Origin of the sequence: Paenibacillus thermotolerans (assembly GCF_028745515.1) — a bacterium.
Taxonomy (GTDB): Bacteria; Bacillota; Bacilli; order Paenibacillales; family YIM-B00363; genus Paenibacillus_AE; species Paenibacillus_AE thermotolerans.
Genome location: NZ_JAQZSG010000018.1, coordinates 1 through 57671 on the forward strand (window position 1 = coordinate 1; position 57671 = coordinate 57671).

Consider the following 57671-nt stretch of genomic DNA (forward strand, 5'->3'; position numbering starts at 1 on the left):
GGGACTTTCACCCTAGAGATGACGCCCATGCTGGGCGTACATAACGCATAAAACGCCAGCCTTTCGGCTGGCGTTTTCTCGTGGTTACGGATTTAGCAACACTACAAGTTGTTATTCGGCGTTTTTTGAGCCTACTTCGGAAAATAGCAACACTCGGTGTTACTATCCGGTCGGAATCGCCTGTTTGAAGATCGTTTTTCAACGAATAGCGACTCACAGTGTTGCTAATTTTCGTGCAAGCCCACATCGAAGCTCAATAGCAACTCGTAGTTTCGCTAAAATACCGCACCCTCCGTGCCCCGCCCTACAAGCACATGGTCAGAATGTTATTGACATCCTCTTTCTCCAGCTTCTTGAATGAGCCGATCGGACCGAAGCGAACCGCTTCATCGGCCATGCGGTCGATATTGTCCTTGCCGATGCCGTAGAAGCTCAGCGAGCTCGGCGCCCCGATCCGCGCGAAGTAGCCTCGCGTCGCCTCGATTCCGGCCAAGGCAACCTCTTCATCGGTCTTCCCTGCGGGATCGATGCCCCACACGCGCACGGCGTATTGGACGAATCGGTCGACCCGCTCCTTGTATACGTACTTCATCCAGTTCGGGAAGACGATCGACAACCCGGCGCCGTGCGGAATATCGTAAATGGCGCTGATTTCATGCTCGATGGCGTGCGTCGCCCAGTCGTTCTGCATGCCGACGGAAATCATCCCGCCGTTCAGCGCCATCGTGCCGCACCACATCAAATTGGCGCGCGCATCGTAATGGTCGGGGTGCTCGAGCGCCTGCTCGCCGTTCTCGATGACCGTCTGCAATATCGATTCGCAAAACCTTTCCTGCAGCGGCGTGTCCGGCGTTTGGCTGAAGTATTGCTCGAACACGTGCGACATCATGTCGACGATGCCGTTTACCGTTTGGTCGCGCGGCACCGTGAACGTGTTCACCGGATCGAGAATGGAAAACTGCGGGTAAACGTAGATGCTGCCGAACGATTTCTTCAGGTTGCGCTCCCAGTCGGTAATGACCGCGCTGCCGTTCATTTCCGAGCCCGTAGCGGCAATCGTCAGCACCGTGCCGAGCGGCAGCGCCTGCCGGATTTGCGCCTGCCGGTCCAGGAAGTCCCACACGTCTCCTTCATACGGCACGCCGGCGGCAATCGCCTTGGAGGCGTCGATGACGCTCCCTCCTCCGACCGCAAGAATAAAGTCGACGCCGTTGTCGCGGCAAAGCTGAATGCCGCGCCGCACCGAGCTGACCCGCGGATTCGGTTCGATGCCCGGCAGCTCGACGACGTTCGCGCCGATCGACGACAGCTGGTTCATTACGGCATCGTAAAGCCCGGTCCGCTTAATGCTTCCGCCGCCGTATACAAGCAGCACGGTGCGGCCGTACGCTTTGACGTGCTCGCCGAGCTGCTCCACCGTTCCTTTGCCGAACAATATTTTTGTAGGGTTTCGAAATACGAAATTTTTCATCTGACACCCTCCGTCCTTTCGATCGATAACTTCCAATCTCTATTATACGTCAAAACGGAAGGTCGTCCCAAACGACCGGAGTCGGGGCAATGGCCCTGTCCCTTGTCAACGGGCCCGGAACCGCTCCAGCAGCGCGTCCAGCGTAAGGTTGTCCGTGCCGTCTACCCGCCAATCGGCCTTATGCATCGCCTCCGGCGACCCTACGCCGACCGCGAACATGCCGGCCGCCTTAATCGCCTCTATGCCGGCCTCCGCATCCTCCACGCCGGCGCAATTGCGCAGCGGCACCTTCAACTGCTCCGCCGCCGTCATGAAAATTTCCGGGTCGGGCTTGCCTTTGGCGATTTTCGCCACGTCGACGACGACGTCCAAATACGGCTCGATGCCCAGCCGCTCGATGACGGGCTTCGCATTTTTGCTCGCAGACGCAAGAGCCGTCTTGATGCCGCGCAACTTCAGCTCTCTTAGGAACGCTTCAATGCCCGGGAGGATGTCGGACGGCGAAATCGCCCCGATCGATTCCACGTAGTAGCGGTTCTTTTTGTCCGCCATAGTCCGCTTCTCGTCTTCCGTGTACGTCCGCTCGCTTTTTTCCAGCACGATGTTCAGCGACTTCATTCGGTCGACGCCTTTCAGCCGCTCGTTAATCCGCTTGTCGAACGGAACGCCGAGCTCGTCCGCGAGCTTTTTCCAGCCCAAATAATGATATTCCGCGGTATCCACGATAACGCCGTCCAAATCGAAAATGACCGCCTCCAGCTTCGGCTCGAGCGATACGCGCACCGCCGAGCCGGACGACAGACTCAGCTCCTCGTGCTCGTGAACGATCGTAATGCCGCTGCCCTCCTCCAGCATATATACCGCTTCCCGCTTCGTCACATCCACGGCAATCAGGCAGCCGCCGAACGTTACCTTGAAGCGGTACTTCTCCCACTGCTCCGGGATCGTCGGGCGGAAGTGCAGCGTCCCGTCCAGCTCCCGCATGCCGCCGAAGCCGCAGACGATCGACAGCCACGCTCCCGCCATAGCCGCCGTATGCACGCCGTCCTTCACGTTGCCGTTGATGTCGTCGAGGTCCATCCGGGCCGTCTGCATAAAGTAGTTGTAAGCTCGATCCTTATAGCCGATTTCCGCCGCTATAATGCTGTAAATGCAAGGAGAAAGCGAGGAATCGTGCGTCGTCAGCGGCTCGTAAAAATCGTAGTTACGCTTCTTCTCCGCCAGCGTGAAGCGGTGCGACTGCAAGAACGTCGCCAGCACGACGTCCGCCTGCTTCAACACCTGATGCCGGTAAATGACGAGCGGGTGATAGTGAAGCAGCAGCGGATATTTGTCCTTCGGCGTGTTCGCGAAGTCCCACACCGCCTTCTCCAGGAACGAATCGTCCTGCGGAACGATGCCGAGCTCAGGCGACTCGGGAACGTACATCAAGTCGGCCGCGCGCTGCCATTCGTCGATTTCCGCATCGTCCAAGCCGATCTTCGACGCAAGCTTCGCATAGGCGTCCCGGTGCTCCGCCTGCATCCTCCTCGCCATCTTCGCCGCAAACTCCAGATGATCCTTCGCCATCAAGTTTGTAAAGGCGTTATTATTAACGATCGCCGTGTACTCGTCCGGGCCGGTGACGTCGTTAATGCAAAACCGTCCGCCCTTCGCCGGGATGTTATCCCCGAGGTCGGCCCATAAGCGCGCCGTTTCGAACAGCATCTCCGCGCCTTTGCTCAAGAAAAACTCCATATCGTTTGTCGCGGCCATATATTTTTTCAAAGCATAAATGACGTCCGCGTTAATATGGTACTGCGCCGTGCCCGCCGGGTAATAGGCGGACGTTTCCTCGCCGTTGATCGTCCGCCAAGCGTACAAGGCACCCTTCTGCGACATGATCCGGGCCCGCTCTCTCGCTTTGTCCAAAATACTGTAGCGGTACTCGAGGAGCGGCTTCCCGATTTCCGGATGCGTGTACAGAAAGAACGGGAAAATATACGTTTCCGTATCCCAGAAATAGTGCCCCTCGTACCCTTCGCCGGTCAGCCCCTTCGCCGCAATGTTGCTCCGTCCGTCGCGGCCGACCGATTGCAGCAGCTGGAACGCGTTGTAGCGGATGCTTTGCTGCAGCGCAATGTCGCCGTGAATCTCGACGTCGCTATGCCGCCAGTACTGCTCAAGAAACTTGGCCTGCTCGTTCAGCAGCGTTTCGAAGCCGTCCTCCTTCGCTTTGACTACGCTGTCCTCCGCCTCCTGCAGCAGCTTCGCCGTATCGGCCGTTTCCGGACTTTCCTTCGACGTATGATAAGCGATATATTTGTAAACGGTAACGCTCTGCCCTTCCGCCGCCGTCACCGACACGCGGACGGAAATGCCTTCGGATGACCGCTCATTGGCAATCGTCAGCTCGGCATCCGGGCCGTGCGCGATTTCATGGTCCATGGCGCACACAATCGTAAATCCCGAATTTTTCGTCTGCTGCCGAATCGCGCCGTACGTCCCGCCGCTTTGCAGCTCCTTCGTCTGCAGCACTTGCCCCGCGAAACCCGCGCCGACGCGCGGATCCCCCTCCGACACCTGGTTGCGCACCGCCCCGTCGATCGACGATTCGATGTCGAGCGAACCGCTGAAGTTGACCGGCGTCACCTCATAACGAATCGCCGCTACATGCTTCCGCTCGAGGCTTACGAGCCGCTCGATCGTAAACTTCAGCACTTTGCCCTTCTTCGTCTCCAGCTGCATTTCCCGTTTGAGCACGCCATTCCGAAGATCGAGCGTCCTTTTGTACCCTAAAATATTGCAGTTGGACAAATGGACCGGCTCGCCGTCCACCGTACAAACCATCGGCTTCGCGTCGGTCACGTTGATCATCGTCTGGCCGGTGCGGGCGTACCCGTAAGCGTCCTCCGGATATCGAATCGGCTCCGTTTCATAGAACGCATTAATATAAGTGCCTTTCACCGAGCGGCCCTTTGCGCCGTGAAAGCCCTCCTCATAGTTGCCGCGCATCCCGATATAGCCGTTGCCCAGGGCGAAAATCGTTTCGTCCTCCACATTCGTTTCCTCGTCAAAACGCTCCTCCACCACAGCCCATTCGTCATAAGCGTACAGCGGTTCGATATGTTCCCTTTTTGATCCCATAACCATTCCCCTTTTCATCAAAAATGCCGCTTTGATTAGAATGGTTAACTTTTCAAAGATCATGCGCGGGAACAGAGAACAAAGAAAGAGCCCCGAATTTCGGAGCTCTTTCTTCCTCACTGTCTATATGGCTGAAGCTTTTCGTTGAGACCTTTGGTTTGAGAGTATACCTCTTTGTATATTTCGTATACTTCTCGGTACGTTTGAACGTTGGCCGGATTCGGCGCGTAGGTTGAGCCGTACGAGAGGAACGCGTCCGCGCACTCCTGCAGCGACGCAAACCAGCCGCAGCCGGCGGCGGCGAGCATTGCGGCGCCCATCCCCGGCCCTTGCTCGTTGTTCATCGAAACGACTTCGGCCCCGAAGATGTCGGCTTGCATTTGCAGCCAATCCGGATTTTTTGCGCCGCCGCCGATCGATACGATCCGGTCGATCTGCTTGCCCGCCGCGCGGAACAGCTCGATCGATTCGTTCAGGGAGAACGTGATGCCTTCCATCACCGCCCGGGCAAAATGGCTCACGGTATGCGAAGCGTCCATCCCGATAAAGCTGCCGCGGATAATCGAGTCCGCGTGCGGCGTCCGCTCCCCTACGATGTAGGGGGTGTACAGCAGCCCGCCCGAGCCGGCAGGTATCGCAGAGATGCCTTCGAGCAGCTCGCCGAACGACTTGCCCGGTGCGAACGTTTCGCGGAACCAGCTCAAGCTGTGGCCCGCGGATAACGTTACGCCCATCGCATAGAACGCGTCCTGCTTCGCATGGTTGAAGAAGTGCACCTTGCCCGCGAAGTCGCGGTTTTTATCGTCTTCATACGCCAGGATGACGCCGGAGGTGCCGATCGAGCACATGGCCGCTCCGGAGGACAGGATGCCGGCGCCTACCGCGCCGCACGCGTTGTCCGCTCCGCCGGCGAACACCTTCGTCTCGGGGCTGAGCCCGATTTCGGCGGCAACGTCCGGAAGCAGCGTTCCGACAAGCTGCTGCGCCTCGGCGATCGGCGGACAAAGCCCGATGTCGACGCCGAGCTTGCCGCACACCGTCTCGCTCCACCGCTTCTCCCGAACGTCGAGCAGCAGCGTTCCTGCAGCGTCGGACACATCCATGAAGACGGTGCCGGTGAGCCGGAAGCGAACGTAATCCTTCGGAAGCAGGAACACCTTCGCTTGAGCGTAAAGCTCCGGCTCATACTGCTTCACCCATAGCAGCTTCGGCAGCGTGAAGCCCTCCAGCGCCACGTTGCGGGTGATATCGAGCAGCTCGTCGCCCAGCGCCGCTTCAATGAATCGGCACTGCTCCGTCGTCCGCGTATCGTTCCAAAGTATGGCTCTGCGGATCGGGCGATGCGCTTCGTCCAGCAGCACCAAGCCGTGCATTTGGCCGGAGAAACTGATGCCTTCGATTTGCTCCGGCGCCGCTCCGGCCGTTTTGACGGCTTCCGCCAAAGCGGCCTTCGTTTCGCGAACCCAATCGTCGGGGTCCTGCTCGCTGTACCCTGACCGCTCATGATAGAGCGGATAGGATCGGGACGCCTCGCCGCGAATGCGGCCCTCCGCATCTACCAGAAGCACCTTTACGGCGCTCGTTCCAAGGTCGATTCCTGCAACGTATTTCACCTTATCCCTCCCAAGGATACCGGTTTCTCCAGAGCTTTATTAGAACAAATACTCGTTCAATTTCGCCTTGATCAGCTCAAGACGGCCGGAACGGTTCGTAATTTCGCCTTTGTCCAGAATATAAGCTTCGAGCGAACGGAAATCCGCTTTTCCGCTGACGATGTCCGCACCGATGCCGGAATTGAAGCTGGCATAGCGCTCGTCGATGATTTTATCGAAGAAGCCGTCTTCTTTCAGCTTGGCGACTGTCTTAAGGCCGCGAGCGAACGTATCCATTCCTGCGATATGAGCATAGAACAAGTCTTCGGCTTCGAACGACGTTCTTCTCACCTTCGCGTCGAAGTTGACGCCGCCGGAGCCCAAGCCGCCGTTCTCGACGATTTCATACATCGCGAGCGTAACCGCGTACAAATCGGTCGGGAATTCATCGGTATCCCAGCCGAGCAGCAGGTCGCCTTGGTTCGCGTCGATCGAGCCGAGCATGCCTTGAATGCGCGCTACGCGAAGCTCGTGCTCGAACGTATGGCCGGCGAGCGTTGCGTGGTTCGCTTCAAGATTGAGCTTGAAGTGGTCCTGCAAGCCATAGGTCCGCAAGAACGAAATCGTTGTCGCCGCGTCGAAGTCGTATTGATGCTTCGTCGGCTCCTTCGGCTTCGGCTCGATCAAGAACTGGCCGGTATAGCCGATTTCCTTAGCATAATCGACCGCCATGTTGAAGAAACGGGCCAAGTTGTCGAGCTCAAGCTTCATATCCGTGTTCAGCAGCGTCTCGTAGCCTTCGCGGCCGCCCCAGAACACGTAGTTTTCCGAGCCGAGCTCCTTGCCCACTTCAAGGCCCTTCTTTACTTGTGCCGCCGCGTATGCGAATACGTCGGCGTTGTTCGTCGTAGCCGCACCGTGCACAAAGCGCGGGTTCGTAAACATATTGGCCGTATTCCAAAGCAATTTTACTTTGCTTGTTTTCATATAATCCTTCATCAAGGACACGATTTCGTCCAGGATGCGGTTCGTTTCGCGCAGCGTCGCGCCCTCAGGAGCAATATCGCGGTCATGGAAGCAGAAGTACGGAACGCCGAGCTTCTCGTAAAATTCGAAGGAAGCTTCGACTCTCTTTTTCGCCAGGTCAACGCCTGAAGCGCCGCCCCACGGACGAATCGCCGTACCGACGCCGAACGGGTCGGAGCCTTCGCCTGTGAACGTATGCCAGTAAGCGACGGCGAAGCGCAAATAATCCTCCATCCGCTTTCCAAGCACTACTTCATCCGGGTTGTAGTGTTTAAACGCGAGCGGATTGTCCGATTCCTTGCCTTCATAGCGAATGTTCTCAATTCCTGCAAAATAACTCATTTCGCTGCCTCCTCCCTTATAAAAGAAAGATAATAGTTTGGATCTGCCTGTAGTGTATCAAAAGCGAACTTAGTTTGTCTATAAAACAAACTAAGTTTCATTTTCTTTCACACCTATGATATGATACGTATCATCTTCTTTATCTATACGAATTACGAGGGAACCTATGAAGATTACCGGAGACCAATCATTAATCAAAAAAATGAATAAAGGTCACGTGCTGGACTGCATCGTATCCGGCGCCCCGCTCTCCAGAGCGGACATTTCCGCCAAAATCGGATTAAATAAAGCGTCCGTTTCCACGCTCGTCAACGAATGGATCGAGGAGCAGCTCGTAATCGAGACCGGACTCGGACAATCGAGCGGCGGGCGAAAGCCCGTCATGCTGCTATTTAACAATAAAGGCGGATATTCCGTCGGAGTGGACTTAGGCGTCAATTATGTCGCGGCCGTATTGACCGACCTGACGGGAAACGTCATAAAGAGGGTAAGGCTCGCGCTCGAAGCACGCGACGCGGATTCCGTATACGAAAGCTTGAGGCAAGCGATCCGTTCGGTTTCTGCCGCGGCTCCGCCGAGCCCGTACGGAATCGTCGGCATCGGCGTCGGCGTGCCGGGTATCGTGGATGAATCGGGAACGATCCTTTCCGCCCCGAACCTCGGATGGAGAGATGTTTCCTTAAAGGAAAAGCTTCAGTCCGATTTTCAAACGGAGGTGTCCGTCGAGAACGAAGCGAACGCCGGTGCCGTAGGCGAGCAAAAATACGGAATCGGCACCGACGTTCCCAATCTGGTTTATATCAGTGCGGGAATCGGGATCGGCTCGGGCATCATTATGCACGGCGGCATTTACCGCGGCGCTTTCGGATATTCCGGCGAGCTGGGCCACATGACGATTCAAGCCGACAACGGCCTCCTCTGCAGCTGCGGAAATACGGGCTGCTGGGAAATGTACGCGTCGGAAAATGCGCTGCTGCGGGAGGCGAAAGATGCCATAGGGCATGCTGCCACCTTGGAATCGCTGATGGAAGCCGCCGAGTGCGGCAACGAAATCGCCATCCGCCGGTTCGAAACAGTCGGTTATTATTTAGGCACCGGCATCGCTAACGTCATGAACGGCTTCAATCCGGAAATGGTGGTCGTCGGAAACCGGCTCTCGCTGGCCGGAAAGTGGATCAAGCCCGCCCTGCTGCAAGCCGTACAGCGACGCAGCCTCCGCTTTCATAGCAAGGAGGTCCGCATCGAATTTGCGGCGCTCGGGACCGACTCCACCGCGCTCGGCTCCGCGTCTTTAGCCGTTTCCGGCTTTCTGCAGCGCATCAAAGGCTAAAAAAAGCATGCCGCCCCCGTTCACAAACGGAAGCGGCATGCATTTACATTTATTCCGCCTTTAAATAAAATACGGCGCTAAAATAATCTCCCCAAGCTCCCGGCTTCTTTAAGCCGACATTCATCAGAAAACCGCCGCTTACTGACGTGTCCGTTCCTTCGATCCGATATTTCTTATCGGGATCGAGCCCCTTCAGCTTCAGCCGCTCCAGCGGCGCGTTCGCTTCGTTCCTCGTTTGGAAGTACGCGGCGAACGCTTCGTTCTTATCCTTCGAAACGACCGCCCACGCCGTCTCGTCGCCTTCGAACGGACTCAATATCCGATAAAAATCGCCGAACTGTACGAGCTTGCGGATCGTTTTGTAAAATGCGATATGCTCTTTCGTTGCCGCCTTGTCCTCCTCGGACATCTTCGACAAATCGAGCTCGTATCCGAATGCGCCCGTATATGCGACATGCGCGCGCATGCTTAACGGCTCGCTGCGCCCGACCTGATGATTCGGAACGGCCGATACGTGTGCGCCCATCGTGCTTGTCGGGTACACGATGCTCGTGCCGAATTGGATCTTCAGCCGGCTGACGGCATCGGAGTTGTCCGACGTCCAAGTCTGCGGCATATAGTAGAGCATGCCCGGATCGAATCGGCCGCCGCCGCCCGAGCAGCTTTCAAACAAAATATTCGGAAAACGCGACGTAATCCCTTCCAGCACCTCATACAACCCCAGCATATAACGATGCGCCGTTTCCCGCTGGCGCTCCGGGGGGAGCTGAGCCGAACCGATCTCCGACATATTGCGGTTCATATCCCATTTCACATAAGAGATCGGCGCATTGCCGAGAACGTCGGATATGACGTTCACTATATACTCCCTTACATCCTCGCGCGAATAATCAAGAATGAGCTGGTTCCGCGCTTCGCTTCTTCGGCGTCCGGGAACGTGCAGACACCAATCCGGGTGTTTCCGGTACAGCTCGCTGTCCGGCGATACCATCTCCGGTTCAAACCATAGCCCGAACTTCATATCCATGCCCTCGATCGACTCCGCAAGCGACTTTAGTCCGTTCGGCAGCTTATTACGGTCGACAAACCAGTCGCCGAGCGAGCAGTTATCGCTGTCGCGTTTGCCGAACCAGCCGTCGTCCAGCACGAACAGCTCGATGCCGAGCTGTTTCCCGGCTTCCGCAATCGCCGTAATTTTATCCGCGTTAAAATTAAAATAAGTCGCTTCCCAGTTGTTCGCGAGAATCGGACGCTCGCGGTCGCGGAATACGCCTCTGCACAATCTCGAGCGGTACAGATCATGGTACGTTCTTGACATTTGGCCCAGGCCCGACGAGGAATAGACAAGCACCGCTTCCGGCGTCTGGAATGACTCCCCGGGCTCCAGCAGCCAGCTGAAATCAAACGGATTAATGCCCAGCGCCACACGGGTCGTATGGAATTGATCGACCTCGACCGACGCCAGGAAGCTGCCGCTGTAAACAAGACTAAAGCCGTAAACGTCGCCGTAATCCTCGGAGGCGTCCTTGCCGAGCAACGCGATGAACGGATTGTGCTGGTGGGAGGACGAGCCTCGCCGGCTTTCGATCGACTGCGTTCCGGGCGCCAGCTCGCGGACGGCGATATGCCGCTCTCTTGCCCAAGCCCCGTGCAAATGCAGCATCCGGAAGGACGACCGGTCGAAATCGACGCTCATGCTTAACGCCCGATTCAGCCGCAAAGACGCCCCGCTCCGATTTTCAAATCGGACCGACCGCGCAATCGCGTTCAACTCGTGAAACACGGTGTAGCTTAGCCGGACCTGCAATCCGCTTACCGCATCTTCAAGCACCACTTCCAGCGTGTCCGCCTCTTCGTCGCTTTCCGTATATGTAGCGGGCAGGCCTTTAAGCTTCGGCTTCCCTTTAGCGATCGTATGCTCTACATACTTCAACTCGGAGGCAGAGGAGCCGTTCTCCATCATCATCTCGTAAGCGGGTCCTCTCAGATCCGAAGTTCCGTAGCCGGGATATTCTTGAGGGAGCGTGTCCAGCGATAGCGCGAGGTCGTTCGGATCCGGATTCGGGCTGAAGGAAGCGCGCTGCACAAGCCAGCTCATATGTAAAGCATCTTCATCGGGAATCGACCGGCCCCAATAAAGATGCTGGATATAACCTTTGGGATGAATTCGGAAAAGATAGCTTGTATCTGAGGTTTGCAGATGAAATATTCGATCGTTCGAAACATATCGGATGCTCAAAATGATTCCCTCTTTCCCATGAATGGTGACCTTTCGTTTCACCTTAGTATACGACTTTTAGGCACCGAAGAAAACGATTCCAGTTGCCGCGGAAAGCAAGATTACTACTAGAGGATGCAGTTGGTAGCGAATCAAACCGTATAGCGAAATTCCGAAGATCAGAAGCATCAGCAGCGTTTCAACCGTTACCCCGGAGAAGCCGGCGGGAACGATTCGATTCACCTCTGCAAACGAGAACGCCGCATAAATAATGAGCCCTGCAATAACCGGACGCAAGCCGTAAAAAGCGCGCTGCATCATTCCGCTCTTTTGAAACTTGTAAAACAATGCGGCTGCGGCAATAATCAACAAGAAGGAAGGCAAAATCGTCCCAAGGGCTGACACGATCGCCCCAGGCACCCCCGCTGTTTTATATCCGATAAAGATCGCCGTATTCGTGGCAACCGGTCCGGGAGACATGCCGGCCACGGCGACGCTGTCGGCAAACGCGTCATGAGTCATCCAAGCGTGGTTGTACACCACTTCCTGTTCGATGACCGGAATCATGGAGTAACCTCCGCCGAACGAAACCGCCCCGATCATAAGAAACGTGACGAATAAATCCCAAAGCATGCGGCTCCCCCCTTATATACCGTCGCCATTCATATAGCCCCATTCGTTCTCCTCAGGGGGCTGTTCGACAAGCGAAGTTTTTAAGCCCAACCAGCCGCGTACCGAAACCATAACCATGCCTAGAAAAAATCCGAACAATATAATGAATACGGGATGGACATTTGTGAAAAAGAGCGCCAATACCGTAGCAATGACAACCGCCAAAGTCATCTTATCCTGCACCGCCGTTTTGCCCGTTTTCATGCCTGCGTAAAGAATGATGGCAACGATGGCCGCGTCAATTCCCTTGAAGGCGGCTTCGATCATCGGATTTTGCTGCACGTGCAGAACAATCATCGAAAGGAAAAGCACGATTAAGAAAGTGGGAAGCAATACGCCGAGCAAAGCGGCAATCGCACCGACCACACCGGCCCGCCTGTAACCGATAATCGTCGCCGCATTGATCGCTACCGCGCCGGGAATCGACTGCGCTACTGCAAACACATCGGTAACCTCCTCGGAAGCGAGCCATTTCCTTCGACCTACGATTTCTTTTTCAATGAGCGGAATCATGGCAAAGCCCCCGCCGAATGTGACCGGCCCGATCCTGCAAAAGGCAAGAAAGAGAGACAAAGCTTTCTTCCAGCTCCAATCCGCTCTCGTTCCTGTCATCTCTCCGCCCCCTCACCATTATCTATGTTAATGTCATTATACATTAGTTTTTTCTATTTTGGTCTAAACTTTGGCGGATTTTCGCAATAACAAAATAAAATGCATAGCATAACGAATCATTATACCTATTGATTTCACCACTTTGAACAAAACCTTCTACTATGTATGGCAAATACCCCAGGCTCCGATTTCGCACTTTCTGTTCGACCGCCCGATCGACTGTCTCTCATGCAGCTTCTTTTGAACACTCTTCCGTTCGCTCAGCCTGCGCTGGTGCCCCGTTGTCCGTTTCCTAACTCTTGCCGCTTAAGCCGCCTCTTAAGCCTACATTTCATTGCAATAGGTTCCGCAGATTGGCACCCTTTTATCCTTTTAACCACTATCCCCAATACTGGAGCAAACCCTCGATACATTAGAAGTATAGTAGAAACAACATCATGTCCGGGCCGCGGTATACCCCCTATCCTCCTTTTGACCACTATCCCAATTAGTCAGCTAAATCAGCTAAAGCAAAAAAATATTCAACCTTTGTATAAATGAATTGAAATACAAACAAACGTTCTATATAATGAAATTATTGGAAGTATTCTGGAGGTGCTTTATGAGAGAAGACTCATTTTCCGATTTGCAGCTGGTGACATCGGAGAAAGGTTGTATTACATACTTCATGAAGATGAAATGGCCGAACGGGTTCGCTTGTCCGCATTGCGGGCACAAGAGCTATTATATGATCACCTCAAGAAGGCTGCCTTTGTTTCAGTGCCGGTCATGCCGCCATCAAACCTCCTTAACGGCGGGAACGATTATGGAAGGAAGTCGTACGGCATTGTTGAAGTGGGCGAAAGCTCTACATTTTTTATCGCAGCGCGCAAGCATTAATGCAGTACGTCTTGCCGAAGCCATTCAAGTGACTTATAAAACAGCGTGGTCGATCCTTCATAAAATTCGCTCCGCCATCTCGCAGGTGGACATAAAAGAGCTTTTATACGGAACGGTTCGGGCCGGTTTAGCTTTTTATGGGCGCGATTATTTGCATCAGCCTTACATTAAGCATCAACAGGAGCATCCATTAATCGTCGGTGCCTCTTTCGATGGTTTCGGCGGTCCGGAATTCGTAAAAATTAAGCTTCTTTCAATGCAGCACATGGATGGAAAGCTTATGTACCGATCAGGTGAAAATGAATTCAATGATAAGCATGTTGATCCCCTCTCTATGGATTTTGTGTTTCTGAAAAAGTTCCAAATGCCCGAGGTCCCCCTGCTCCCGCAGCTTATTCATGAAGCCAGGAAATGGATAAACAGAACATTTCACGGAATCGGACCGAAATATTTGCAAGCTTATTTGGACGAGTTTTGTTTTCGCATGAACCGTATGTTCCGCCACGAATCCGCCATTGACACTCTCGCAGCCGTTTGTTTTGCACGAGCGTAGAGAATCGAATTCAAACTTCGAACTCTTTTTGCCTATGCCATTTTTCTTCGAAAGTGGTTACCCCTTCTGACATACTTCATTAATTCTGTCAGCTCATCCTCTTGCATTATTTGCTGGACTGCTTTCCTATGCAAATTTTACTTAGTCTGTTGGTAAACAGGGCGTATTTGTTTAATCCACAGCTGATTGAATGGGATAGCGTTCAAAAGTTCAGGACGAGGACGATTTATGCCAATATGTTATTTGAAGGCTTTCTTTATGTAGCTTTTTTGGGTTGGCTTTTTTTATGTAGCTTTTTTGGGTTGACTTTCTTTAGGTTGACTTTCTTTAGGTTGACTTTCAGGGGTAGACTTTCTTTGGGTTAGTTTACTTTGGGTTAGTTTTCTTTGGGTTAGTTTTCTTTGGGTGGCTTTCTTTGGGGCGGCTTTCTTTAGGTTTGCTTTCTTTGGGTTAGCTTTCTTTGGGTTGGTGCGACAGCTTCTTGCTGAGTCAAGGGGAGAGTGTTCAAAAGAGTGTTGTGGGAAGACCCCTGAGGGGGACACTTTGGACAAAAAAAATGAGATCAAAAAGGTCAAGAGATCACAGAGATCGAGGAATCAAGAGATCAAAAGATCAAAAGAACAAAAGATCGAAAGATCAAAAGATCAAAAGATCAAAAGATCAAAAGATCAAAAGATCAAAAGATCAAAAGATCAAAAGATCAAAAGATCAAAAGATCAAAAGATCAAAAGATCAAGAGATCGAGAGATGGTTAAGATGTGCAAAGATACAATGCTTCAAAGATTCAGAGTGGTTGCAACAAAGATGAAAAAAGCCGCAGCAGGCTGCGGCTTTGATCTACATAAACTTCAGGCATACCGGTTTGGCGACGCTGCGGTTTTCTTCAACCGATTCCAAGCGGCCGGTATCCCCGGTTACTCGGAACACGGCAATGTTTCCGGAGTCCTGATTGGCGGCAAGGAGGAATTGTCCGTCCGACGATATGACAAAGTTGCGGGGACTGCGGCCGCGCACGGATTCGTGCCCTGCCGGGGTTAAGCTGCCCGTTTCGAGATCGATCCGGTAGATCGCAACGCTGTCATGCCCCCTGTTGGAGCCGTAAAGAAACTGTCCGCAGGGAGAGATATGGATGTCGGCGCACGTATTTGCTCCCGCGAAGCCGTCCGGCAGCGTCGACACGGTACCGACCGAAGCGAGCGCCCCTGTCTCTTCATCCACTCGAAAAGCACTGATGCTGGAATCCAGCTCGTTGATACAAAACGCGAAAGGCTCAACCGAATGGAACGCCATATGACGCGGACCCGCACCCGGCGTCAGGCGGCATTCGCCGGCCGGCAGCAGCTTGTTGGTCGTTCGATCGATTTCGTAAATATGAATGGTATCCAGCCCTAAGTCCGAAACGTAGAAATAACGCCCGCGGCGGTCGGAGAATACCGAATGTGCATGAGGCGCTTCCTGACGATCCGGCCTAGCTCCTGTTCCGGAGTACCGGTGATGGTCGGACATTTCGCCGACGGTGCCGTCCTCCATAATCGGGTAAACGGAAATGCTGCCTCCCCCATAGTTCGCAACGATGAGAATGTCCCCGGATTGAAGGATATGACAAGGGTACGCACCGTCGGTAGTACGTTTGTTCAAAAAGGAGAATTCACCGGTTTCCCGATCCAGCTTATATGCGTATACTTGACCGTCCTCCGTTTCGCTGACGGAATAAACGATACTCCGCTCCGGGTCGTAAGTAAGAAAGGACGGGTTATCGATGCCGGATACGGAGGAAACGGCCTTCATTTCGCCGTTGCTGCTCTCCAGCGACATGAGTACGATTCCTGGTTGATCGGCCTGCGCGTATGTGCCTACCAACAGCTTGGATACCGTCATTCATTAACACCTCTTTTTTGGCCTATATGAAAAGTTTATGACATGCCTGCCATAACATGACGTAATCCGCCTCTTACAGCTTCACCTCGGAACCGGTCCGAGCCGATTCGTATATTGCCGACAAAATTTGAATCATGTGTACGCCCTGGTCGATCGTAAAGATCGGCTTTGCGCGTCCTTGAACGACGTCGATGAAGTGGTGCAAATTTTCACCGTGACCGCCGGTGTCGGACCCGAGATGCGGCTTCAGATCGGTGAGAACCCCGCCCTCTTCGCCGAAAATTTTCAGGTCGCCGTTCCGGAACGTAAGGCCGGCCTTCGTGCCGCGCAGCTCGACGAAATTGCATTCCTCTTCAATATTCGACGCCCAGCTGAATTCGATTTGCAAGCAAGCGCCGTTATCGAAGCGGATAAAGCCCATCGCCAAATCTTCGACGTCGAATGTTCCGCCGTCGCTCTTCTCACCGAATTTGCTATGCTCCGAGTCTGCGGCGTCCGATTCGGCAAACTTCGTGTAGGTCGAGCCTACAACGGAAACCGGCTTCGGATTGCCCATAAACCACATCGCCAGGTCGATGAAATGAACGCCCAAATCGATCAGCGGACCGCCGCCGGAGAGCGCCTTCGTCGTAAACCAACCGCCCTTGCCCGGGATGCCTCGACGGCGCTGCCAGCCGCAGCGGCCGGCATAAATTTCACCCGCTTTGCCCTGGTCCAAAAACTGCTTAATGAAGCCCGACGCCGGACGGAACCGGTTGTTTCTCATCACCATCAAAACTTTGCCGCTCTTCTCCGCTGCAGCCTTCATCTTGAACGCTTCTTTCGGGTTTACCGCGTCAGGCTTCTCGCAGAAAACGTGTTTTCCCGCTTCAAGCGCCGCGATGGCGATTTCCGAATGATACAAATTCGGCGTGCAAATATCAACGATATCGATCTCCGCGTTCGCAAGCATGTCGCGGTAATCGGTGTATACCTGCGGTATGTTGTGTTGTATGGACGCCGCTTCCGCCTTTTCCTTCACGATATCGCAAATCGCGACGATCTCGACCTCAGGATGCTTCTTTAAAGGCTCCACATGCGCCCATTGAAAAATGCCGCCCGCACCGACGATACCGATTCTCACTTTGTTTGTCATTTTCATCTTCCTTCTTTGGTGTAGTTTAATATGGAAAGCGCCTCGCTGCTGGTAGCGAAGCGCCTTTTTTATTCCGTTTTCTCTTTTATCGCTATAAAATCTACATTCACGAGCATTTCCGTCACATCGTCGGATTTTTCCCTAAACGCGGTTTTCCGCTCCCAACGTTCCAGCAGCTGCGCAAGCTCCAGCTTCAACTCCTCCACATCGCCCGCCGACAGCATTAACTGAGTCTCTACGCCTGGTCTGGAGCTCTCCGGAATTTTAAAGATCGTTGCGTGGGATTTATAATATTTTTCCGCGATTCCGTTAACGATTCTAGTCTCTACTAACTCAAGAAGCTTTCCTTCTACCAATCGTTGGATATGGTAATGAACGTTTCCGGGCGTTTCGCCAAGAAAATCCGAAAGCTGCTTCACCGTCCGCGGCGTTTCTCTTACGGCTTGCAATATTTTCACCCGCACGGCGCTGGCTAAAAGCTTTCTCTGCTCCAGCGATATGGATAGAGGATTTACGTGCTCAATCGAGAAACTCATGTCCTATACTCCCATAGCTTCTATTTTCACTAAGGTTACAGGAGCTTTCCCGCCCTGTCAACCGACAACCCCGTTTCATCGGCTTTCTCGATATATACCATATCCCAGTATTCCAAGCTGGGAATCGTGAAGGTTACGTACTTGCCCGAACTGTCCGTCCCCTCCGAGAAGGCGAGAGGTTTGCTGGAGCCGCCCGCCACATCCGGCGAAGCGAACTGCACCGATCGAATCGAACCGGCGCCGTAATAGTATTTGACCGGAATATTTCTTTTAATTTGAGGAGCCGGCTGATCCGCATTGCTGTCGCGCCAGCTCTTCGAGCTTACCCCAAGCAAATTGATGAAGTGAATGATGTCGCGGCCGTAGCCCGTTTTGGCAAAGGTCCACACCGTATCGGGAGCCGCGGCCGGGCTGTAAGGGACGCCGCCGACCGCCACTTTGCCCGCGGAATGTTGTTGACCGTCCCGCAGCAAATTCTCGTACGCTACCAGAAAATCATAGTAGCTTTTCAATTTGCTTTTCAGCTCGTCGCTCATCGTTAAGAAACGCCTCGGCACAATTTCGCTGTGAAGCATCCGTAAATCGTCCCCAAGCTCAAAATGCGCGGCGCCGCTTGCAAACATCGCGGCATCGGCTCTAAGCACGCCGTGCAAATTAAACTCTCCGGGGGATTGCTCCGTATACTTAAGCTGATGCCTATAGTTCATGTAACCTGCGAGCACAACCGGCTTCATCCCGTTGGCAGCCTTCATCGCTCTGTCCACAAGCTCCTTAATGTCCTGATAACCGCTCTGACCGTAAGATTCCCACAGCTCTACGAACAGCAGGTCCGCTTGGCTGGCCGCGGTTTCCTCAAGTCCATACCCGCCGTAATTGTTCATGACGACGGCGCCGCCCATTGCCCGTTTCGCACTGTTCACAAAATCCGCATACGATTGCTTTACATTCGCCTGTTCCCCCGAATATGTATATACCGCGCCGGGATTTCCGAACGTATCGGCATGCCAGCCGTCGAAGCCTCTCGCGGAGAGGAGCTGCCTCTCGCGGGCTAGCTTATAGGTTTGCCAGCCGATGTCGGCAGGATGAAAAAATGCCAGCGTTTGACCGGTACGGCTGTCCTGAACGCTTAGCTGATTCGTACCGTTGCTTCTCTTATACAATCCCCATCTGGGATCAATGCCGCCATCTTGCTCATATCCTCGAGCGGCGGAATTCATGGCGCTATAGCTCAAGTTAGCCATATTGAAGCTCTTGGCCGTGCGAAGCGTGTCGGCAACGGTTTGCGCATCCGCCTCCCCGCCTTCCGAACCGTAATATTGCAGCGCATTAATATGGAATGCTTTCAGCAGCTCCAGCCGCTTAACGGTGCTTACGCTATCGCGGCTTGCGAAATCCGACTGAAAGCCGTACCTTGGAAACTTGGTCCACGTTGAAGACACGTCTGCCGCCGTGTTCATGCGGCCCGTTACGTTCCCGAACCGGTCGCTTGCTTCCGCTTCGATCATGTACCCTCTGTAATCGTCCGATGGGGGACTCCAAACAAAGGAGACGACCGCCGTTTCCCCTGCGTTCACCGTATAGTACGACGTCTGGCGCGGACCCGCCTCGCGGTCCAGGTGCTTAAAGGAAACCGTAACCGTACCGTTCCAAATGTTTACGCCGGACCGGTTTGCAAATCGGACCTCGATTCTCACAGGCTCTCCCGGACGGTACATCGCTTTATCAAGCGCAACCTCCGCGATCACGCCGCTTTGTTCGGATGCGCCGAGCGCGAGCGCTTCGGGCTGCGACGCGCCCCATGCGGAGACGACTAGCAAAACCAACGCCATAGTTGTGAAAAAAGCTCGGACGGACATACGGCTCCCCCTTATCATTCAGCTATCCACATTATAAAGTATCGATAAGGCTGTGCGGCTATGTTCTGCCGCACAGCTTACCTACAATCCTATAGAGCTGATCCACATCGATCGGTTTCGCAATATAATCGTCCACATCGCCGAAGGCGAAATCCTCGTGGACGCCACCGAACGCAAACGCGGTCATCGCGGCGATCGGAGTTCTTCTCCCCGCAGATCGTTCCCATTCGCGAATCATCCGAACCGTCTGCAGCCCGTCGATCCCCGGCAGCTGCATGTCCATTAAGATCGACGCATACGTCTCGGCGCATTGCTTCTTGAACGCCTCGAAACCGTCGCTGGCCGTATCGACGTCGTATCCTTCCTCCAGCAGCATTAAGCTGATTACTTTCCGGTTCACCAAATCGTCTTCAACAAGCAATATTTTTTCCCGTTTATCCATATCCGGAAGACCTCTCCCAGCAAAAAAACGGCGCACAATCGTTACGCGCGCCGGTCCTCATTATAATGTTTAAAATAAATCCAAAGAAACTTCGACCCGGTTTTTTCCTTTTCTTTTTGCCGCATATAACGCCCTATCCGCCGCGTGAATCAGATCGTGCGTCTCGTAATGCAGCGGCGGAATAATCGAAGCAACCCCGAGGCTGATCGTGACTTTGTCGGATACCTGCGACTTCGTGTGCGGAATTCCGAGCGTCTCCGTTTCTTGACGGAGCCGCTCGGCCACATGGCGCGCGCCGAGACAATCGGTTTCCGGAAGCAGCACGACGAATTCCTCCCCGCCGTACCGCGCAATGACGTCTCCCGGACGCTTAATTGCCGTGCTTGCGGAGATCGCGATTTTTTTCAGGCAATCGTCGCCTTTGATGTGTCCGTAAAAATCGTTATACGGCTTAAAGAAATCGATGTCAAACAAGATGAGGGAGATCGGCGTTTTGTTTCGTTTCGCCCGGTTCAGTTCCTTTGCCAGAATCGTATCGAAATATCTTCGGTTGGCGATATTCGTCAAGCCGTCCAATTGCGACAGCTTGTGAAGCCGCTCCTCCTCCAGCTTCCGTTTCGTAATATCTCGCAGTACGCCCTGTAAAATCATTTTTCCGTTATACTCAATTATCGTATTCGTCCCTTCTACATCAACGATCTTTCCGTCGATGCGGACGATCTTCGTCTCGAAGGTCGGGAACGTCTTTTCCCCTCTTTGAATCTGATCGATCGCTTTAATCATCCGATACCTAAGATCGGGATGTATGAATTGGATGACCTGCACTCCAAGCAGCTCATCCGGATGCTCCGCTCCGACAAGACGCGCGGCCGCTTCATTGCAAAAAATAATATAACCGTTGTCATGGATCACAATGGCGTCCGGGGATTGCTGAACGAGCGCGCGGTACCTCTGCTCGCTTTCTCCCAACTGAACAAACGCCTTCTTCCGTGCCGTGACGTCTGCGGCAATACCGATCACGCCGATGACGCTGCCGTTCACAATGCTCGGCGAAGCCGAAATTTGCAAATCCACTTCGCGGCCGTCCTTGTGAATGACCGTCAGTTCATAGCTGGACGAGCTGCCTTGAAGCAGCTCCTTTATTACATCCTTTGCTCTTCCTTGCTTTGTCGGATGCACCAACGGGAGAAACGATTTGACGAGCAGTTCCTCCGGCTTATAGCCTAATATCGGTTCGACCGCATCGTTGATTTCAACGATCGTGCCCGCAAGGTCTAAAGCAAAGCTGATATCGGGATTATTGTAAAACAAGGAACGGTAGCGCTGTTGGCTCTCTTCGAGCTTCCGCTCCGCCGATCGCTTGTCCGTAATATTTCTAGTAACTCCGAGCAAATATTCGGGCTTACCGTTATGATCGTAGAAGGGAACCAGCGTCGTCTCCGCAATCAGCGGCATCCCTGAGAAAATTACGTCCTCTTCGTATTTAATACGGCTTCTTTGTTCCATCGCTTCGCGAAAGCGCCCCATGACGAAATCGACTACCCCCGCCGGCAATACTCGTTCCGCCGCCTGGCCGATAATCTCTTCGGTAAATCCGGTAAATTTAAAATAAGCTGGGTTAGCCGATTCGTAAATAAACGACAGCTCCTCATTCACCTTTAGCAGAAAAATGAGATCATCCGTAGTATTTAAGAACAAGGCGGAGAGCATTTCTCGGTTCATGACAACCGGCCCTTTCGTAATTCCTTCTAATTCAATTGTCGGCTAGTAATCTCACAATTTTAACATACCGACAATCGATATTCGAAAAAATATCAATGGTAATGTTTACCTCGGGCGTCCTTTATCCGGCAATCGAATCGATTGTCAGCTGCGTTTCTTTTCTCAGGTCGATGTAATCGCCGTTCACCTCGATAATCGGACGAATCGGATCGTTCGGATGCACCATTATAACTTTTCCTATGCGGCCGTCGGTCAACTCTACTTCGTTGCCGACCGTCATCTCCATAATTCTTCGTACAAAAACGGATACGATGGCAGGGTCCATCTTCCCGAAGCCCTCGTCAATAAGCTCTTGAATAATTTTATAGAAAGGGACCGCCTTTCGGTAAATCCGATTGGAAGTCATGGCGTGAAACACGTCGGCAACGGATACGATTTTACTGAAATAATCGATCTCAGTGCCTTTAATGCCGTTCGGATATCCTCGCCCGTCCTCCCGTTCATGATGCTGATAGGCAACGATCGCGATTCGGGGAGACAAGTCTTTCGTATTTCTCAAAATGTCGTACCCGTAAGCCGCATGCCTTTTCATTTCCGCATATTCCGCATCCGTATATTTTCCGGGCTTATTAAGAATCTGGTCCGAAATTTTAATTTTGCCGATATCGTGCAGCGTAGCCGCCATCGTCAGCTCGGAAAGCTCAGTCTCATTAAGATCCAGCCATTTGCCCAGCATCGTGGACAACACGGCGACGCCGATATTATGACGGTATGTATAATCGTCTTTTGCTTGCAGCCCCGACAGCATCCCGTATAGGTCATGCGTTTCGGAGGCTTCGTACACGGCAGGCAAAATCGTCTCTTCCAACGAATCGACCGGCACTTTTCCGCGCGACTTGATGGTCTGGAAAATGTCGCGTATTTCCTCCGATGCCCGGGAGTACAACGTTTCGTTGTTTTTTTCCGACAGCATGTTCGCCTCAAGATCGGTCGCCTTCAACCGGATGCCATGCTGTTCGAGCGTTTTTAAATGGGAGGCCGTCAACACTTTGCCTTTAGCGGCTATGATGATTCCTTTGTCGTTGAAAATATCTTTGCCCAGCGTTCTTCCAAGAAAACGGGCATGTATCATAATAGGTCCACCTCACCATATTCCCTTCGATTACATAGGACTTTATATTTAATTATACAAAATGAAAATAATGTAAATAGAATAATTGGCGCGCTTCAATTTTACTTAATTTTCATATAATTAGTAAAGTAATATTTGGAAATTATATAGTTGAACACCAAATTTAATATATATCGGAGGTAAGCTGCGCGAATGAACAAGGAAATAGAGGATCAAACCGCATTTGAAACCGCCGGAATTCCGACGCCCGTAAATCAACAGGATATCGCGTCGACCGATATGATCAGCGGAGCCGTAGCGGAAATCATCGACAATGTGACGGAACGCGTTACGGGGCGGACGGTGAAGTCACCGTCCTCAGCCAAAAAACGCAAGTAGACAAAAAGCCTCTGCCCTTGCGGGCGGAGGCTTTACATTTGGAATATTACACTTCTATACGTCGTAACGGACTTCTTTGCCGGTTCTCGCGGATTCGTACACGCCGCAAAGAATTTTCATGATCTCCACGCCGTCCTCAACCGGGCTGATCGGCTTGTTCCCGGTTTTAACGCATTCGATGAAATGGTTGATTTCATTCTGGAACGCGCTGTTGAATTCGAACGATTTATGGTCCGTCTGCGGAGTGACGTTAAGAATCGTATCGTTCTTCTCCAACACCATTACAATTTCCGGATCGAGCTCGAAGCCGCCCTTATCCCCGAAAAGCTTCACCGAACCCTCATCCTTCTTCGCATGAAGGGTAAAGCTGGCGTCAACCGCAAGCGATGCGCCGTTCTCGAAGCGGATTAGTGCGTTGGCCATATCCTCAACGGTGTTTTGGGACGGATCGTAATCCGCCGCTTGATAGAACGAAAGATTTCTCACGTTTGCGCGGTTGCCCAGTTTACGGTATGTGTTGCCCGATACGGAAACGACCTTCGGCCGGCCCATGAGGTACCAGCAAATATCGATGACGTGAACGCCGAGATCAATCAGCGGGCCGCCGCCGGAGCGGGTAATGTCGGAGAACCAGCCGCCGGGATTGCCCAATCGGCGCAAGTAAGAAGCTTTGGCATAGTAAATTTCCCCGAATTCGCCTTTGTCAATAAATTCCTTAAGCAATCTTGCATTGGAGTCATAGCGGCGGACAAAGCCGACCTGAAGTATGTTGCCTGTTTCCTCAACAGCCTGCTGCACCTTTAATGCGTCTTCCACCGTGGTGCACAGCGGCTTCTCGCTAAGCACGTGTTTTCCGGCCTTCAACGCGGCAATGCTGATTTCCGCATGCGTATGGTTCCACGTACAGATGCTGACGGCTTGAATTTCCGGATCCGCGAGCAGCTCGCGGTAGTCCGTGTATACCTTGGAAGCGCCGAAGCGCTCAGCCTTCTGCTTCGCCCGCTCCTCGTTCAAATCGCAAACCGCGACAAGCTCCGCATCGTTATTTTTAACGTAGGATTGCAAATGCATTTCCGAAATCGATCCGACGCCGATGACGCCGACTTTGACTTTACTCATGTGAATAGCCCCTTTCGTATGATAGCCTCGATTTTAAGCCTCGTCCCACAGTCTGCGCGCGTTCTCAAGTCCGATCGCCGCGCCTTTCACGCAATCCTCCATGCCTTCGAACTCGATCGAAATATATCCGTCATAGCCGGACTTCTTGATGGCCGAAATGACGGCGCGGACATCGATGTCGCCTTGCCCGAAGATCGCGCCGCGCAAATAATTGCCGGCAACGGTCTGGAACCAGCCGGCGCCCGGGTTCGCGTACGACGGCCGGAGATAGAAATCCTTGAAGTGGACCATCGACGCGTGCGGAATCGTCTTCTTGACGGCGGCAACGGAGTTTTCGTCCGCGCACATGAAGTTGCCGACGTCCATCGTAATTTTGAAGTTGTCGCGGCCGACCAAGTGGTACAACCGAAGGACGCGGTCGCTGCTTTGGAGATGGAAGCCGTGGTTTTCCACGCTGGTCGTAATGCCGAATTTCGCCGCATAATCGGCGATAGTGCGGCATGCCTTGGCGACCAGCTCCAGATCGGCTTCAAAGCGGTCGATCGTCGCTTCCACCGGCGGTCTGGAGGCGGCGTCGTGGCGCATCCGCTTCACGCCGAGCCGCGCGGCGACATCGACATGGCGCAGCGCCTTCTCGAGTTCGGCTTCGTATTGGTCAGGATCGACAAAGTTGCCGCCGACGGCGTAGTTGGAAATATCGAGGCCTCTGGCCGCCGCCTTCTCCACAACTCGCTCCACGAGCTCCGGCTCATCGATGTTGAAGCCGAGACCCGGAACGATCTCAACATGCTCCCCGCCTTGATCCGCGATCCAATCGATCACTTTCAAAATATCCATTCTTCCGTCGTTCATGGCTCCGAAGAGACTGTACGAGCTGACTCCCAGTTTCATCCGTTTATCCTCCCTATGCAGGTGTTATTGGTTTTGAAATACCATACGTCCTTCGATCATCGTCCAAAGCACTTCAAAGTCGTCGTTCAGCAGCACAAGGTCGGCATCGTTGCCGGGGGAAATCAATCCCTTCCGCGCAAGCCCGATAATTCCCGCCGGAGTGGCGGAAGCCATCTTGACCGCGTCGCCGAGCGGGATGCCGCTTGCCACCGCTTTGCGCAGCGCCTCGTTCATCGTCACGGTGCTGGAAGCAAGCGTCTGATCCTGGAGCCGGGCAACGCCGTTCGTAACGGTAACGCGATGGCCGCCGAACATGTATTCGCCGTCTCCCATCCCCATCGCCTGCAGGGCGTCCGTGATAAGCACCATGCGGTCCGCGGTTTTTTCGCGGTACATGAGGCGGACGATCGCGGGATGCAGGTGAACGTCGTCGACGATCGCCTGCACGCTGACGTGCTCCTCTTCGAACGCCGCGATAACCAGCCCCGGATCGCGGTGATGAATCGGTCTCATCCCGTTGAAGCAGTGCGTGACGTGGCTCGCCCCGATCGCGAACGCCCGCTTCGCTTCCTCGTACGTCGCGTCGGAGTGCGCAACAGAAACGACGATGCCGCGCTCCTTCAAATACGCGACCATCTCCATCCCGCCGGGCAGCTCAGGCGCCAGCGTAACCATGCGGACAAGCTCCCCCGCATGGGCCAAAATCCGCTCCATCTCTTCGATGCTCGGATGGCGCAAATATGCTTCGTTCTGCATGCCTTTGCGCTTTGGATGAAGGTACGGACCTTCCAGATGGATCCCCGCAATTAATGCGCCGGGCTCGTTCCCTGCCGTCTTCTTCACGCTGGAGATCATCCCCATGACGTCCTCCAGCGCGGATGATACCGAAGTGGCCAAGAAGGAGGTGCAGCCCGTCCCGGCGCAAGCGCGGGATACTTCCTCCACGCTGTCCACGGTGCCGTCCATCATGTCCCGGCCGCGCGCGCCGTGAATGTGAACGTCGATCATGCCGGGAATGAGCAGTCCTTCCCGCGCATCGATTTCCGTCTCGGCGTCAATCTCCGCGTGCGGAGGCGCTATGCCGACAATCGTCCTGCCTTCGATGACGACCGATGCGGGAAACGGCTCGTTGCCGCTCCCCGTTACAACTCTCGCGTTGCGAATGACTAACACCATTTACTCCACCGTCTTTAACTTAAAAATTTCGTACAGACCCAGTGCGGCGGCGCCCATAGCCGCCCCGCGCTCCTGCCAGTAGGCAGCCTTCACGGGTGTCGGCGAATCCGGGGCGGCCGCCTCGTACCGGTGAATACTTTCGATCAATTGCTTGAAGAACGCATCGTTCTTCGTCGTCCAGCCTCCGAGTATGAGCTGCTCCGGATTCATAAACTGCAGGATCATGCCGCAATATTTGCCTATGCCGTCCTTGATGCTCCGCAGCTCCCCGGCAAACGGCTCGTTGCCTTCCATCCCGAGCCGGACGAAGCGGCAAACGACGGCTTCCTCGCTCGGCTCTTGCGTAAACTGTTCGGGGTACTCCGCCAGCAGACGCCGTGCGAGCACCTCCGTTCCGTAAGGATACAGCTCCCCGGTTCTGCCCGCTTCGCCGCTCTTGCCATGGTAAATGTGGCGGTTGATGACGAGTCCTGCCCCGACTCCGTAGCCGATCAGCACATACGCAATCGTGTCGACATCCTTCGCAACGCCGCTGAAGCGTTCGGCAAAGCCCGCGGCATCGAGGTCGTTCATCATATGGAACGAAAGCCCCGTTCCCTCCTTCAGCACGCGCCTGAGCGGGAAGCCGCTTAGCTTCAAGTACGTGGAGGCCGCCACAAGCCCTTGCGCCTCATCGAGTCGGCCGGGTACGGATATGCCCGCCCGACGCACAAGCCCCGGCTCGACGCCTTGCGCATGCAGAAAGCTTCGGATAATCTCCGGCAGCTCGCGCTCGATTTGTTCTCCGCCGATCAGCCGGTCGAACAGCCGCTCGCCCGCAAGCTCGCCTTGCAGATTTAAGAGCAGGCAGCGGGCCGGCGAATTGGACAAATCGACCCCGAGCACATATCCCGCGTCCGGCTTAATGCGAAGCAGCGTCATCTTTCGCCCGACGCCCGCGCCCGTCGTACCGGCTTCTTGCACGATGCCGTTCCGGATATGCTCGTCGATCAGCACCGAAACCGTCGTCGGACTCAGCTTCGTCATACGGGAGAGCTCGATACGTGAGATAGGGCCGTGCCGGTAAATCAAGTGAAGCAGCAGCGATTTGTTGATTTCTTTAAGAACTTGCTGGCTGCCTGTTTTTCTCATGCTTCTACCGCCGCCTGCTTCGCTTGTTCTTTCGCCGCCCGCCGTCTGGCATGCCTCAGCAGCAAAAGAAAGCCAGCCGTGCCGCATAAAGCGATGAGCGCGTTGATGCGGTACATCGCCGCCGCTCCCAGCGCTTCATATATCCAGCCGCCGAAGAAGCCGGCTATAATGCCGCTGACGCCGCCCCATGTGAGCGCGAACGCCGCCTGACCCGAGGCGCGGAATTCGGCGGGCACGAGAAGTCCGGTAAACGTCGTGCCCAAATAAAAGTAACCGCCGAACGTAATGCAGTGCATCATCTGAATGAGCAGCACATGAATCGGTTCGGTCGCCATCGACATAAGCAGCCAGCGCAGCGAGAACAGCACGCTGACCAGCGCCAGACAAACGAGCATGAAGCGGATATCCCGCCTAATGATTCGATCCAGCAGCAGAAATACCGCGATTTCAAAGATTGCCGCCAAAAACGCGGACCAGCCTACGGCAATTTCCGTCCCTCCCAGCTCCTGTATGTACAGAGCGATGAACGTCCCGTTCACCGAGTTCGGCACGGAAATGAGAACGCCGAGCAATACGAACGCAAGAAAAGTCCGGTTCTTGAAAACGTCTCCATAACGGGCATTGGAAAACCCGGTTCGAACGGAGGCCGCTGTGTTTCCCTTCGGCATCCCGGCGGTGGAACACAGGGCTACGATCACCATGAAAGAATAAATCATCCACAGCCGGTCCATGCCTGCGGCGACAATGAGCGGACCGGCCGCCAGCGCCACCACCGCAAACCCGAGGGAGCCCCACAAGCGAAATTCGCCGAATTTGCGGTCCGTGCCTTCGATCGTATTCAAGATCAGGCTGTTTCCTTGAGAGGTGAGCGGGCTCTGAAAGAAGAAAAAGACCAGCATCACCGCAAAAAGAATCGAATAGACCAGGTCCAGATGAAAAGCGGCTTGGATGGAAATCAAGCTGCCCAGCAAAAGCGCAACGATCGTTCTCCTAACATTTTGCGTCCGGTCGCTGATATAACCCCACAGCGGACCCGAGAAGATGGAGATGAACGGTCCGCCGGCCATGATCATGCCGACCTGGAGCTTGCTTAACCCTTGCTCGGTTAAATACATCGGAAAAAAGGTGAACATGATCGCGATCGTACCGAACATGAAAAAGTTAAACAGCTTCAAAATCGTCAGCGGTCTTTTCCTATCGTTGTTTTGCGACGTGTACCAGCTCCTCCTTTTCATTATTCCATTGACTAAAATAATTCCACGCTCCTATCATAATCCAATCTGGCGGATTTTTCATCCACTTTTTCGGCCAAAATTAACTATTGTACACCGGAAGCGTAATGCTTACCGCCGTTCCGATGCCCAGCCTGCTGAAAATCGATATGCCGTATTGTCCGCCGAAATGCAGCTTGATGCGCTGATCGACGTTGCGAATGCCGTAGCCCACGTTCAAGCTCTCGTCCGGATCGAACATTTGGCGAAGCACATCCGGATGGATACCCACTCCGTCGTCGATAATTTTGAATACGACGGTACCGTTCTCCACGCTTCCGGTGATCCGAATATGAATACGGTCGCCTACCCACGCGTGCTCCAGCACATTCTCGACGAACGGCTGAAGAATGAGCTTGATCGTATCGTATTGCAGGATGTCCGGATCGATTTCGTAGGAGACGGTCATGCGGTCCTCATATTTTATTTTTTGGATCGCGATATATGCTTTGACTTGCTCGATTTCATGCTCGATCGGAATGATCGTTCTTCCTTCGTTCAGCGTCATGCGGTAAAACTTGGCGAGATCGAGCACCATGCGCTGCAGCTTGTCCGTTTCCCCGAATTTCGCCAAGCGGCTGATCGAAGAAAGCGTATTGTACAAAAAGTGCGGGTTAATTTGCGACTGCAGCGATTCGAGCTCCGCCTCTTTTTTGCGGATGTTCGTAATATAAACCTCGCGGATGAGGTTATCGATATTTTGAGCCATGTTATTGAGCGCATGGGAAATTTTCGTAAACTCGTCGTTACCTTTGAAATAAAGCCGCTTCTGCAGATTGCCTTCTTGAAAAGAATCGAGCACCGAGACGATTTTGCCGACACGCTTGCCGAAATGCCTCGAAAGAAACGCGCCCACCAGAAAAAAGAACGCGAACGCGACAAGACAGATCAGAATGGTAAGCGATCGCACCTTCACGGTATCCCGTTCGGTAATGTTCGTCGGGACCAGCGCCACGAGGTTCCAGTTCAGTCCCGGCAGCCGTTGCTTGATGATCAGGTGCTCGCCCGCTTTTTTCTCGTTCCAGAGCGCCCCTCTAGTAAGCGATGTCGAACCGGATACGGCCATAATCCGCTCGTTGTCGTCAACCATCAGAATTGTAGTGCCGTCGCCGATTTTTCGGTAATCGACGCTTTGCAGCAAATCGGTTAAACGGATGCTGATGCGCAAAAAGCCGATCTCCTTCAGCACAATCGGATTATCCGTGTCCACGATCCGCCGAAGCAGCGAAATGCGGCCGTATCTCGCATCGTCCTCGATCTGCTTCCACTGCATCGTGACTCCGTAGCTTTCGTCCGGATACGACTTATACCATTCCTTCTCTTCGATACGCCCGATATGGTAAATATCGAACGATCTCCCTCTCAGCGCGTCGCTGCTCGTATAATTGTTGTAGATTTCCGGGAGCGTTTCATTATGAAGGTAGAGAGACAGCCATAAATTTCGGTTCGTGGCGTCGATTGTGGTGTACAGCTTCGGAAGCAGGTATTTGGTCGTTCTTTCATAGCTTGACCACCCTTCCTCGTAATTCCGGAGCTGCTCCGCCAGCGAGCTGTCGAAATAAAGCATGTTGGAAATCCGCGTCGTATCGTCCAGCTTATACTCGACGTTGTCCATCATTTGCTGAAGCGTCCCTTGAATATTGCTTTGCGTTTGTTCCCGAATCGATTTGACGAAGATGGAATTCGCGGCATAGCCGACAAGAAGGACAGGAATGATGATAAAGATGCAATAAGACAGCATGAGCTTATAACCGAACGGCAAATAACCGCTACTCTTTATGCTCTTTTCCATTCCGCTCCTTCCTCCTCCTTTTCGTTGAAAAGCTGCTGCAGCGTCCGTTATTGCTTTCGTCTAAATTCGATCGGGGTCATTCCGAACGTTTCTTTGAATTGTCGGCTGAAATACGGCAAATACCGGTATCCGACTTGATCGGCCACTTCATAAATTTTGTACTTGTTGTCCTTCAGCAGCTCCGCAGCCTTCTCCATCCGCAGTCCGATGACGTATTCGCTGAAGTTTTTGCTCGTCTCTTCTTTAAATAAATGGCCGAGATAATTCGGCGAGAACGAAAACTGGTCCGCCACGTCGCGCAGCGTAATGTTTTCATTCAGCCGCTGCTTTACATATTCGATAATTTCGTGAATAAGCCTCCAATTTTTCTTTTGCTTCTTCACATGGATCATTTCGGATATTTCGAATGCGCGGCGTCTTAACCACGATTGAATATCGTCGATCGTCTCGAACTGCAGCAGAATGTCGAGATTTTGCAGCTCCAGATCAAGCAGCTTGAACAAGTCTTCATTCAAGGTGTGGAGATAGCCGTCCAGCTTCATAATCAAGAACATGGCGAAATTGCGGATCGAAAATTGCGTGTGAAGGCTTCTGGCCAGCTGAAACAGCTTCTCCAGCTCGTCGTTGATTTGAACAAGCTCGTAATTCGTCATTGCGGCAAACAGCGAATCCAGCCGGATATCCAAGCTTTTCACATCTTCGATTCCGGCCGTGCGCACTTCGTGGAAAGGAATGACTCTTCCTTTGCCGTGGAACATTTTGAAATCCAGCGCTTCCAGCGCTTGATTGTAAGAAACCTGCAATTCCTCCAAGCGGCCCGCTTCCCCGCCGATCCCGATCGTTACGGTAAACGGGTACGATATTTTCGCGAGCTGCACGAAATCGTTAAGCGCCGTCCTGTCCGAGTCGCGGTCAAGGAAAATTGCCAGCCGCTGCTTGTTGATTCTGCAAACATGCCGTATATTGTTCGCATCGCACGAGTCGATAACCTTGCTGAAATAATCCACAAGAAATTCCCGCCGCTGTTTATCGTCATAAGGATTTAATTTCCATGACAAATCATCGGTTTCAAGCACCGCCGTTTGTCCCGGCCAAACGAAGCCGTCCAGCCCGTACTCGTTCTTCAGCACGTCAAGCGCATGTCCGTCGTACGTTCCCTCGAGCAATTGAAGCAAATATTCGTTTTTGACGATCGGAATCATCTGTTTGTATGCCTGAACCGTCTTGCGCTCTTTATCCAGCTCCTCGCGCACCTTCGTCAGCGAATCGACGAGCTCCTTGTCGTCCATCGGCTTCAGCACGTAGCTCACCGCGTTGAGCGTTAACGCTTGCTTCACGTAATTAAAATCTTGATAACCGCTTACAAAAATAACCCTTACATCTTTATGCATTCCTAAAGCTTTCTGGGCGAGCTCCAGTCCCGACATATTAGGCATCCGGACGTCCGTTACCAGAATGTCGACCTTTTCCCGCTCCAGAACCTTAATCGCCGCGAAGCCGTTATTGACGGCATCGGCGACCTCGAGCCCTAATTCCCCCCAAGGTATGAACGTTTTCATCCCTTCCAAATCGAGAATCTCGTCATCTACAAGCAACACTTTATACATAAAAGAATCATCTCCTGATGTGTCAACAAAGAAGGGTATACTACACGTAGTATACCCTCTTCGTATTTATTGGGGAAATGACTATTAATTACCTTTCATCTTCGCAAGGTTTTCTTGCCATTTCGCAGTTTTGTATGCGAGAACCTTTTCATAGCCTGCGGATTGAGCGTCCTTCTCCGCTTGGTCGAAGATGGCGTCGACTTCCTCGTCGCTCTTCGCGAACAAAGCTTTTGCGACCGACTCGGTGTAAATATCGTTGACGCGCTGCTCGACGATGCCTTCTTCGGAATCCGGAGCCGGCTTCAAGTTCAAGAATTCGGTAGCGTTCGCTTGCGTTTTCCAAGTGATTTCGTACTGGTAGTTCGTCGCCCAGTTGCGCTGTTCGATCGGCAGCGTGCTTTCGTACTTTGCTTTGGAGCGGTCGACGTACACCGTGTTGCCGTTCCACATGACGTTGATGGTCTTCGACTGAAGATCGATCAAGCCGGCAGTATCGGAAACGTATTTCTCGGTAAATTTCGGCGTGCCGTCTTCTTCTACGCCGTTCCAGTACGTGCCTTCCGGACCCCACATCAGAATGCGCTGGCCTTCGGGACCTGTGTACCAGTCAAGGAATGCGAAAATTTTCTCCGGATTTTTCGCCGCCTTCGTAATGACGCTTACGTTCCAGCCCAATTGACCGTACGTTCCCGGTCTGATGTTTTTGTTGTCAAGCCCCGGCGCTGCGATCGGCCAAATCATGAAGTAGCCTGCATTCGGATCTTTCTTCTTCAGCTCGATATCGCCTTGTTGACCATGCTCCGTCGGGCTTGCGGAAGCAAACACCGCAACACGGCCGGACAATACTTTCTCTTTAATTTGGTCGGCGGTTTGCGTAAGAGCGTCCTGCGTCATCAGCTTCTCGCGGAACAGCTTGCTGCTGTACTTCATGCCGGAGCGGAACGTCGGATCCGTAAAGATCGAGGTCAGCTTGTCTCCGTTAACTACCGCACGTTCGCCGATCTGAGCCGTGTTGTAAAGCTCCTTGAACGCGGATGTCAATACGGTTAGACCGTGACCGTCTTTCGCCATACCCGGCTCGAACGGAACGACGTCCGGATACTTTTCTTTCACCATCTTGAGGTAGTTGTAAAGATCGTCGGTCGTATTGAGCGCCGGAGAGCCGAGCTCTTCATAAATCTTCTTATTGACTACGTAGCCTGCATTGCCGTTCGGCTGGTTCGTGTACCAGTTCGGGAACTGATAAATTTTGCCGTCCGGGGAGCGCAGCATGTTTAGGCCTGCTTCGCCGAGCCATTCCTTCAGGTTCGGGTATTTGTCCAAATAATCGTCGAACGGTACGAGCATGCCTGCCGAGCGAAGCTTTTCAACATCGGCGCCGCGTTCCATCCACATGACGTCCGGCAATTCGTTCGAAGCGATCATCGTATTGAACTTTTGCGCTGCGTTGCCGCCGGAGTGAATCGGCACTACGTTAACCTTTTTGTTTTCTTTAATCCAGGCGGTAGATGCGTCCCCTCCCCATTCGGGCATGGTGTACCAGTCATAGTGCCCGTAGAAGGAGAATTCAAGCGGCTCGCTGCCGAGCTCCCACTTCTCGCTGACTGCCGGTTCGTTGCTGCCGGTATCCCCGCCGCTTCCGGAGCCCTCGGATGCCTTCTTGTCGCCGCCGCCGCAACCGGCCAGCAGGGATGCCGACATCACGCCTACAAGCGCTAGTGACAGCCATTTCTTTGTAGACATCATTCTCTTACTACCCCTCTCATGAATCGGATTTTATATATGGTAAAAGCTTTCGCTTTGCACCCGCATTTGATGTGCTTTTTAGCCTTTCAAGGAACCGACGAGAACACCTTTGACGAAATACTTTTGCACGAACGGATACACCAAAATAATCGGAATGGTCGCCACCATCATCGTGGCCATCGACAGCGATTTGCTCGTAATCGTCTGCATCGCGCCGAGCTTCCCTTGCGCGGCCGAGTCGAGGTTCGACATTTGCTCGGATACGATATTCGAGTTCAAAATTTGCTTAAGCATCGTTTGAATCGGAAGCAGCTTTTCATTCGTGATGTAGATGCTGGGCAGGAACCAATCGTTCCAGTGATACACCGCTGTAAATAGCGCCAACGTCGCAATTACCGGACCGGAAAGCGGAAGAACGATTCTAAAGAAGGTGCCCCAGTTGCCGCAGCCGTCCATCTTTGCCGACTCTTCCAGACCGGCCGGAAGCTCTTTGAAAAATGTGCGAAAAATAATCATATTCCAAACGCTGACGAGAGAAGGAATAATGAATACCGCAAACGTGTTCATCAGATGAAGCTCGCGGATCAGCAGGAATGTCGGAATCAAACCGCCGCTGAAATACATCGTGATAATACAAACGACCATGTAAAACTTCTTTCCCATCAACTCGCTGCGGGACAGCCCGTAAGCGAACACCGCCGTGACGATGATCGAGGATACGGTGCCTACAATCGTTCGAAGCACCGAAATATAAAAGCCGTTCAGCAGCCGCTTGTCCTCGAACACGACCTGATAGTTTTCCCAAGTAAACGCTCTCGGCCAGAAAGTAATCCCGCCGAGCGCCGTATCCGAACCGGCGTTCAGCGAAATGACGGCGGCGTTCCAGAACGGATAAAACGTTGTAAAAGCCAACAGTGCCAGCGCTATATAAATGACGACCAACATCACTCGATCGCCGATGCTTAAACGTACCATCGCTCCCGCCTCCTTTTCACGTTGTTGTTTCGATTACCATAAGCTGTTGCCGGTTCTGCGGGCGATATAGTTTGCCATAGTCAACAGTCCGACGCTGATCACCGCTTTGAACAGTCCGACAGCCGTTGCATAGGAGTATCGGGAATTTTGAATCCCTATCCGGTATACGTAAGTATCGATTACGTCCGCTACGTCTCTTAAAATAGGATTAACGCCCAAGAGCAAAATATCGTCGAAGCCCGCGTTCAGCAGATTGCCGATCGCAAGAATCATGAAGATGACGACTACCGGTGTGATCGACGGCAAAGTAATGAGCCAAATTTGCTTAAACTTGCTCGCCCCATCCATATCGGCCGCTTCGTAAAGAGCAGGGTCGATTCCGGCGATGGCCGCCAAGTATACGATCGATGCGAAACCGATTTCCTTCCAAACGCCGGTCGCCACCAGGATAGACCAGAAGTAATTCGGGATGGACAGGAAGTTGATCGGTTCTTCGATCGCGCCTATCTTCTCGAGTAAAATGTTAACGCTTCCGTTATCGGTCGAAAGCATGGACATTACGAAGCCGGCAACGATGACCCACGATAAAAAGTGCGGCAAATAGCTGACGGTTTGTACGACTCTCTTAAACACCATGTGCCTTACTTCGTTTAATGCAAGCGCGAGAAGGATCGGAGCCGGAAAGCCGATGCAAAATTTCAGCAAGCTGATGACGATCGTGTTGCGCATGACTCTGCCGAACTCGGGCGCGGTGAAGAACATTTCGAAATGCTTCAAACCGACCCACGGACTTGCAAAAAAACCTCCGAAAATGTTGTAGTCTTGGAAAGCCATCAGTACACCGTACATCGGGATGTAACTGAATACGAAGATGAGTGCGAGCGGCGGCAAAACCATCAACTGGATGTCCCACTGCTTAACAAAACGGATGAACCAGTTACGGCGCGCCCGCTGCGTGACGTTCTCGCTCCCGACGGAAGTTTGCGTCATGCGTGTCCCCCCCTGCTGCGTCTACTGCGATATGTTTTCATTATAGGGGTTTGTAAGCGCTTTAACTATTTGCCTGATCAACTAAAAATGATACTTTTCAATTCTATTATCATAATCAACGATTGAGGTGCTTCCGCATCGCGCTGCGCCGGCCGTAACGGGAGCTTTCGCGAATATCCGCCTCCGCACTTGGTCATCATTTCGTTTTTTTCACTTATCATTTCGTAATCGTTCGAATCCCCATCTATCCGCGTATTCCTTTTGACCGCTATCCCTTTCACTCAGCAACATCTGCCACCTCCCATTCCTTGCTTTCGCAACCGATATGAACTCTGTCCGCCCAACATTTTTGACCGCTATCCCTTTCACTCAGCAACTCCAACTACGTCCCATTCCATGCTTCGCAACCGATAAACTCTATCCGCCCATCCCTTTTGACCACTATCCCTTTCGCTCAGAAGTAATTTCTTCACTGTTCCAACGATTTGGGGGAAGGGTTTGTAAAGATCGGGAATTGGAGGTTTGGACTAAAGCATGGGTTACATCCTAAGAAAAGTAACAAACAAATAAATAAGGCGGGAATGCTGAGCGAAGGGATTAGTGGTTCAAAGGGAGGCCAGTAATCTGAGCGAAGGGAATAGTGATCCAAAGAGAGGCGGTTATGCTGAGTGAAGGGAATAGTGATCCAAAGGGAGGCGCGAATGCTGAGCGAAGGGAATAGTGGTCCAAAAGGAGGCGGGGTTACTGAGTGAAGGGATTTGTGGTTCAAAGGGGTTGCAAGGAGGTAAAACACAACCAGCCCTTACCTTGTCTTTAAGATGAGGGCTGGGCTGAAATCTGATTATTTGACGATGCGGTATGTAAGGTGAGTTACCCCCCGAGATTCCAAGACCCTAATCGTTTCAAGTCGGATGCTTTCAGATCCAATCTGATCGAACAAACGAATCCCTTCTGCGAGCAGTACAGGGGCAATATGCACGTGAATCTCGTCAAGGAGCGACGCTTTGAGGCATTGCTGGGCCACTGCCGCCCCGCCCAGCACATATACGTCTTTATCGCCCGCAGACCTCTTGGCTTCTCGTATGGCAGCTTCAATGCCTTCCGTGATAAAGGTAAATACAGTGTCGCCTTGAGGGAGACGTTGTCCGGAATGTCGTGGGAAAGCACATATACGGGAACGCCGCGAATCGGATGATTTCCACCCCATCCGGATGTGAGCTCATAGACTCGTCTCCCGGCAACAATGGCTCCTGTCCTTTCAAACAGCTCATTCAGAACGTCGCTTTTCTTAAAAATACCGGTTTGGAAGTCCACAATCCAATCGTGCAGCCGCTCTACTTCATCACCCCTTCCGGCAATAAATCCGTCCAGTGACATGGATATGTCTAAAAATACGCTGCCCATCATATTCCTTCCCTTCTTGGCTCATAAATTATTAGATACATCTCTTCCATTCTAATCGTTAGGAGGATATCGTTTTTCTTCCCGGTTGCTGGTTTCATCCATAAGTGGGGACAACGTAGAATGAAAAAGCACCCGCACCCGCATACTAAAATGCAAGGACGAGTGCTTATTATATAAATGAAGAGAAATCTATTTATAGCGCTTGATAAACTCAACGGCTTTGCGGATGTCGACCTCCGGCTGGTCGCCGACTTCGCGCTCGATCGTCAAGTAACCCGTATAGCCGATTTCTTGCAGCGCCTTGAAATAAGCGTCGAAATCGACGGAGCCTTCGCCGAGCGGCACTTCTCTGAAAAATTCGCCGGACGCTACCATCTGGGCGATCTTCTCGTGATCCATCGGCTCGTATCCGACAGCGCCGTATACGTCGCGAGGATCGACCGGGCGGTACCGCACGCCGTCCTTCACATGCGTATGAACGATGTAATCCTTCAGCAAACGAGCGCCTTGAACCGGATCGTCGCCCGTAACCATGACCATGTTCGCCGGGTCGAAGTTGACCGATACGCCGTTGGAGGACAAGGTGTCAAGGAACGCCTTCAAATCCGCTGCGGTTTCCGGACCGGTCTCGATCGCGAAGTAAGCGCCTACACTCTTCGCGTAATTGCTCAATTCCTCGCAAGCCGAATGAAGCGTATGGAACAGCTCGGACGATTGATCGTGAGGCACGATGCCGATATGTGTCGTTACGATGTTGGTGCCGAGATCAAGCGCCAAATCGACGATCCGCTTCGACTTTTCCACTTTCCATGCGTTGTCCTCTTTCACTTGGAAGCCGTGGCCGCCAAGGTCGCCGACGAGCGCCGAAATTTCAAGGCCGAGCGAGTCAATATACGATTTCAATTCTTTTCTTGCTGCCGGCGTCAGATTGTCCGGGTCCATCTCGCCCTTCACGGCATAAATTTGCACGCCGTCCGCGCCGACTTCTTTCGCCTTCTTCAAGCCCTCTCTTACGCCGATCCCAAAGCTGTCCACAATTACACCGATTTTGTTCGTGAGCTTCATTCGATTCACTCCCATGTGTATAATGTTTGGCTATTGCGAAATGAATGCAGTTTCAATATGATTATACTATAAAATAATTTTCATTTGTAATAAACAATAAACTTAAATTTTTTTCATTTGGAAGTGATTTATGTCCAGCATACTTCGCGCTGTCGAGGAACGAACCGACCGGCTGTACCGGAAGGAAAAAACGCTCGCCGAATTTATTGCGGCACACCCGCATGAGGTGACGCGCATGGGAATCACCGAGCTTGCCGAACGGTCCGGCGCAAGCACCGCAACGATTACGCGGTTTTGCAAGTCGCTGCACTTCAGCGGCTTTACGGAGTTTAAGCTGAAGCTTGCGGAGCAGCTCGCGCTGCAGACCGGCGACGAGACGACGTATCAGGACATTGTCGCCGGCAATCCGCTTCAGAGCATCGTCGCCGCGATTGAAGCGAACCACGTCCGCTCCATAACGGATACGACAAGACTGATCGATTTTACGATGCTTCAGAAGGCAATATCGTTGCTCACAAAAGCCGGGCAAATCGACTTGTACGGCGTCGCCACCTCGGGCATCGTCGCGCAGGATTTCGGCCAGAAGCTCGTCAGAATCGGCAAAAGAGCGTTCGCCACTTCGGACCCGCACATGCAGATTACGTCCGCATCCGGTTTGCGGCCGGGGGACGTCGCGATCGCCATATCCTATTCCGGCGAAACGCCGGAGACGATCGACGCGCTGCGGTGCGCAAAGGAACAAGGCGCGGCGACAATATCGCTCACGAAATACGGCTCCAATACGCTTGCTTCGATCTCGGACGTTCAGCTGTTCGCCTCTTCCTTGGAGGAAGGGATGCGGCGGGGCGATCTCGCGTCGCGGATTGCGCTGCTGCATGTGGTGGACATTTTGTTCATCGGGATGGTCAGCGAAAATTTCGACGATTACGTTCCAAGGCTCGAGCAATCGTATCAATCTGTTAAAAAATTTCGCAAGAAGAAAGGGAAAATACGATGAACATCCTAACGTTTCCGACAGACAAGGAATTGAACGAAGCCGGAGCGGGCATCATTACCGGGCTGGTCCAGACGAATCCGAACGCGGTGCTCGGCATGGCGACGGGAAGCACGCCGATCGGCATCTATGAAGAGATGATCAAGACGTTCCGCAAAGGAATGGTCAGCTACCGCCGCGTCAAAACGTTCAACCTGGACGAGTATGTAGGCCTGCCGCAAGACCACGAGCAAAGCTATTATCGCTATATGCGCGAGCATTTATTCGATTTTATCGATATTCCGGCTTCCCGGACCCATATTCCGCAGGGCACGGCGGACGACTTGGAAGCGGAATGCGCGCGCTACGACGCGCTGCTGGACGAGGTCGGGCAAATCGATCTGCAAATTTTAGGCTTGGGCCATAACGGCCATATCGGCTTCAACGAGCCGGACCATGCTTTGACTCGCGGCACGCACATCGTCGAGCTGAGCGAAACGACGCGCACCGCCAACGCGCGGTTTTTCAGCTCGATGGACGAGGTGCCGACCCGCGCGATTACGATGGGCGTCGGCACGATCCTGAAGGCGAAGACGATTTTGCTCGTCGTCAAAGGCGCGGACAAGGCGGAAATCGTGCACCGCGCGCTGACCGGCCCGATCACGACGGAATGCCCGGCAAGCTTGCTTCAGACGCATCCGCATTTGGTGGTGCTGGTTGATACTGCCGCAGGGAGGTTATTCGCATGAGTTCGGAGACAACCGGTAGAAAAGCATTTAAAGCGAATATCGCGACGGCGGAAGGAATTTTGAACGGCGGCACGGTTGTAGTCGCGGACGGCATAATCGAAGCGGTATACGCCGCGGATGAGTCTCCGGACCATCTGGATTGCGAGGTCATTGAAGGCGGCGACGGCTTTCTCGTTCCGGGTTTTATCGACGTGCATGTGCACGGCGGGTACGGACACGATTTTATGGAAGCTTCGGCGGAAGCTTACGAAGCGATCACTTCCTTCCACGGACGGAACGGGACGACAAGAATGCTGGCGACGACCGTAACGGCGCCCAAGGAAGCGATCGACGCGGTGCTTGCGTGCACGAATGATACGATCGCCCGCCAATCGAACGGCGGCTCCCGGGGAGCCAAGCTGCAAGGGGTGCACCTCGAAGGACCGTTCATCAGCCCGAAATGGCCGGGTGCGCAAAACCCCGCCTTTATCGTCCCGCCGCAAAAAAGCTGGGTTCAGGATTGGACCGCGCGTTATCCCGGACTCGTAAAGCTGCTGACGCTCGCCCCGGAGGAAGAAGGCGCGCTCGAGACGATCGAGCATGCTTGCGGCTGCGGCATCGTCTGCGCTTGCGGGCATACCAACGCATCGTATGCCCAGCTGCTCGCCGCGGCGGACAAGGGACTGCGCCACGCCGTCCACACGTTCAACGCGATGACGGGGCTTCACCACCGCGAGCCCGGCACCGTCGGCGCCGTCATGACCGACGACCGGATTTTCGCGGAGGTCATTGCCGACGGCCATCACGTGCATCCGGCCGCTATTGAGCTGCTGACGCGCGCGAAACCGCAAGACAGATTGCTGCTCGTGACGGATGCGATCTCCGCGGCCGGCCTCGGCGACGGCGAATATTCGCTCGGCGGCCTCGCCGTGACGGTCCGTGACGGAGTCGCCCGCTTAACGCACGGAGGCAGCCTCGCCGGAAGCACGCTGACGATGATCGGCGCCTTCCGCTTCATGGTGGAGCGGATCGGTCTCAGCATCGTCGACGCGAGCCGGCTGGCAAGCGCGAACCCGGCGAAGGTACTCGGCATCGGGCAAACCGCCGGCACGATCGCTGCCGGCAAAGCAGCCGATCTCGTGCTGCTCGCCCCGGATTTAAGCATCAACGCCGTCTACAGCGAAGGCAGCGTCATTCACAGCGTGTAAGCATAACGTTAATCAAAAAGGACCGCAAACCTCCGATTCAATCGGCCGCCTGCGGTCCTTCTTTATATTATGCCGTTCGTTGCCTTGCAAACGCCGCGCCGCCCAATATTCCCGCGTGGTCGTTATGCTCCGCGGGGACGATCGTCAGGTTATCCCAGTAGCTGCTAAGCACGCTTTCCTTCAGCGTCTCGCGCAGCGGCTTGAACAGCCTCTCTCCCGCCAGCGCGCCGCCGCCGCCGATGACCAAACAGTCCGGGCTGAGCATCGTTACCGCATACGATAACGCTTTGCCGAGCACGGTCCCGGTTCGATTCATAATATCGACGGCCACCTTGTCGCCCAGGTCATAGGCCTTCGATACGTCGGCCGCGGTTACCCGCGCAATCGCTCCTTCGTCCAGCCAACGTTTGAGAACCGTCTCTCTCCCTTGCGCGATCGCTTCCTCCGCTTGACGCGCCATTCCGTTCGCGGAAGCGATCGACTCAAGACAGCCGGTCATTCCGCAGCCGCACTTGTAGGTCACGCCGTCCATCCGGATATGACCCAATTCGCCGGCCATAAACTTATCGCCGTACAGCAGCTCGCCCTCCTGCACATATGCGGCCGCAATCCCCGTTCCTACCGTTATGCCGAGCACGTGGCCGAAGCCTTTGCCCGCTCCGTAGACGGCTTCGCCGTATACATACGTCTTCACGTCGTTATCGGCAAACACCGGTACGCCGCCCAGCTTCTCGGACATAATCCGCGCAATCGGAACGTCGCTCCATTGTAAATTGCTCGCTCTCATCACGACGCCTTCCTTCGGATCAACCAAGCCCGGGACGCCGATCCCGACCGCCTCAAGCTCGCCGCCCGCTCCGTCTGCCTCGACAATTTCGCGAATCGTATCCGCAAGCCTGGAAAGCACATGCTCCGCCCCGCGGTCCGCCTCCGTCGCAATTTTGCGCGAGCTGATCACCGCTCCATCGCGGACGATGCCGCACACCATGTTCGTGCCGCCGATATCTACTCCAACGATTACTCCCATTCCAAAAATGCCCCCCAACACCCGATTGCGGCCCTTCTCCCGCCATCTAACGGCTTAACCTTTACGAAGGACGTACTTGGGCCCGCATCCCTAAAAGCTTCGCGCTCAGCCCCCGTATTCCCTGCTTCCGGGGTTAAGCCTCCTCAAACAATTTCTCGCCGCGATGAAGCCGCCACGCGATCCGCGCCGTATGAGGCGTCTCCCGGGAGGTAGGCGCGTGAGCCGCCAAATATCGGGTAAGCGCAAGCAGAATCGTTTCGCGGGCGCGCTCGGCCAGCGGTCCGCTCTCTTCGGCCCAGCGGTCGTATTCGCTTACGGCCGCTTCGTACATTTGGAAGGAGTGGAATTCCGCATCCTCCCGCAGCAGCGCGTGTCCCAGCGTATTGAACAACGCGCCGGGATCCCCTCCGCTTCGCAAATACCGGAACACCCAAGCAGCCGCTTGGGACACCTGCTGCTGCTTATCGAGCAGCTCGAGCAGCTCGTTCAAATCCGCCGCAGCCGCAGCCGAGCCGTCTTCTTTAAGCGTCGGTCTGGCGGCGGAAGGAATATTAAGAAACCGATCCAAATAAATCGTTGCCGCACTGTGAAAAATGGCGCGGACAAGCCACGGATCGGCGGAACGCGCAAGGCCTTCATGAACGGCGTGCGCATGCGTGAACGTATGCAGCACGGATATCCAATCGCCGAAGTCGTTCTGCGTATGGAACCTGGCGATCCGCTCCGCGGCGGCCAGCGCCGTGATTTGTGCGATGCGTACAGGCGATGCGCCGTCAAGCAGCGCCTCCTTCAAGAAGCGGATCGTCTCCACGGCATCGTCACTTAGGAGCTGCTCCAGCAAGCTTTCTTCGTCCAGCTTTTTTTGCCCGCTATTCGATAAGCCGCCCGCTTCGAGCAATTCCTCGAACGCGTCCTTCATCGGCTGCACCAAATTGACCGGCGACATCCAGCTGTGCAGCTCCTCGCTGCGCGAAGCGCCGCCGAGCATCGGCACCAAAGCTGCAAGCACGTGGCTCCTGTTCTCGTCCCGAACGAACCGCAAGCCTTCGAACGCTTTGTTATGAAAATCGAGGGCATGCCCGCCATTCATATAAAAATGATCCGTCACCGCAGTCGACAGCATGGAAAACAGCCGCGTGTCGTCCGCTCCCGCCTCGATCGCCGTCAGCAGCACGCGCTCCGCTCCTTGCGTATCGCGCACCTCGATGCAGTCCCTATACCACTGGGCGAGCCGTTCGATTGGAACGTCTCTTCCGGGCAGCGGTTCAAGCAGAAATCGGGAAGAGCTGCCGGCGCAATCTCTCGCGGTATGCAGCAGCCCTTGGTATAAAGCAAGGATGCGGCCCTGCTTGTCGAGCTTGGGCAGCACGCGCGCCATCGCCGTCAAAATCGTCAAACCGGAGCCCCAGCCTTGCCGCCGGTGCTTCGTGCCGAAGTCGATGCCGATGCCGACAATTTCCGTCTCGTCAACGCCGGCCTCCAGCAAGCCGACGACCGCTTTGGCGATGACGAGCCCGATATTTTGCGCCAGGCCGCTCCGCAGCCGAGCCTTGTACCGCTCCGCCCGATTGCCTCCGCGAGGCTGCGGGTTCACCCATACGATGCCTTCGTCCACCTTGCAATCGTACATCGGCACATCGTCCGCCCACGGGTCGAGCGTGCCCCCGCTGCAAACGTCAAACCTCGCATGATGCCAATGGCACGTCAAAATACCGTCGCACAAGCTCCCCATATGGAGCGGAAACCCGAGGTGCGGGCATCGGTTATCGAGCGCATGAAATTCGTCTTCATGATATAAAACGACGATCCCGCCGCGAATGACCTTCGGCCCTTCCTCCCGCAATTGCTGCGCTTCCCCTGCCTGAATCCAACCGTTCACACAAACTCCTCCCTTATTGGCTGCTAATATTTATATTGTACTATAAAACGATACGAAAAAATGAAAACCCTTCCAATAAATATGAAAGACCGTTTCTTCCGCCTTCAATCTCATTTTTATATGAATTCGTTCAAAATAAAGCATTAGACCGTCAGTCTAATTTTGGCTATAATATGGACGAAATCATTTTGCCAAACACACCGGGTGAAAAACGTCCATGTCATTTATGAGAGCCGAAACCCGCAAAAAGAGACAGTCGGTCATCGACTGCGCTATGCGGCTTTTTATCGAAAAGGGCTACGATGCCGTGTCCGTAGACGAGATCATATCCGCCTCCGGCATATCGAAGGGAACGTTTTACCATTATTTTTCGAGCAAAGAGGCTTTGCTGCTAGAGCTGATGGCCGGACAAACCGACACGGTGGAGCGTTGGGCAAAAACGACGCCGGCTCGCGTCGAATCGTTGGAGCGCCACATTAACCGCCTGTTTTTAGACTTAGCGTCTAACATTGCCGGATACCCGAAGCTGATCCGTAGCTTAGCTGCTTTATATATGAACAACCGCGAATTGCGTAACCGGCAGGAGAACGACCTGGCCGCGCTTCGCCATGCGCTGATGCGCTGGCTGCCGGATGAGCGGAAAGCCGATCTTATGGTTTCGGTTTACTTGGGCACAGTAACTCAATGGGCTTATCTGGAAGACGGAGATTTAATGAAGATGCTGCAATCGAATTTATCTGCCGCGTGGGCCGGGCTTCGTGCTACGGAGCTGCCGGAGCCGGTCGATTTGTCGATTATGACCAAGGAGGAATATCGAATGAAGGTAGCCGTCATCGGAGGCGGACTCGCCGGACTAACCGCTGCCGCCTATTTGTCCGAACAGCCGGATATGGAGGGCATTCTGTTCGAACGCAGCCCGCAGCTGGGCGGAAGGGCGTTCACATACGAGAAATCGGGGTTTACGTTAAACTACGGCGCGCATGCCGTCTACGGCCTGGACCGGCATGAGCTGATGCATCTGCAGCAGGAGCTCGGCCTGTCGTTCGGAAGCCAGCAAGTGGATAAACGGAAAGTGATGTACGCCAAGAACGAAAAGCTGACCCCCGCGCCGCTTGATTTCATGAACCTGATGAAATACGAGCTGCTTCCGTCGATGCAGAAGGTGCGCTTCGTTGCGGAAATTGCCGCCGTCATGGCCCACATTCACAATCTGAAGCATTATGCGACGCTCGGCGATTATTTGGCCGAAGCGGATATGGGCGAAGATCTGAAGGAATTGTGGGAGCATCTCGTTTGCTCCAACTTCTTCATTGCGCCGTCCGACGCCAGGAAGGTGCCCGGCCCCGTCATTGAGGAGTATTATCATAACCTGTTTCTCTCGAACCGGCCGGTGAACTATATTTTGGGCAGCTGGGCGGTCATTACGAACCAGCTGAAGCAAAAAATCGAAGGCTCGAACCGGTGGTCGATCAAGCTGCAGGAAGCGATCGACGATATCCGTTACGAAGACCGCAAATACAAGCTCCGCACGAAGAACGGGGAATACGAGGCGGATCGGGTCGTCTTCGCTATGCCGGTACAGCAGGTGATTAAGCTGCTGAAAGGCACGCCGTGGGAGCCGTTCATGGCGGAATACGAAGACGTGACGCCTACCGAAGTTATGGTGTACGACATCGGGCTTAGCCGCATCGTCGCCCGCCCGTTCTCTTATATTAGCGACATGGACAACAAAATGTTCATCAGCGACGTGTCCGCAACGGATCATACGATCGCGCCCGAGGACGGCCAGCTGCTGCAAGGCATCGCTTACCTTGACGATCGCTTCGACAGCGAGGAGGATCGCAAGGCGTACCTGAACGGCAAAACCGAGCAGATGGAAGCGTTGTTCGACAAGCATTATCCAGGCTGGCGCGAGGCGGTGGCGGTCAAGCGCGTGTCCAAAAAAGCGATGGTTTCCAGCGTCAAAAATATCGTAACCAACAAGCTGCTGCCCGTACGGATGGAGCATGTGCCGTTCTACTTCTGCGGAGACGGCTGCCAAGGCAAGGGCGAGCTGGCGGAGCGCGCTTTCTCGAGCGCCCGCGCCGCAGCCAAAACGCTCATCAACGACAGCAAAAAATAATAATGCCAGCAAGCGGCCGTCCCCTGCCGGAGACGGTCGCTTTTCATGTTTTTTCCGTTTATACTGGGTGGCGGGTGATTCAGATGAAAACTACGATTTTATATATCGAGGACGATATCGAGATTGGCTCCATAACGAAGGAGGATCTGGAAGGAAGAGGCTACTCCGTATGCTGGCTCACATCAGGAGACGGCGCGGCACAGCAAGCGGAGAGCGCCGACCTGATCGTGCTGGACGTCATGCTTCCCGGGCTGGACGGATTCTCGGTCGGGCAGCGGCTGAAAAGGGAGTTCCCTTCCACCCCGGTGCTGATGCTGTCCGCGCGCACGGCCGTCGAGGACAAGCTCCAGGGCCTGCAATTTGCCGACGATTACTTGACCAAGCCGTTTCATCCGGAGGAGCTCGCCGCCAGAATCGAGGTGCTGCTGCGCCGGAGCTCCCCTGCTGCACCGCAAGAAACGCACCTCGGCCATCTGACCGTCAGGGAACGGGAACATCGGGTCATCGATCAAAGAACGGGCGAAGACATCGTGCTTACGGGAAAGCAATTTCACATTTTTAAGTATCTCTTAAAGCATCCGAACCGAATATTGACCAAAGAACAAATTTATGAAGCGGTTTGGGGCGAGCCGTACATCGAAGGGGACAAGACGCTGATGGTCCATATCCGCTACTTGCGGGAAAAAATCGAAATCGATCCCGCGAATCCCGTCATTTTGGAGACGATTCGCGGATTGGGGTACCGGATCAAATGCTGAACTTCTTCAAACGGTCGCTCCTTTGGAAATATGTCGTCCTCATTTTGATCGCCATCGTACTTCTCCCTATTTCGTTTCCGGTGATTACGATGTTGATGTACCAGCCTTGGCAGAGCCGGCCGGCGGCTGACGAAAGTCTTTACCCGAACGGCGTGATCCTTGCGAATATGTGGAAAAGCGAAGCCGACGCGCTGGCAGGCTCGTCCGAGGAGAAGATTGCTGCACGGCTTGCGGAGCTGAAGGAAAAATACAAGGAAGCGACGATGCTGTATGTGAACCGCGACGGGCGAACCGCGCTGAAGCTGCCGGAATCGGCGGAGGCGCCCGAGCTATGGACGCCGCAGTATACGGCTGCTTTTATGAAGCGTTCTTACGGCGGCGATCCTTTCACGGCGGTCGCGTTGCTTAGCGATGGCGAAGGCAGCGAAAGCGGCGAAGACGGCTTTATTGTGTTTCAGGTGCCGCGGTCCGTCATCGTGAAGCCCGACGGACCGTCAGCGGCCGCTTCCCAATACGCCATCACCGCGACGCTCGCCGTTCTCGCCTTATTTTTGCTTATGTCGGTGCTTTTCTTTATCCGGGTTCGGCGGCGGCTCGTGCGGCTGCAGCACGCGATGCTGTTTCCGTCTGCCGGGGAGCCGCCGCAGCCCGTTCAGGTCAAAAGCACGGACGAAATCGGAATGCTCGAGCGCTCCTTTAACGACATGATCGAGCAGCTGGAGCGGAGCCGGCGGCGCGAGAAAGAAGAGGAGTCGCTGCGCAAGCAGCTCATCGCCAACCTTTCCCACGATTTGCGCACGCCGCTGACCGCGATTCAAGGGCATGCGCACCGGCTGCGGAACGAGCCGCTCACCTCGGCCGGCAAGCAGTCCGTCGAGCTCATCCACGGGAAGGTCGACTATTTGGGCCGGCTCATCGACAATCTGTTCTCGTACACGCTGCTCTCAACGGGCAAATACCCGTACCGGCCGCAGCGGACCGACATCGTCCGTCTTGTTCGCAATATATGCTCCGGCTGGTACCCTGCGTTTGAGCGGGAACATTTTGACATTGAGATCGATTTGCCCGACGCCTCCCTCTATTGGGACGTTGACCCGCAGTGGCTGGAGCGCGTGCTCGACAACTTCCTTCAGAACGTTATGCGTCACGCGAAGGAAGGAAAATTTGTCGGCGTACGGGTGGCCGAGTCGGATGGCCGGGCTCTTATTATGCTGCGCGACAAAGGGCCGGGCATGAACGGCGGCTCCCGCGAAAAAGGCGCAGGGATAGGACTTTCCATATCCGCGCTCATGCTCAAGGAAATGAACGTCGAATGGGATATGCACTCCACCGGTCAAGGCACCGAGATCGTTCTGTCGAAAGGGCTCGGTTACCTTTGAACGGACAACAGCTGATATAAACGCGCCAACGCTTTGTTCAAGTGCCGGTAATAGGTGGCCATGGAAAGATTCAGCCTTTCGGCGACCAGCTCATGCGGACGTATGTTTTGGATATAGGCAAGCTTGATCAGCTCGCTCAGCATGGCGTCTCTGTCGTCGGTTTCGGACATGATCGCGAGCGCATCCATAATATCGTCCTGAACGGAGCCCGCCGTCTTCGAGCGATGAGGGAACAACTGCGCATATACATCGGTTAGCGGCGAGCTGCCCGCGAGCTGCTTCCAATTTTTCATTATTTTTTTGAGCTCCACAACGCCGTCCTCTTCCCTTGGCGAGGCGGATGCGGCCGACGAACGGCTCGCTATTAATTTGTCGAGCTTCGTGATAAAGTCGTCCTTGGTCAAGTCCAACACGAAGGTGCGGTACTCCGTTCCGGCTTCGGTCGTCGCCTCCGCCCATTCCTTCCGCTCGAAGCCGCAGTACTCGAAAATCGGGAACCATTCCTCCAAACAAGTAAAATCAACAACCCATTCCGCCGCCGCAAAATGATTAATAATCGTATTCAACAGGTACGTCCTCGCCTGATCCTCCAGCTCGGGAATCATCCCGATGAACGCCAGAAAGTACGCCCTCGGACGCGGCTTCCAGCCGCCGGCGAGCCGCTTTAACAACGGCTCGGTCGAGAGCAGCTGCAAACAGCGTTCGTGCAGCGGCACCATGGCATAAAAGGCGACCATCTCATCCCGCTTCCACAGCGTCACGAACGAAGAGGGCTCCATCTCCCATACCGGGCGCAGCAGCGCGGAAAGATGCTTTTCCGGCACTTCCGACTTGGTTGCCGCCTGAAGATAGCGGGTATACAGCGACGAAACTTCCGGGAGATCGCTTTCGCGGCATTCCCGAAGCTCCATATCGTCTTCCATCTGACCCGAGAAGAACGTGCTTCGGACAAGCGGATCGTCGTGCAAATTCATTTTGTCCAGATGAAGCTTGTAACGCAGCTGCGGATTGTTCTTCTCTTCCCACCGGATATGTTCGAGTCCCTTGCGGCGCATCTGCTCATACGCATTCGGCTTTCGGCGCATAAAATCCTCAAGCGCCCAAGAACGAATGCTGTCGTGCAGCGTCCAATCCTCCTCCATCATGATAACGAACGGCATTTGGATAAACTGCCGAAACGCTTCCGTACTCATTTCCTCTTCCAATACCGCGGCAAGCCGCTCCTCGTTGAACCGCCAATACACCGAAGCGGCTTCGAGCAGCCGCTGAAACGAAGGCTCCAGCCCCTGCAGCAGCTCATTCATCAAAATGGAGACTAACCGGTATCGCTCCGCCCGATTGATCGGTCTGTTCTCTCCGCTGCGGAGCAGCAGTTCCGCCGCAAGCGTCATGGCAAGCGGAACCCCTCCGGAAAACCGAAACAATTGGGTTTGCCTGTTCAGATCGAGGAGACCTCTTTTTTGCGCGTACGATTCCACTTCTTTGTGCGTAAGCGCGGGAAGCTGTACCGAATGAATATTACCGTTCCATTCGGAGCGGAGCCATCCTCCGGTCAGCGGGTGACGTCCGGCCGTAACAATGCGAACGGAATCATCGAAGCGCTGAAGCCAGCCGGTCAGCCATTCTTCCAGCGGCCGCCAATATTCAAACGCGTCCAACAGCAATACGACGGGAAGTCCCGTATACTGGGAGCGGCGCATCAAATTCATGACCATTTCCGCTTCATCTAGCTCGGATTGATCCGGCTCCGGAAGCTGATCCGCAAGCTGCGCCAGAACGTCCTCTTTCCGGCGAATTCCCCTGCTCCCATTCACGTAGTAACAGCAAGCGTCCTTCATTTCCCTCCTAAACTGCAGCAGCAGCGACGATTTTCCGATTCCGCCCTGCCCGTATAGATGCAGCCACGGTTCCGGCGACTCCCTTAGAGCGTGCTTGCGCAGCGTCTCCATTTCCCGTTGTCTGCCGGCAAAATAAATGTGCTGCTCATGAAGCAGCTTTTCGCTAATTCGCATGGAAAGCACCCCACCGCCAATATTGCCCCGTATTAGTTTCATTATATTTGAATCCTAATTACAGGCATATCAAAAAATGAGAGTAATTTGATATTGTTTTTGGGAGTGTCCGCCGATTACCATAATTCGGAGACTTATACCATGTGAAACGAGGAGAGATTGATGTTGACAAAAAGGCGGCTTCCTATATTTTTGTCCGTTGTTGTCGGTGCCCTCTTACTCATGATCTTCATGCAGCAACCGATGCTTTCGGCGGCCAATGAGGTGCACGTTTATTTTGACGGAGAGCGGCTTCAGTTTGAGCATGCGCAGCCGGTTATCAAAGACGGACGCGCACTCGTCCCGTTCCGTAAGTTGTTCGAAACCTTAGGATTTCAGGTGAAATGGAATCAATCTTTGCGGCAAGCCGTCGGAGAGAAGGAAGGTCTCACGATTGAATTAACGATCGACAGCAACAAGGCGAAGGTCAACGGAAAGATTGTTACTTTGGACGTCCCCCCTCAGATTGTAAACAACAGCACGATGGTGCCGCTTCGTTTCGTCTCCGAGAACAGCGGGTATGCCGTCGGCTTCAGTACGAAAGGGTCGGTATCGACCATTACGATTGGAGACGAAGCCCCCGGCGGCAGTACCGGAAATGGCGGGAATGGCGAATCAAAGTCAGCCGATAAAGCCGAGCCCTATGTTGTGAAGGGCCGAGTTGTCGATCCTGACGGCAAACCGGTCAAAGGCGCCGAAGTGTTTGCCGACAATCAGCTTATTTATAACAGCAATCTTACGGTCGTTACGGATGCAGACGGGTATTACCGCATCGAGCTTCCGCTGCTCGCCACCACATGGAATATGGGCGGCTATTACAACTTAAAGACGGGCGGCAAGGAGCTGCAGATCGAATTGGAGTCCGTTACGGATGAGCCGTTTGCCGGTAACACCGGAGCCGTTCGGAATTTTGTGATGAATCCGAACACGAGCATCGGCGAGCTCTTTGTATATTCGGAAATTACCGATTTATTCAGCGAATCGGACATCATCATGACGATCACTCCGATCGTTAACGGCAAGGAAGGAACGCCGATCACCAAACGCGGCTATAACTTTCCGGGCGGCTTCGGTTTGAGGGAGCTGCCTGCATCAGGAACCTATAAAATAACTGCCCAGTATGCTCCGGAGGGAGCGGAGCCGAAGCCGGCGCTCGTTCGGGTACGGTTTGAGAAGGAATACAAGGAATCGACCCTATTTACTTTTAAAACGTTCGTTCCCGGAATCGAAAGAGCGGAAATTGAGGTCAAACGACCTGCAACCACCGAGCAACCCGCTTCCTCCGGTCAAACCGGAACTAACGGAACAACGCCCGCTGCAAATTCATCTCAGAAGGAAACAATCGGAACGCTTACGTTCCACTGGGACATCAGCGACGCTTTCGATAACGGGTACTGGGATTATGAGAGGGATGTTGTGGTTACGCTGACTCCCGTGGGTTCAAACACATCTATGAAGAAGACATACGAGGAGCTAGGGATCAGCCTGCCGGTCGGAACCTATAAGGCAACCGCCGTCTATGCCCCCTCCGGCCAATCGCCGGTCCCGATTCTACTTCGCGTGAAAGATACCGGTGAATATAAGCAGTCCGTCGAATTCAGCTTCACCGAAAGCGTCGGAAGCTTCTCCGCCGCGCTTGAATTTAAGATGCCGTAATCGACGCAAAACCGCCGTTTCAGTGAACGGCGGTTTCTCTGTTGGCAAAATGAGCTTGTTTGTTTGTCCTCATTGCCAAAAACGAAAGGACAGCGTAGTTATATAAACTTCACGTGGTCGTGGGACCATATGTTTGGTATTATGGTGTAAACTAGATGAAATACATAATGAATCCAACGAAAGGAGAGAGCAAATTGTCACCGGCAGAATCAAAAAACGCAGGAGTTCCGGAAATTTTGGATGATTGCATTGAAATCGATGTGCTATGGGATAATCACGACAAGGCGTTGGTCTGGTTTGAAACGTTTTTAGGGTGGACGAAGATGGCTGAGTTTGATTCGCCCGAACCGGAAATGTTGAAATTGCGGAATACAGGAGTTGGAGGCGGCAGCTTTTGGATACATTCCATACTCACAAATCAAAAATTGCCATTTCACTATGCTGAACGAGGGACAGTCGATCCAAATATAAGATTTTGCTTTAAAGTGCGTGATTTGAACAAACATCGTTCACTTTTTATGGAAAATGGAGTTCGGGTGTCAGACATTTATACGGCCAACGATGGCAACGAGTATTTTGATTTCTGGGCGACAGCTGAGGGCATCAGATTCAGTGTTCGGAATGACAAGGCGATGGAAGAAGATGGGCTGGGTTGGTACGGGTATCGGGTTGGAGTAACGAATTTGCAGCAAGCGGTCGCCTGGTACAACAAGCACTTAGGCATGCCGTTAAAGACGGTAGATGATGAGAGAGGGTTCGCGGTTATGGATTTGGCTGTGAACCACATGCCGGGCGTCTATAGTCCATGGGTGCTGGAAAAGGTTCCGGAGGGGACTTGCGTCGGCAATATAGACGGACCCGTTCGTCCGCTCTTCATCATCCATGATAGGGGTATGTTTTACGCTTACCACCAATATTTGACGGAAATCGGCGTTGAACCTGCACCCATCTCAGGATTTACGGGTGGGGGAAGAATACATTTTCAGTTCTACGATCCCGATGGAAATAGAATTAATATTACAAATTACTAACATAGTTTTGACGTTGAAATGATTTGTTATTTTTCACACGACGGAATACCCGGCTTTTAAACTACGACTGACCAATTGGCGTATATCGAAGTATGTTGCGTTGGATGGACACCGAGATTTTGATTCTGTATGTGAATTGGTTAGTCGTGGTTTTAAAAAAAGGCATAAAGTCCGCCTTCGAAGTATTTATATTCCCGTTCTCCTACTATTTTTCTCCCGTAGCCTTCAAAGAAAGCATCGATCTCCGAATCGGTTTCAATCGCATTAGGCTTTGGACGAATAGCTAAAGATACATCTCTGCCAGCTTTGAATCCGATCTCTTACTCTCCGGCAGTACGCCCGCCGTCAATTACCAATTCGTGACCGGTAACGAACGAGGCCGCCTCCGAGCATAACCAAATAACGGCCGTTGCGATCTCTTCAGCAGTGCCGATTCTTCCGATCGGATGCAATGCGTTTACGCTTGGAGGAACCCTTGTTCCGACCAATCGGGTATGAACGGTACCCGGACAAATGGCGTTGACCCTGATCCCTTTCTTTGCATATTCGAGCGCCGCGGATTTGGTTAGACCGACAATGCCGTGTTTGCTGGCGACATACGCCGGTACTTTTCTCAATCCGATCAAACCCGCTATAGACGACGTGTTAACGATAGCTCCGCCGCCGCTACTGAGCATCAGCGGAATTTCATGCTTCATGCATAGCCAGACGCCTTTTAAATTCGTATCGATTACCGCATCCCAGTCTTCTTCGAAATACATATGCGTGGGAGCGGCCTTCCCCGCTGCTACAATTCCGGCATTATTATGGGCAAAATCGAGACGGCCGTATCGTGTTTTGATCTCTTGAACCAAATGTTCTACTTCTTTGGATTTGGAAACATCAGTTCCAATACATACGGCCTCCCCGCCGCCAGCGCGAATATGGCTTACGGTTTCCAATCCTTTCTCCTCGTTTATATCCGCTACAACAACCCTGGCCCCTTCATTGGAAAATGCAACCGCGGCCGCTCTGCCAATCCCGTCTCCTCCTCCTGTAACCAATGCAACCTTGCCGTCAAATTGTCCCATTTCATCACCTCGGTAAACTTCACTTCTACATTAATTCAACGAATTGTTAATTTTCCCCTTTCCGTATTTGCCCTACTTTTTTTAAACGAAAATTAAACTTCCCTCCCCCTCACGTTTAAACTTCGGCGTTTACGATAATCGTCAGAGGTGATTAACGATGAGTCAGCCGATCATTCTAACGCACGGATTGACCAAAACGATCGGGAAGAAACCGGTGGTAGACGAAGTAAATCTTCAAATCAACAAAGGGGATATTTACGGCTTTCTCGGCCCGAACGGCGCCGGAAAGACGACGACGATCCGCATGCTGCTCGGACTCATAAGGCCGACGAAGGGAGATATTCAAATCTTCGGAAAAGACCTGCGCAAGAACAAAATATCGATTCTTCGCCGCGTCGGATCTTTAGTCGAGTACCCGTCCTATTACGGGCATCTTAATGCCGTCGAAAACCTGGAAGCCGTAAGGCGCATTACCGGGGCGGCGAAAAGCCGCATCGATGAAGTGCTGGCCATCGTCCGCCTCACCGGCGAAGCCAAGCGGGCGGTTAAAGGCTATTCGCTCGGTATGAAGCAGCGGCTCGGCATTGCGCTGGCGCTGCTCAGCGATCCGGAGCTGCTCATTCTGGACGAGCCGACGAACGGCCTGGACCCTTCCGGTATTCTGGAGATGCGGGAGCTGATTAAGCGGCTGCCCTCCGAATACGGAATTACGGTGATGGTGTCCAGCCATTTGCTGTCGGAAATCGACCAAACCGCGGGTAAAGTCGGCATCATTTCGCAAGGGCGGCTCATCTTTCAAGATTCGATCGAAGCGCTGCGGATGCGGTCGGCCAGCTCGATCCGGATTCAAGTCGACGATGTGCGGGGCGCCCACTCATTGCTGCTGTCAAAAGGCTGCAAGGCGGATATCGAAGACGGCTGCCTTTCGGTCGGCAATCGTTCGGACGAAGCGGTCGGAGCGATTGTGAAAGAGCTGGTACACCATCGAATTTCGGTCTATCGGGTCCAGGAGGAGAAGCGCACGCTGGAGCAAATATTCCTCGAGCTTACCGGAGGGGAGGTCAGCTTATAATGCTTTCGATTCTCTCTTCCGAGTTGTTGAAGCTTCGTAAGACGGCCGTTTGGTTCCTGGTCGTGCTCGGCCCGGTCGGCGTCGTTGCGCTGCAAGCCGTAAATTTCACTTTGCGCTACGATTACTTGATCCCCTTGTATGCGGACGATTTGTGGGGCGGCTTGATCGAAAATGTTCGGGCTTTAACGGTTCCGACGTTAATGATCGGGCTTACGATTATTTCTTCGCTTGCCGCCAATATCGAACATCAGACAAACGCATGGAAAATGAATGCGGCGCTGCCTGTGCCGAAGGGATACCTGTTCGCAGCCAAATTTGCAACGATTTGCTTTCTGCTGCTCGTTTCCTGCGTACTGCTCGTTCTCGGCACTTTGACGCTCGGCATCGCGCTTGGCTTCGATGCGGGAGATGTTCCCGCCGCCAAGCTTCTGGAGTCGGCATTGTATCCGTATTTTGCTTCCGTCACGTTCGTTGCGCTTCAAGTGTGGCTTTCGGTTACGGTGAAAAATCAGGCCGTTGCGCTGACGGTCGGCATTATGGGCACCGTCTTTTCGTTGTTCGGCCTGCTGCTCCCCGATTGGACGCCGTGGAAATGGCCGCACCTCGATAATGAATGGGAACAACCGGCATACTCCGCAGCGGCGGGGCTCGGGCTCGGAATGCTGCTGTTTGCGGCCGGCGCGGCGCATTTTGTCAGAAAGGATGTGCTGTAAGTGATTGGCGTGCTGAGATCGGAATGGATCAAATTGGGGAGGTCCCGCCTATGGCTGCTCGTCTTCGTCAGCCCTTTGATTGCGACACTCGCGGGGTTCGCCTACAACGAAGCGACTGCACTGCCTTGGGAACTCACTTCGCCAAGTTTGCGTTAACGGCGGCGATGCTGGCGGCGGCTCAGCTGTTGTTCCTGACCGGATTGCTGCTGATCGGACTGGTGAAGGGCTATCCCGCCCCTATTCCTTGGGATGGCATCGGCCGCAGCGTGTTCGGCGGCTGGGTCGCTTGTTTGCCGCTTGCCGCACTGCAGCTTGCCGTCTCCACCGCATGGTCCAGCTTCGCGGCGCCGATGGCGGTGGACGTCATCTTCACGCTGCCGAACATTCTCGTGGTCAACTCGGCGAAGTACGGGCCGTACTATCCGTGGGCACAGCCGATGCTTGCCATGGCATCCGGCGGCGCCGACAGCTTCGGCGCGTTCAACGTTCCGCTCGAGACGCTGCTGATCGTCATCCTTGGAAGCTTCTTGCTGTTTTTCGTCTCCGGCCTCGTTTATTTTCAAAGGAGATCGTTCTGAAAGAAAAAATACACCCGTCAGCAGCGACGGGTGTACCTTTATCCGTTCAATAACAAATCTTTCAGCTGTTTAATTTGCTTTCGCTCGCCGGCAATAACGAGCGTTACTCCCTCTTCCAGAACGTCTTCCGGTCCGGGAATAATTTTTTGGCATTGCTTGCCTACGATGGCTAAAATCGTAGCGCCTGTTCTTTGGCGAATCTGCAATTCCTCAATCGATTTGCGGACACTGGCAAAATGCGGTTCCATCTTGCACCATTCAATCACTAATTCGTCGAGACTGACCTCGATCGTTTCCAACGCCTTCGGCCGATAGTTCATCCCGCCGATGATAGCGGCAACCTGTCTCGCTTCCTCGTCGTCCAGCGTCACCAGAGAGACGCTTTCGTCCGGGTCGTCGTTCTCGTAATGATACAGTTCCCTTCTTCCGTCGTCATGGATGACGACAACCAGCTTATCTCCGGACCTGGCGTCTATTTGAAATTTTTTGCCGATTCCCGGCAGATCCGATTCTCTAATGGTACTCATGAATGAAAGCCTCCGTTTCCATTATCCATTATTTTTTTCTTTTGCCAGCGGCTTGCTCCATCCGAAAATTTTGTTCAGTCCGTTATAAATACGCTTTGATTCTTTGGCCGCCAGAGGACCCGCAATAGCCAATATTAATACATACAAAGCGGAAAAAGGCTTGAGCATCGGCAAAAGTCCCGCGGAAATTCCGAGGTTGGCGACAATGATCGTAAATTCGCCCCGCGCCATAACCGTAAGTCCGATATTGGCGGAAGCTTTATGAGAAAGTCCCGCATTCCTTCCGGCAATCATTCCCGCAACGATATTCGCAACGACGGTCAACAACACCGCCCCTATTGCTATTCCTGCGGCATCGCCGAGCGTCAGCGGATCGATGCTCAATCCGAAGCTGAAAAAGAATACGGCTCCGAAGAAATCCCGGAACGGGACGACAAGATGTTCGATCCTCTTGCTTTGTTCGGTCTCGGAAAGAGCCAGACCGAACAACAATGCGCCGATCGCTTCCGCCACATGCAGCTTTTCCGAAAATCCGGCGATGAAAAATAACGCGGCAAACACGACGATGATAAATATTTCGTTCGAGGTGATGTGCAGCAGCTTATTCAGCAACGGAGTGCCTTTTCTCGCAATCACGAAAAACAACAGCATATATCCTAAAGAAATTCCAACGGACAAAAGGATTCCGCCAATAGAGGTGGCGCCGCCCAGCAGCAGTCCGGACATCACCGACAGGAACACGGCAAGAAACAGATCGTCGAACAAAATCATGCCCAAGATGAGCTCCGTTTCGGAATTGCCGGTCCGTTTCAAATCAACCAACACTTTCGCC

Annotated in this window: 46 protein-coding genes and 1 pseudogene (1 of these 47 running past the window's edge); 15 read left to right on the forward strand and 32 right to left on the reverse strand. The window is 53.6% G+C overall.

The annotated features are described in order from the left end of the window. Nucleotides 1-304: 304 nt before the first annotated feature. From PT964_RS15330 to xylA, 4 genes are all read right to left on the reverse strand, one after another. Complete coding sequence (locus tag PT964_RS15330) at nt 305-1471, reverse strand: iron-containing alcohol dehydrogenase (protein ID WP_274364238.1); 1167 nt, start codon at nt 1469-1471, stop codon at nt 305-307. A 105-nt stretch (nt 1472-1576) separates the two neighbouring features. Continuing rightward, on the reverse strand, nt 1577-4597 hold the full coding sequence (gene pgmB, locus PT964_RS15335) for a beta-phosphoglucomutase (RefSeq protein ID WP_274364239.1): 3021 nt from the start codon (nt 4595-4597) through the stop codon (nt 1577-1579). Nucleotides 4598-4713: 116 nt separating this feature from the next. Next, a complete protein-coding gene (xylB, locus tag PT964_RS15340) occupies nt 4714-6210 on the reverse strand; it encodes a xylulokinase (protein ID WP_274364240.1) in 1497 nt (498 codons plus the stop codon). Between the two features lie 39 nt (nt 6211-6249). Then, nucleotides 6250-7557, reverse strand: coding sequence for a xylose isomerase (gene xylA / locus PT964_RS15345; RefSeq protein ID WP_274364241.1), 1308 nt, complete (start codon nt 7555-7557; stop codon nt 6250-6252). 166 nt (nt 7558-7723) lie between these two features. Here xylA and PT964_RS15350 point away from each other — a divergent pair, with 166 nt between their 5' ends. After that, entirely contained in the window at nt 7724-8887 is a 1164-nt protein-coding gene (locus tag PT964_RS15350) for an ROK family protein (RefSeq protein WP_274364242.1), read from the forward strand. Nucleotides 8888-8936: 49 nt separating this feature from the next. On the opposite strand, the gene PT964_RS15355 is transcribed toward PT964_RS15350, so the two are convergent. From PT964_RS15355 to PT964_RS15365, 3 genes are read right to left on the reverse strand one after another with little or no spacing between them, the layout of a single operon-like run. Further along, nucleotides 8937-11126 carry an alpha-galactosidase gene (locus PT964_RS15355; protein ID WP_274364243.1) on the reverse strand — a complete coding sequence of 730 codons (2190 nt, stop codon included), beginning with the start codon at nt 11124-11126 and terminating at the stop codon, nt 8937-8939. 57 nt (nt 11127-11183) lie between these two features. Next, the gene (locus PT964_RS15360) at nt 11184-11738 is read right to left on the reverse strand and encodes a chromate transporter (protein WP_274364244.1); all 555 of its coding nucleotides are present in this window, start codon (nt 11736-11738) and stop codon (nt 11184-11186) included. A gap of 12 nt (nt 11739-11750) precedes the next feature. Further along, the gene (locus tag PT964_RS15365) at nt 11751-12389 is read right to left on the reverse strand and encodes a chromate transporter (RefSeq protein WP_274364245.1); all 639 of its coding nucleotides are present in this window, start codon (nt 12387-12389) and stop codon (nt 11751-11753) included. Nucleotides 12390-12990: 601 nt separating this feature from the next. On the opposite strand from PT964_RS15365, the pseudogene PT964_RS26565 reads away from it, so the two are divergent. Together PT964_RS26565 and PT964_RS15370 are read left to right on the forward strand one after the other, a co-directional pair. After that, a pseudogene (locus tag PT964_RS26565) lies at nt 12991-13158 on the forward strand (transposase); the annotation flags it as partial. 36 nt (nt 13159-13194) lie between these two features. Then, the gene (locus PT964_RS15370) at nt 13195-13821 is read left to right on the forward strand and encodes a transposase (protein ID WP_274364246.1); all 627 of its coding nucleotides are present in this window, start codon (nt 13195-13197) and stop codon (nt 13819-13821) included. An 837-nt stretch (nt 13822-14658) separates the two neighbouring features. On the opposite strand, the gene PT964_RS15375 is transcribed toward PT964_RS15370, so the two are convergent. The 7 genes from PT964_RS15375 to PT964_RS15405 form a co-directional block, all read right to left on the reverse strand. Next, nucleotides 14659-15699, reverse strand: coding sequence for a lactonase family protein (locus PT964_RS15375; RefSeq protein WP_274364247.1), 1041 nt, complete (start codon nt 15697-15699; stop codon nt 14659-14661). A gap of 73 nt (nt 15700-15772) precedes the next feature. Beyond that, a complete protein-coding gene (locus PT964_RS15380) occupies nt 15773-16834 on the reverse strand; it encodes a Gfo/Idh/MocA family protein (protein WP_274364248.1) in 1062 nt (353 codons plus the stop codon). 68 nt (nt 16835-16902) lie between these two features. Beyond that, on the reverse strand, nt 16903-17370 hold the full coding sequence (locus tag PT964_RS15385) for an ArsR/SmtB family transcription factor (RefSeq protein ID WP_274364249.1): 468 nt from the start codon (nt 17368-17370) through the stop codon (nt 16903-16905). 35 nt (nt 17371-17405) lie between these two features. Next, nucleotides 17406-19226 carry a glycoside hydrolase family 66 protein gene (locus PT964_RS15390; RefSeq protein WP_274364250.1) on the reverse strand — a complete coding sequence of 607 codons (1821 nt, stop codon included), beginning with the start codon at nt 19224-19226 and terminating at the stop codon, nt 17406-17408. Between the two features lie 58 nt (nt 19227-19284). Next, the gene (locus PT964_RS15395) at nt 19285-19668 is read right to left on the reverse strand and encodes a response regulator (protein ID WP_274364251.1); all 384 of its coding nucleotides are present in this window, start codon (nt 19666-19668) and stop codon (nt 19285-19287) included. A gap of 69 nt (nt 19669-19737) precedes the next feature. Continuing rightward, entirely contained in the window at nt 19738-21390 is a 1653-nt protein-coding gene (locus tag PT964_RS15400) for a PAS domain S-box protein (protein WP_274364252.1), read from the reverse strand. Nucleotides 21391-21511: 121 nt separating this feature from the next. Beyond that, a complete protein-coding gene (locus PT964_RS15405) occupies nt 21512-22522 on the reverse strand; it encodes an HD-GYP domain-containing protein (protein WP_274364253.1) in 1011 nt (336 codons plus the stop codon). A gap of 192 nt (nt 22523-22714) precedes the next feature. Here PT964_RS15405 and PT964_RS15410 point away from each other — a divergent pair, with 192 nt between their 5' ends. Then, on the forward strand, nt 22715-22900 hold the full coding sequence (locus PT964_RS15410) for a hypothetical protein (protein WP_274364254.1): 186 nt from the start codon (nt 22715-22717) through the stop codon (nt 22898-22900). A gap of 54 nt (nt 22901-22954) precedes the next feature. Here the strand turns inward: PT964_RS15410 and PT964_RS15415 are convergent, their stop codons facing one another. The 12 genes from PT964_RS15415 to PT964_RS15470 form a co-directional block, all read right to left on the reverse strand. Beyond that, nucleotides 22955-24019 carry a Gfo/Idh/MocA family protein gene (locus tag PT964_RS15415; RefSeq protein WP_274364255.1) on the reverse strand — a complete coding sequence of 355 codons (1065 nt, stop codon included), beginning with the start codon at nt 24017-24019 and terminating at the stop codon, nt 22955-22957. A 33-nt stretch (nt 24020-24052) separates the two neighbouring features. Further along, nucleotides 24053-24910 carry a sugar phosphate isomerase/epimerase family protein gene (locus PT964_RS15420; protein ID WP_274364256.1) on the reverse strand — a complete coding sequence of 286 codons (858 nt, stop codon included), beginning with the start codon at nt 24908-24910 and terminating at the stop codon, nt 24053-24055. 24 nt (nt 24911-24934) lie between these two features. Next, nucleotides 24935-26083, reverse strand: a complete 1149-nt coding sequence (gene nagA / locus PT964_RS15425; RefSeq protein ID WP_425262751.1) for an N-acetylglucosamine-6-phosphate deacetylase — start codon at nt 26081-26083, stop codon at nt 24935-24937. A gap of 3 nt (nt 26084-26086) precedes the next feature. Further along, on the reverse strand, nt 26087-27217 hold the full coding sequence (locus tag PT964_RS15430; RefSeq protein ID WP_274364258.1) for an ROK family transcriptional regulator: 1131 nt from the start codon (nt 27215-27217) through the stop codon (nt 26087-26089). Beyond that, complete coding sequence (locus PT964_RS15435) at nt 27214-28392, reverse strand: MFS transporter (protein WP_274364259.1); 1179 nt, start codon at nt 28390-28392, stop codon at nt 27214-27216. The genes PT964_RS15430 and PT964_RS15435 overlap by 4 nt, the downstream gene beginning before the upstream one ends. 139 nt (nt 28393-28531) lie before the next feature. Further along, a complete protein-coding gene (locus tag PT964_RS15440; RefSeq protein ID WP_274364260.1) occupies nt 28532-30280 on the reverse strand; it encodes a cache domain-containing sensor histidine kinase in 1749 nt (582 codons plus the stop codon). Nucleotides 30281-30327: 47 nt separating this feature from the next. Then, nucleotides 30328-31887, reverse strand: coding sequence for a response regulator (locus tag PT964_RS15445; RefSeq protein WP_274364261.1), 1560 nt, complete (start codon nt 31885-31887; stop codon nt 30328-30330). A gap of 84 nt (nt 31888-31971) precedes the next feature. After that, a complete protein-coding gene (locus PT964_RS15450; protein WP_274364262.1) occupies nt 31972-33633 on the reverse strand; it encodes an extracellular solute-binding protein in 1662 nt (553 codons plus the stop codon). A 78-nt stretch (nt 33634-33711) separates the two neighbouring features. Beyond that, nucleotides 33712-34608 carry a carbohydrate ABC transporter permease gene (locus tag PT964_RS15455; protein ID WP_274364263.1) on the reverse strand — a complete coding sequence of 299 codons (897 nt, stop codon included), beginning with the start codon at nt 34606-34608 and terminating at the stop codon, nt 33712-33714. 33 nt (nt 34609-34641) lie between these two features. Next, entirely contained in the window at nt 34642-35598 is a 957-nt protein-coding gene (locus PT964_RS15460; RefSeq protein ID WP_274364264.1) for an ABC transporter permease, read from the reverse strand. A gap of 841 nt (nt 35599-36439) precedes the next feature. Beyond that, complete coding sequence (locus PT964_RS26570; protein ID WP_425262741.1) at nt 36440-36805, reverse strand: dihydrofolate reductase family protein; 366 nt, start codon at nt 36803-36805, stop codon at nt 36440-36442. 386 nt (nt 36806-37191) lie between these two features. Then, on the reverse strand, nt 37192-38067 hold the full coding sequence (locus PT964_RS15470) for a sugar phosphate isomerase/epimerase family protein (RefSeq protein WP_274364266.1): 876 nt from the start codon (nt 38065-38067) through the stop codon (nt 37192-37194). A 130-nt stretch (nt 38068-38197) separates the two neighbouring features. On the opposite strand from PT964_RS15470, the gene PT964_RS15475 reads away from it, so the two are divergent. The 3 genes from PT964_RS15475 to nagA (PT964_RS15485) are packed head-to-tail and all read left to right on the forward strand — an operon-like array spanning nt 38198 to nt 40976. Further along, nucleotides 38198-39064 carry a MurR/RpiR family transcriptional regulator gene (locus PT964_RS15475; protein ID WP_274364267.1) on the forward strand — a complete coding sequence of 289 codons (867 nt, stop codon included), beginning with the start codon at nt 38198-38200 and terminating at the stop codon, nt 39062-39064. After that, entirely contained in the window at nt 39061-39789 is a 729-nt protein-coding gene (nagB, locus tag PT964_RS15480; protein WP_274364268.1) for a glucosamine-6-phosphate deaminase, read from the forward strand. The genes PT964_RS15475 and nagB overlap by 4 nt, the downstream gene beginning before the upstream one ends. Beyond that, a complete protein-coding gene (nagA, locus tag PT964_RS15485; RefSeq protein WP_274364269.1) occupies nt 39786-40976 on the forward strand; it encodes an N-acetylglucosamine-6-phosphate deacetylase in 1191 nt (396 codons plus the stop codon). Before nagB ends, nagA (PT964_RS15485) begins: the two co-directional genes overlap by 4 nt. 67 nt (nt 40977-41043) lie before the next feature. Here nagA (PT964_RS15485) and PT964_RS15490 read toward each other — a convergent pair whose 3' ends face one another. Then, nucleotides 41044-42003, reverse strand: coding sequence for an ROK family protein (locus tag PT964_RS15490; protein WP_274364270.1), 960 nt, complete (start codon nt 42001-42003; stop codon nt 41044-41046). Between the two features lie 133 nt (nt 42004-42136). Continuing rightward, entirely contained in the window at nt 42137-43882 is a 1746-nt protein-coding gene (locus tag PT964_RS15495; protein ID WP_274364271.1) for a Rieske (2Fe-2S) protein, read from the reverse strand. Nucleotides 43883-44099: 217 nt separating this feature from the next. Here PT964_RS15495 and PT964_RS15500 point away from each other — a divergent pair, with 217 nt between their 5' ends. From PT964_RS15500 to PT964_RS15510, 3 genes are all read left to right on the forward strand, one after another. Continuing rightward, entirely contained in the window at nt 44100-46004 is a 1905-nt protein-coding gene (locus PT964_RS15500) for an FAD-dependent oxidoreductase (protein ID WP_274364272.1), read from the forward strand. A gap of 83 nt (nt 46005-46087) precedes the next feature. Continuing rightward, the gene (locus PT964_RS15505; RefSeq protein ID WP_274364273.1) at nt 46088-46762 is read left to right on the forward strand and encodes a response regulator transcription factor; all 675 of its coding nucleotides are present in this window, start codon (nt 46088-46090) and stop codon (nt 46760-46762) included. Beyond that, nucleotides 46756-48141, forward strand: coding sequence for a sensor histidine kinase (locus PT964_RS15510; protein WP_274364274.1), 1386 nt, complete (start codon nt 46756-46758; stop codon nt 48139-48141). Before PT964_RS15505 ends, PT964_RS15510 begins: the two co-directional genes overlap by 7 nt. On the opposite strand, the gene PT964_RS15515 is transcribed toward PT964_RS15510, so the two are convergent. Continuing rightward, nucleotides 48132-50195 (reverse strand): ATP-binding protein, encoded by a 2064-nt coding sequence (locus tag PT964_RS15515; protein ID WP_274364275.1) that lies wholly within the window; start codon nt 50193-50195, stop codon nt 48132-48134. The genes PT964_RS15510 and PT964_RS15515 overlap by 10 nt on opposite strands. Nucleotides 50196-50315: 120 nt before the next feature. Between PT964_RS15515 and PT964_RS15520 the strand changes: the two genes are divergently transcribed. Then, on the forward strand, nt 50316-51848 hold the full coding sequence (locus tag PT964_RS15520; RefSeq protein ID WP_274364276.1) for a stalk domain-containing protein: 1533 nt from the start codon (nt 50316-50318) through the stop codon (nt 51846-51848). A gap of 194 nt (nt 51849-52042) precedes the next feature. After that, on the forward strand, nt 52043-52879 hold the full coding sequence (locus tag PT964_RS15525; RefSeq protein WP_274364277.1) for a VOC family protein: 837 nt from the start codon (nt 52043-52045) through the stop codon (nt 52877-52879). Nucleotides 52880-53199: 320 nt separating this feature from the next. Here the strand turns inward: PT964_RS15525 and PT964_RS15530 are convergent, their stop codons facing one another. After that, nucleotides 53200-53949, reverse strand: coding sequence for an SDR family oxidoreductase (locus PT964_RS15530; protein WP_274364278.1), 750 nt, complete (start codon nt 53947-53949; stop codon nt 53200-53202). A 157-nt stretch (nt 53950-54106) separates the two neighbouring features. Here PT964_RS15530 and PT964_RS15535 point away from each other — a divergent pair, with 157 nt between their 5' ends. The 3 genes from PT964_RS15535 to PT964_RS15545 are packed head-to-tail and all read left to right on the forward strand — an operon-like array spanning nt 54107 to nt 56312. Next, complete coding sequence (locus PT964_RS15535; protein ID WP_274364279.1) at nt 54107-55021, forward strand: ABC transporter ATP-binding protein; 915 nt, start codon at nt 54107-54109, stop codon at nt 55019-55021. After that, complete coding sequence (locus tag PT964_RS15540) at nt 55021-55734, forward strand: ABC transporter permease (protein WP_274364280.1); 714 nt, start codon at nt 55021-55023, stop codon at nt 55732-55734. The genes PT964_RS15535 and PT964_RS15540 overlap by 1 nt, the downstream gene beginning before the upstream one ends. Nucleotides 55735-55784: 50 nt before the next feature. Then, a complete protein-coding gene (locus tag PT964_RS15545; protein WP_337995046.1) occupies nt 55785-56312 on the forward strand; it encodes an ABC transporter permease in 528 nt (175 codons plus the stop codon). Between the two features lie 38 nt (nt 56313-56350). On the opposite strand, the gene PT964_RS15550 is transcribed toward PT964_RS15545, so the two are convergent. Both PT964_RS15550 and PT964_RS15555 read right to left on the reverse strand, forming a co-directional pair. Then, entirely contained in the window at nt 56351-56839 is a 489-nt protein-coding gene (locus PT964_RS15550) for a cation:proton antiporter regulatory subunit (protein WP_274364281.1), read from the reverse strand. 21 nt (nt 56840-56860) lie between these two features. After that, a protein-coding gene (locus PT964_RS15555) for a cation:proton antiporter (RefSeq protein WP_274364282.1) crosses the window boundary here: on the reverse strand, nt 56861-57671 show its 3' portion. It continues 407 nt past the right edge of the window; only the last 811 of its 1218 coding nucleotides appear in the window; its start codon lies beyond the right edge, outside the window; its stop codon occupies nt 56861-56863.

Bases quoted from the DNA above. Each gene is read 5' to 3' on its own strand.
- PT964_RS15395 (WP_274364251.1), bottom strand. From the start codon at position 19,668: ATGGATAAACGGGAAAAAATATTGCTTGTTGAAGACGATTTGGTGAAC.
- PT964_RS15535 (WP_274364279.1), top strand. From the start codon at position 54,107: ATGAGTCAGCCGATCATTCTAACGCACGGATTGACCAAAACGATCGGG.
- PT964_RS15385 (WP_274364249.1), bottom strand. From the start codon at position 17,370: ATGAGTTTCTCGATTGAGCACGTAAATCCTCTATCCATATCGCTGGAG.
- PT964_RS15405 (WP_274364253.1), bottom strand. From the start codon at position 22,522: ATGATACATGCCCGTTTTCTTGGAAGAACGCTGGGCAAAGATATTTTC.
- PT964_RS15520 (WP_274364276.1), top strand. From the start codon at position 50,316: ATGTTGACAAAAAGGCGGCTTCCTATATTTTTGTCCGTTGTTGTCGGT.
- PT964_RS15550 (WP_274364281.1), bottom strand. From the start codon at position 56,839: ATGAGTACCATTAGAGAATCGGATCTGCCGGGAATCGGCAAAAAATTT.
- PT964_RS15510 (WP_274364274.1), top strand. From the start codon at position 46,756: ATGCTGAACTTCTTCAAACGGTCGCTCCTTTGGAAATATGTCGTCCTC.
- PT964_RS15380 (WP_274364248.1), bottom strand. From the start codon at position 16,834: ATGACAAACAAAGTGAGAATCGGTATCGTCGGTGCGGGCGGCATTTTT.
- PT964_RS15415 (WP_274364255.1), bottom strand. From the start codon at position 24,019: ATGAGTAAAGTCAAAGTCGGCGTCATCGGCGTCGGATCGATTTCGGAA.
- pgmB (WP_274364239.1), bottom strand. From the start codon at position 4,597: ATGGGATCAAAAAGGGAACATATCGAACCGCTGTACGCTTATGACGAA.
- PT964_RS15420 (WP_274364256.1), bottom strand. From the start codon at position 24,910: ATGAAACTGGGAGTCAGCTCGTACAGTCTCTTCGGAGCCATGAACGAC.
- PT964_RS15500 (WP_274364272.1), top strand. From the start codon at position 44,100: ATGTCATTTATGAGAGCCGAAACCCGCAAAAAGAGACAGTCGGTCATC.
- PT964_RS15350 (WP_274364242.1), top strand. From the start codon at position 7,724: ATGAAGATTACCGGAGACCAATCATTAATCAAAAAAATGAATAAAGGT.
- PT964_RS15470 (WP_274364266.1), bottom strand. From the start codon at position 38,067: ATGAAGCTCACGAACAAAATCGGTGTAATTGTGGACAGCTTTGGGATC.
- PT964_RS26570 (WP_425262741.1), bottom strand. From the start codon at position 36,805: ATGGGGTGGAAATCATCCGATTCGCGGCGTTCCCGTATATGTGCTTTC.
- PT964_RS15540 (WP_274364280.1), top strand. From the start codon at position 55,021: ATGCTTTCGATTCTCTCTTCCGAGTTGTTGAAGCTTCGTAAGACGGCC.
- PT964_RS15545 (WP_337995046.1), top strand. From the start codon at position 55,785: ATGGCTGCTCGTCTTCGTCAGCCCTTTGATTGCGACACTCGCGGGGTT.
- PT964_RS15505 (WP_274364273.1), top strand. From the start codon at position 46,088: ATGAAAACTACGATTTTATATATCGAGGACGATATCGAGATTGGCTCC.
- PT964_RS15410 (WP_274364254.1), top strand. From the start codon at position 22,715: ATGAACAAGGAAATAGAGGATCAAACCGCATTTGAAACCGCCGGAATT.
- PT964_RS15490 (WP_274364270.1), bottom strand. From the start codon at position 42,003: ATGGGAGTAATCGTTGGAGTAGATATCGGCGGCACGAACATGGTGTGC.
- PT964_RS15365 (WP_274364245.1), bottom strand. From the start codon at position 12,389: ATGACAGGAACGAGAGCGGATTGGAGCTGGAAGAAAGCTTTGTCTCTC.
- PT964_RS15445 (WP_274364261.1), bottom strand. From the start codon at position 31,887: ATGTATAAAGTGTTGCTTGTAGATGACGAGATTCTCGATTTGGAAGGG.
- PT964_RS15370 (WP_274364246.1), top strand. From the start codon at position 13,195: ATGGAAGGAAGTCGTACGGCATTGTTGAAGTGGGCGAAAGCTCTACAT.
- PT964_RS15455 (WP_274364263.1), bottom strand. From the start codon at position 34,608: ATGGTACGTTTAAGCATCGGCGATCGAGTGATGTTGGTCGTCATTTAT.
- PT964_RS15440 (WP_274364260.1), bottom strand. From the start codon at position 30,280: ATGGAAAAGAGCATAAAGAGTAGCGGTTATTTGCCGTTCGGTTATAAG.
- PT964_RS15360 (WP_274364244.1), bottom strand. From the start codon at position 11,738: ATGCTTTGGGATTTATTCGTCACGTTTCTTATGATCGGGGCGGTTTCG.
- PT964_RS15460 (WP_274364264.1), bottom strand. From the start codon at position 35,598: ATGACGCAAACTTCCGTCGGGAGCGAGAACGTCACGCAGCGGGCGCGC.
- nagA (WP_274364269.1), top strand. From the start codon at position 39,786: ATGAGTTCGGAGACAACCGGTAGAAAAGCATTTAAAGCGAATATCGCG.
- PT964_RS15390 (WP_274364250.1), bottom strand. From the start codon at position 19,226: ATGTCCGTCCGAGCTTTTTTCACAACTATGGCGTTGGTTTTGCTAGTC.
- PT964_RS15475 (WP_274364267.1), top strand. From the start codon at position 38,198: ATGTCCAGCATACTTCGCGCTGTCGAGGAACGAACCGACCGGCTGTAC.
- PT964_RS15330 (WP_274364238.1), bottom strand. From the start codon at position 1,471: ATGAAAAATTTCGTATTTCGAAACCCTACAAAAATATTGTTCGGCAAA.
- PT964_RS15430 (WP_274364258.1), bottom strand. From the start codon at position 27,217: ATGAGAAAAACAGGCAGCCAGCAAGTTCTTAAAGAAATCAACAAATCG.
- PT964_RS15450 (WP_274364262.1), bottom strand. From the start codon at position 33,633: ATGATGTCTACAAAGAAATGGCTGTCACTAGCGCTTGTAGGCGTGATG.
- PT964_RS15375 (WP_274364247.1), bottom strand. From the start codon at position 15,699: ATGACGGTATCCAAGCTGTTGGTAGGCACATACGCGCAGGCCGATCAA.
- PT964_RS15400 (WP_274364252.1), bottom strand. From the start codon at position 21,390: ATGAACCGAGAAATGCTCTCCGCCTTGTTCTTAAATACTACGGATGAT.
- PT964_RS15530 (WP_274364278.1), bottom strand. From the start codon at position 53,949: ATGGGACAATTTGACGGCAAGGTTGCATTGGTTACAGGAGGAGGAGAC.
- nagB (WP_274364268.1), top strand. From the start codon at position 39,061: ATGAACATCCTAACGTTTCCGACAGACAAGGAATTGAACGAAGCCGGA.
- PT964_RS15515 (WP_274364275.1), bottom strand. From the start codon at position 50,195: ATGAAACTAATACGGGGCAATATTGGCGGTGGGGTGCTTTCCATGCGA.
- xylA (WP_274364241.1), bottom strand. From the start codon at position 7,557: ATGAGTTATTTTGCAGGAATTGAGAACATTCGCTATGAAGGCAAGGAA.